The organism is Cytobacillus gottheilii, from assembly GCF_001636345.1.
Lineage (GTDB): Bacteria > Bacillota > Bacilli > Bacillales > Cytobacillaceae > Cytobacillus > Cytobacillus gottheilii.
In genome coordinates this window covers 2409700-2467370 of record NZ_KV440945.1, presented here as the reverse complement: position 1 = coordinate 2467370, position 57671 = coordinate 2409700, and the positions used below count along the sequence as shown (strand labels likewise).

Genomic DNA, 57671 nt, shown 5'->3' with positions numbered 1-57671 from the left:
CCAAAGGATTAAACATAAGTATTAAATGTCTAATCCTTCGGGCAGGTAGTTACTAATTTAAGATTAATTTGGTTTTCATTTTGAAAGAAAATAAACGAGGAATTTCGCTTATTTTGGAAAAAACATAACAATAGTTAAAAATAAAGGTACTAACTCCGGTTAAATGTCTCAAATGGCTTAATTTAGCTTTATTTTGAGGTGTTAATCGGAATTTCTCCCCTTATTTTTGCTTGTTTTGCTTCTAAAAACATACTAACCGGAATTTCTCCGTCTATCCTTGCACGCGCGTCACTATAAATTCTCCCTAACCAGTGGCATGCTCATGCAGCGCGGGCCTCCACGGCCTCTTGACAGTTCTGAGCTTTCAATTTCGATGACTTCAATTCCATGTTCACGGAGAACGTTATTAGTAACCGTATTGCGGTCGTAGGTAACAACAACGCCTGGTGCGATGGAAAGTGTATTAGAGCCATCATTCCATTGTTCCCGGGCAGCTGCAATCGGACATCCGCCACCACAGGGAATTAAAGTGATTTCTTTAAGATTTAACACTTCCTTTAATGCACTTGTTAAATCAGATTTCCTGGAAATCGCAAATTCGCCTTCTTCGCTTGTTTTTTCAAGAATATAGATATTAAGTCCGCCTTCTTCACTTTCAATCCCAGGATGATAAGTGAATTTGTCATAATCAACCATCGTAAACACAGTATCTAAATGCATATAAGCTCGTTTTTTCGGAATCTCAACTGCCATTACTTTCTTAAATGTATTGTTCTGTTTAAACACTTCTGATGCTAATTTTTCAATACCTTGGGCAGTTGTTCTTGCACTTACGCCAATTGCTAAAACTTCACTGCTTAAAACAAGCTGATCGCCGCCCTCCATTGAATAAACATCATTCCTGGAGAAGTACGTTTGTGTTTGAGCGTCTCGAAAGCGGGGGTGATACTTCATAATCGTATCAACAAAGATGGACTCACGCCTTCTGGCAGGCTCATACATACGATTAATGGAAAGCCCATTCCCAATGACCGCTGCTGGATCTCTCGTAAAATAAAGATTTGGCATCGGATCTAAATAAAACGGATAGTGCTCATTTGTTATTTCATGCAGGTGCACTTGCTTGCTTTTCGGAATTTTTGATTTAGGGACTCCTGACATGACGATGCTGACGAGCTCGTCTCCTCCTAATGATTGAAAATACTCTTTTACACTATCGTATGAGCCGTCTAAGTTTTCCAAGCCATCTTTTAAGATCTCATCCATAAAATATTGCCTTGCATCCTGATTCTGTACGGCTTCTTTCATTAAAACGTCAAGATATAGAACTTCGATGTCTCTATTCGTTAATTGTTGTGCAAAATAGTCATGTTCTTTTTGAATGATGGGAAGGTGTGGAGTATCATCGAATAATAGTCTTTCTAAGTATTGTGGCATTAAATGCTCGATTTCTAATCCTGGTCTATGTAGCATAACTGTTTTTAGTCTACCGATTTCTGAAGTTACATTTAATTGCTGCTGCATTCTATATTTCCTCCTAATTTCTTTCTATTTGAGCCGTTCCCTTCAAATTGGTAGAGTAAACAGATCAATTGCATGTATAAATATTCACCCCTTCCTTCGAAGGATAAAAGCGAATATTTTCACCAATAGTATGGGATGGGAGCGTAAATTCATGCATAAGTCTCAGAAATTTATGTCCGCTATATATGTACAAAACAAAAAAATATGATAAAGTTATAAGTGGAAATACTCAACAGTATAAGGTTTTCGCTGTCCTCACAGAGAGGACAAATGTATTATTTGATTAAAAAATCGAATGGAGGCTAAATTTATGACAAGCAAAAAATTAGATTCATTCCTTGATGAAAATTTAAATGATCTAAAAGGCAGAGGTTTATATAATGTAATTGATCCATTGGAGAGTCCAAATGGTCCAAAGATCAAAATTAATGGGAAAGAACTCATTAATTTATCTTCTAATAATTATTTAGGACTGGCAACAGATGAAAGATTAAAGAAAGCTGCAAGAGAAGCTGTAGAAAAATATGGTGTAGGAGCAGGGGCTGTTAGAACGATTAACGGTACACTCGATATCCATTTGGAGCTTGAAGAAAAACTTGCACAATTTAAGTATACCGAAGCAGCAATTGCTTATCAATCAGGATTTAATTGCAATATGGCTGCTATTTCAGCTGTAATGGATAAAAATGATGCCATTTTGTCTGATGAATTAAACCACGCTTCGATTATTGACGGCTGCCGTCTATCAAAAGCAAAAATCATTCGATTCAATCATTCAGATATGGATGATTTACGTGCGAAGGCGAAAGAAGCAACCGAGTCAGGTCTTTATAATAAAATCATGGTGATTACAGATGGTGTTTTCTCTATGGACGGAGACATTGCGAAGCTGCCAGAGATTGTGGAGATTGCAGAAGAGTTCGACTTAATTACATATGTAGATGATGCACATGGTTCAGGCGTTCTGGGCAAAGGAGCGGGTACTGTTAAGCATTTTGGTTTATCCGATAAAATTGATTTCCAAATTGGGACACTTTCAAAAGCAATTGGGGTTGTAGGCGGCTATGTTGCCGGAAAGCAATCGTTAATTGATTGGTTAAAGGTCCGCAGCAGACCATTCTTATTCTCCACATCTTTAACACCTGCAGATATTGCTGCATGTATTAAATCAATTGAAATCTTAATGGAAAGCACCGAGCTAAATGAAAAGCTATGGGAAAATGCTAATTACCTTAAGGATGGCCTGAAAAAGCTTGGCTTTGACATTGGAGAAAGTGAAACACCCATAACACCATGCATTATCGGAGACGAAGTAAAAACGCAGGAGTTCAGCAAGCGCCTAAATGAAGAGGGTGTTTATGCAAAATCGATCGTGTTTCCGACAGTACCAAGAGGAACTGGCCGAGTAAGAAATATGCCTTCTGCAGCACATACAACTGATATGCTTGATGAAGCAATTGGTATTTATGAAAAAGTTGGCAAGGAAATGGGATTGATATAAAGAAATAGGTGAAGGGAAGGGAACGTGTGATCCTTCCCTTCTAACTGGTAAAGGAAAAGACTTGAAATTCCCTCGTCACTTTACCTTCCAAATTCCTTGGAACTTTCATCAAATAGTAAAAGTTTATTAATATCAATAGAGCTATAGAGCTTTGTCTTCACATTAGAAAGGGCTGGGGATGAGAATGAAACGAATAATGATTACTGGGGCATTAGGGCAAATTGGTTCAGAGCTTACAGTGAAATTAAGAGAAATTTATGGTGCAGATCAAGTTATCGCAACGGATATACGAAAAAATGAGACAGAAGCCGCTTTGTCTGGACCTTTTGAAATGGTAGACGTGACGGATGCACGGACGATGTTAGAGGTTGCAAAAAAATACAATGTTGATAGTGTAATCCATATGGCTGCCCTGTTGTCGGCAACAGCTGAAGCAAACCCTGTTTTTGCTTGGAATCTAAACATGGGCGGACTGATGAACGCTCTTGAAACGGCACGAGAATTAAATGCCCAATTCTTCACACCAAGCTCAATTGGTGCATTTGGACCATCAACACCTAAAGATCGAACACCTCAGGATACTATACATCGACCAACAACGATGTATGGAGTAAATAAGGTAGCTGGAGAATTGTTGTCAGATTATTATTTTCATAAGTTCGGAGTGGACACAAGAGGATTGCGTTTTCCTGGTTTAATTTCATATGTCACTCCTCCAGGCGGCGGAACAACAGACTACGCTGTGGAAATCTACTATGAAGCAGTTAAGGATGGCAAATATACTTCCTATATTGATAAAGGAACATATATGGATATGATGTATATGCCAGATGCTTTGGATGCAATCGTTCAATTAATGGAAGCCGATCCAAGTAAGCTAAAGCACCGCAATTCGTTTAACGTTACTGCAATGAGCTTCGAACCTGATCAGATTGCTGCAGAAATCAGAAAACATATTCCTCATTTTGAAATTACGTATCAGGTTGACCCTATTCGCCAAGCAATCGCTGATAGCTGGCCAAATTCCATTGATGACTCTGCCGCAGTCGAAGAATGGGGCTTCAAAGCCAACTTTGACTTACGGAAGATGACAGTGGATATGCTGGATAAACTTAAACAAAAATAAGTGATCTCATTCAGAGGTAAAACCATTCACAAATGAGTGTAATGATACAAAATAGAATAGATAAAAAAACAGGCTGACAAAACGGATTGTCAGCCTGTTTTTTTATAGAATGCCGTATTAGCAGCAATTTGACAGGGCAGAAGACCTCATGGTGATTGTTATGACAAATTAGCTTCATACGATCTCTCAAGTGATGAAGTATGCAACCAGTAATAAATAAGTAATTCCCTGATAACTTCCATAATCCTGTAATGACGAATGAATAGTAGAGAATTGGAAATATTAAGGATCTACAGTTCAAAAAAACAGCAAAGATTTAATGAACTAGAGATAATTTAAAGTAAGAAGGATGATATGTATGACTTATCAGGAAGGTTTAAATCAAATTGATAAAGCCACGGAAAGAATTGTTGAAGCGAACAGGTTAACGATGGAAGCAGTGAATAATGCTTTCTTGTTTACATGGCAATGGTGGATCGCGTTGGCAATGATTATCATTCCATGGGTTATTTGGTTAGTCTTTCGAGACCGTAATAGTTCAGCCCGCATTTTTGCTGCTGGATTACTATTAATGGTTTTGTCAGAAGTTCTTGATATTGTTGGAGTTGGTTTAGGAAAATGGGCGTACCCTGTAAAAGTTATACCTATTGCAACTGTCAGCTTTTCTTTTAGATTATCTCTTCTTCCGGTTTTTGCTATGCTTTTAATGCAAATTAAACCAAAATTAAATCCCTTTATAAAAGCGATTATCTTTGGGGTTTTTGGTGCATATATCGGGTTGCCTTTGTTAAGTGTAATTGATTTATATAAAAAAATTGATTGGTCCCTGCATTATTCATTTATAATCCTGACAATTATGTACTTACTCTCTCATTGGTTCAGCAGACGGAAATCCTTCCAAGCAGTAGAGTAATTTATTGAAACCAAAAATCTCAGAGCAAAGCTCTGAGATTTTATAATGGAATCTGCCGATATAGATTATTCATGAATGAAAATCAGCTTTTCTTTCGGATTCGTTACTCTCCCAATAATGGAGGAATGGATCAAGCCTGCCTGATGCAATTTCTCCACATATGTCTGCGCTTGTTCTTCCGGCATTGCGACTAGCAAACCGCCTGATGTAATCGCATCACATAGAAGAAGCTGTATATCTTGACCTATTGATCCATAATCGACATCGTTCAACAGCCACTTATGATTCGCTTTAGAACCGCCAGGCACTACTCCAGCCTCTGCCAGTTCTTTTGCACCTTCTAGCACCGGTACATGATCGACAGTGATTTCTAAGCTAACATTGCTTCCTTTAGCCATCTCGCTTCCATGTCCAAGAAGCCCAAATCCTGTTACGTCTGTAACTGCATGCGGCGAAAAATCCATCAGAATTTCTGCGGCTGTTTTATTTAATTCGGCCATAACTTCAGTAACTCTTTTTTCTTGCTCACTTGTAACAGCATTTCTCTTAATGCCTGTAGTTATAATACCCACACCAATTGGCTTCGTTAACACTAAAACATCACCAGGCAATGCGCCTACATTTTTCCATACTTTATCCGGATGTACAATGCCTGTAACAGAAAGACCAAACTTAGGCTCCTGATCATCAATAGAATGACCGCCAACTGTTACTGCACCTGACTCTTTTACTTTATCAGCGGCTCCTCTTAAAATCTCAGAGAGCATATCAGCACCTAGTTTTTTAACTGGATAGCCGACAATGTTTAATACCGTTTTCGGGTGACCGCCCATCGCATAGACATCGCTTAAAGCATTGGCTGCGGCAATTTGGCCGAACATATATGGATCATCTACAATTGGAGTAAAGTAGTCAATCGTTTGAATGAGGGCAATTGTATCCGTTAATTGATAGACTCCTGCATCATCTGATGTTTCATGCCCAACGAGCAGTTCTGGCACTTTTTCTTGCTTAGGCAGCAGACGCAAAACTTGCGCCAAGTCCTCAGGACCAATTTTGCAGCCTCAGCCAGCTTTTGTAGACAATGATGTCAGACGAATTTTTTCATGTTCACTCATGTTAAGCACCTCCATACAACAGTATACCTTTATTTATTCAAAAAATTAAAGCTAAAAAAAGTCTTAATGAAAAGCAAAAGCACATTCTTAACATGTATTTTACATTTATTAACTAGTAAAAAAATCTTAGTTATGATAATTTAATTTAGTTATTAAACAAACATAATCGCTAATACATAAGAGAGTTTAATACATATAAAAATAACTTGGGGGACATTTGTATGAAGAGCATCAAGATTAAACTGCTAGGCAGTTTTGCTGTTATTGTATTGCTCATGACTTGTATTGCTGTATTTAGTTTTTTAACCATTAATTCTATTTCAACTAGTTTAAAAAAGATAAATAATAACGACATGAATATGGTTGAAGCTGTTAATGAAATGTCATTTAGTGTAGCATACAGGGCAAAGATTGCCAGAGATTATATTCTCTTTGGAGATAACCAGTTTAAAGACAAATTTCTTAATGAGTCAGAAAAAGCGATCGAATTAGCACTTGAGCTTCAAGCTATGCTGACAAACAGAGAATCATCTGAAGCGTTAGCCGCAGCATTTACAGAAGCATTTGAGAAAACACAAAAGTGGCAAGATCTTGTGACAGATGAGATAATTCCTCTTTTTGATAGTGGAGATCTAGAAGGGGCCATTAGCTTAATGGAAGAGCTTTGCTTGCCATATAGTGAAGATGCAATTAATTCCTGGGTGAATGTAGTAGATGTTCAGAACGCTGCAACACAAACAGAAACAGCGCAAGTTAATGACCTGGCTTTAAGAAACTCCATTATGATTATTATTATCTCGATCATCGCAATTATTGGTTCAGCCATTATTGCCATTACCAATTCTGTGAAAATAACAAGACCGATCATTTCAGTGGTGCATAGACTTGAAGAGATAGCAGACGGAGATTTATCAGGCAGGCCATTGCAAACTAGATCCAAGGATGAAATAGGACGTCTGTTTCTGGCGATTAATAAAATGTCAGCCAGTTTAAAAAGATTGCTGGAGAAAGTCTCGGAAACCACAAAACAAGTTGCTGCTTCATCGCAGAAATTCAATCGTTCTGCTGAAGAAACCGTCAAGAGTGCAGAACAAGCTGCTGTTTCACTTCAAAATATAGCAGCTGGCGCGGACAGTTCAGCAGTAAGTGCAGAAGGATCAGTAAAAGCGATGACACGATTATCTGCTGGTGTCCAGCTTGTAGCAGAACCATCTGCAGCAGTCTCAAATGAATCACAAAAGGCTGCCCAGCATGTACAGAATGGGCATACATTAGTTGAAAATGCCATATCTCAAATGAATTCAATTGAAACAGCTGTAGCTTCAGGAACTAACCAAGTGGAGTTGCTCGGACAGAGATCAAGTCAAATCGGACACATTATCAATGTCATGAGAGAAATATCAGAACAAACCAATCTTCTCGCCTTGAATGCAGCAATCGAGGCTGCCAGAGCAGGGGAAAATGGAAAAGGATTTGCAGTTGTAGCTGACGAGGTGCGTAAGTTAGCTGAACAATCAAGTAAATCAGCTTACCAAATCGCAGAACTAATTACTCAAATACAAGATGACACAAACGAAGCTGTTCAATCGATGTTTCAAGGAAAACAAGAAGTAGAATCCGGCACAAAAATTATAAATGAAACAGGATTATCTTTTGCTGAAATTCTAAAATCAATTGGAATGGTTTCAGATCGAATGGCAGAAGTTACATTCTCAGCAGAGGAGATGGCTGCTTCAGCAGAAGAAGTAAATGAGACTATGGAATCCCTGGCATCTCTAGCAAATCAAACATCAAATCATACCGGCCACATAGCTGCTTCGTCTGAACAGCAGCTTGCTGTGATGCAAGAAATCAGTGCATCTGCCGCGGCGTTAAACAAGCTGGCTGAAGAACTTGCGAATGAATTGAATCACTTTAAACTATAATATTACTGTCTTTTGAAGGAGCTCTTTTCTGAATTAAAATTTTATTCAAGAAGCGGGATAAGAAGATGCAGAGGTCTATAAGTCTCTTTGCATCTTTTTTGGTTTGCATTCATTTTGATTATGCACGAAGAATAATTGGAATATTTCCATTTAAATCGTTTGTTTCAGAGTTTTACCCATAATACGAGGGTGTTTTCTGCTTATATTTTGAAGGTAAGTGTTATTTCGTCCCAAAGTTCTAGACTTTATATTTAAAAATCAAATCACACATACATACACAAAATTCATATCTGTCTTACCTGATTTAACGTAATTTTGGATAAACCTTTCAGCATCGTCAATACTAATAAAAGGGAGGATGATGTATGAAACAACCATTAATGGCTTCAGAAGTTGGCATTCTGTGGACTTCCTATCAAAACGACAGTATGTCTTGCTGTATCCTGTCACATATGTTGAGATATGCAGAAGATCAGGAAATAAAGAAGACAATAGAATCTGCATTAGACATTGCATCCATACATATTGAAAAACTGACCCGTTTATTCGAAAAGGAAAATTACGCTAAACCAACAGGCTTTACTGAGAAAGACGTAAATTTAAACGCACCACGGCTTTTTTCTGATGCTTTTTGTGTTACATATATTAATCACATGGCCAAAGCAGGCATGTTAGGCTATAGCGGCATGCTTGCTATGAGTGCAAGAGAAGACATTGTTGAATATTATTCAAAAGCACTGCTAGAAACAAGAAACTTATATGAATCAACCTTAAAAGTAATGATAAAAAATGGATTATATGTCAGAGCTCCTTATATTCCACTACCATCTGAAACAGATTATGTAGATTCGAGCCAGTATTTAAGCGGTCTTAACCCTTTTTCTAAGAAACGGCCATTAAATGCCATTGAAATATCTCATTTATTTCTAAACATTCAAACCAATTCAATTGGCGTAAAATTATGCTTGGCATTCGGACAGACATCACCTCGTACTGAAGTGCAGGATTTTTTGCTGCGGGGGAAACAGATTTCAGAAAAACAAATGGCTGTCTTTACCCGTACTTTATTAGACAATAATATTTCAGCTCCTACATCTCCCGACGAATGTGTAACAAAGACAACAACACAGATCTTTTCAGATCAATTAGTGATGTTTCACATGTCATTGTTAAGTGCTGCGGGAACAGGCAATTATGCGACAGCAGCTGCAGCCAGTCAGCGCAGTGATTTGGCCATCAACTATGAGCGATTGTCATTTGAAATTGCCAGGTATGCAAAACAAGGAGCCGACATTATGATTAAAAATAATTGGCTTGAACAGCCTCCTGGAACCATTGACCGAGAAAAATTGGTCAGAGATAAAGGCGAGGTATAACATTGTATTCATTCAATCACATTGCCAAAAGCTTTAAGTTGTACTACAATCTTAATTGTGAACGTTTAGTGAATTTTCACAGTATTAAGGAGGATTTAAACATGAAGCATACAGTTAAAATTGAATTTTGCATGATGTGAAACTACGCACCAAAAGCCGCGGGTCTCGCGGAAGATCTTTTTACACATTTTCGTGGAAACATCACTAGCCTTGAGTTAATTCCTAGCTCAGGTGGTGTATTTGAAGTGACATTGAATAATGAGAATATTTACTCGAAAAAGGAAACAGGTGTTTTTCCAAAATCACAGCAGATTATTGATCTAATAGAAGCATAAATGCTAGGTTAACCTTTCTTTATGAAGCTCTTTTGCTAAAATAAAGAAAGGTTTTTTATTAATTTAGTTATTAAAGGAGAAGATCATTTATTAAATGTCTTACAGTGTTTAAAATACAATAAAATTATTATGTTAACTAGAGTTTGGAAAAAGACTTACTCACTTATAATAATATATCTCTTTTTCCCATTGCCGCTCAGATTCTTGTCAATCCACACCTCAAGAATACCGTTAGCAAACTGGGCATGGACTCTTTTGTCTGCCACTCGAAAAGGCAATTCGATCGTCCGGCTGCAAGAATCTTTATTTTTCTTTTTCGCAGCTATTGTAATAATATGATCCTCTAATACAATGTCTATATCTTCCGGCTCCACATCCGGCAATAGAGCCTCAACAATAATATGTGTATGGGTTTCATATAAATCGATGCGAAATGTAAGTTGATCCATATAAGATGTCAGCGGATCAAGGAAAAATTGTTCCATCCACTTTTCTACCTCCGACATATCATCCTTTTTATGTTCATTATGGCCATTCATCATGAAACCTCCTCAACGATAATATATTCAGCTCATGCCTATGTGTGAAAAATGATATACTAAAGTTGCCACAGATTGGAGGGGACCGCGGTGAAAGAAGTATTAAAGAATATTCCGCCCATTCATGAATTATTAAAACATCATTGTTTTTTAGAGATAACAGAAAAATATAGTGTCGATACAGTATATGCTTCAAACCGGCTGAAATCCGTTATAACTGAAATACGCCGTCTCTTGCTGCAAGGTGAATGGTATGGTGCTGCACCTGGTAATGCCTTGTTTTATGATGAGATTTTTCAGCGTGTAGAGGAAGCCATTCAAACGGAGTTTCAATATACATTAAAAAAAGCGATAAATGCCACAGGCACCATCCTCCATACAAATTTGGGAAGAGCAAGAATGAGTGAGAACGCAATGAAGCATGTCGTTGAAACAGCTCAGTCCTATTCAAACCTTGAGTATGATTTGTTTAATGGTGAAAGAGGCTCGCGGCACGTGCATGCTGAAACCTTAATTAGAACGATTACAGGTGCCGAAGCAGCTATGGTTGTGAATAACAATGCAGCTGCAGTTTATTTAATCCTTAAGGCACTTGCTCAAGATAGCGAAGTGATTGTGTCGAGAGGACAGCTAGTCGAAATTGGCGGCTCCTTTCGTGTCTCATCCATAATGGAAGAGAGTGGAGCAAAACTGATTGAGGTAGGGACCACAAATAAAACACATTTAGCTGATTACGAGAATGCCATCCATTCAGAAACAGCTATGATCATGAAAGTACATACAAGTAATTTTAAAGTGATTGGTTTCACAAATACTGTTGGAACAAAGGAGCTTGCTCACTTAGCTTCAGAGAATAATATCTTGTTTTATGAAGATCTTGGCAGCGGCGCTTTATTTGATTTCCGAAGTAAAGGCATTGGAGATGAGCCTACTGTAAAGGAAGTATTAGCACAAGGCGTCCATCTTGTATCTTTTAGCGGTGATAAACTGCTTGGCGGGCCGCAGGCGGGTATTATTGCAGGGAAAAAGGAGCTCATTCAAAAGCTGAAAAGGCATCAGCTAGCGCGTGTGCTAAGAGTAGATAAGATGACATTAGCTGCACTTGAAGGCACATTAATGCATTATGCAAAAGGGGGAGAGGAGCTAAATAAGATTCCTGTCCTGCGTGATTTGCTGGTTCCATTAAATCTTCAGCATGATCGCGCGCTTCGCTTCAAGGATAAGCTCGCTGCTTTAACTTCTGTATATAAAGCTGAGATCTTTGAGAGCATCGCGTATGTTGGGGGAGGAACGATGCCTGACGTTGATTTGCCATCCTGCTGTATAGCCATACAGCATCAAACCAAGTCAGCCATTCAGCTTGCAAAAGCACTCCGGAACGAAAAACCTGCCATTGTCACTCGCATTAAACACGAAGAGCTGCAAATCGATCTTCGAACAGTTACCGATGAAGAAGAGCAGATGATCCTGCAAGCCTTAAAAGTCATTCAATAACAGGGAATTAATCATACAATAGGAAAAGCGATGTCGAAAATGACATCGCTTTTGTATTTATGGTTTTTTACATATCATGATGTGAATTGTGCTTTTGTCTGGAATGATTGCGGTTTTTCACCTTTTTAGATCCTCTTAATGGCTCAGGCTGGCCGTGCTGATCTCCTTTAGGTGCATTTTTTCGCATATCCTTGCCGTCATTTTTATTCATTACCATCCCTCCTACTTATAGGATGGAAAACACAAAGAAAATTATGCGGAATATTTTCGAGGAGGACTGCGCAATTTAATGTTACAAATCAAATAAGGAGGAAATATCATGCCATATCATAAAGATAAACAACAGGCATTTCAGGCTGCACAGCAAGGTCTCGAGGATGCCCAAGAATTATATTATGAGATCGTACGCGATTCTTCAGCATATGGTCATCAGCTCAAACATCTTAAACAGGAAGTAAATGAAGCATACGAGCAAATTCAAAACGCACTTGAAGTTGCTTCTGATGGTCAGAGGGAACAGCTGGAAAGATTCCAGCAGGATCTGACATCGATGGTAACTGAAGTAAATGAGATTGAATAATAGAGAATGAGGCAGCCGATATAAAGCTGTCTCTTTCTTTTTTATTTTGCCTCAAAACAAAAAGGACAGCAATTTGTCCTTTTTGTTTTACGCTATTGGTTTTTCTTACGCTTCTTATTGTTTTGCTTCTGTTTCTCTGTCAATGGTTCATTAGCAAATTCTTCGTTATAGCCAACTCCCATGCCTTGGCCTTTTGCCGCGTTCATTCCAGGTATCAGATGATTCGATTTTCTTTTTGCCACAATCATCACCTCCATCTTCATTTTATGTAATTTTTGTCGTTTTATGTTGCAAGAAAATACCAGCTTAAATAATATGCCGAAATAATAAAGAATATTGAACAACGAATAGTATCTAATTGAAAAACACTATCAATTAAAGCTTTGAATCAAATTCTGAATTGATAATACGCTTTATCATAAGTAAAACTTATCAAAAACAATAACTTTCTTGTTATTTACTTATATATAGGGTTGTATTAATATAAGAATTGTGAGAAAAGTAGGGATGGTTCAAAATTCAAACTTTTCGACAATTACCTAATAATTGTTATATGATGAATACGAGTTCGAATCGAGGGGGAAATCGTATGGCTAAGAACGATGTTTTTAATGCCCGCAAATCTTTTGACATTGACGGGAAGCGTTACCATTATTATCATTTGGGCGCACTTGAAGAGGCTGGCATAGGAAAAGTATCTAAACTGCCTTATTCTGTAAAGGTGCTATTAGAGTCTGTCCTTCGTCAGTATGACGGACGTGTTATTACAAAAGAGCATGTTGAAAACTTAGCAAAATGGGGAACTGCAGAAGTACGTGAAGTAGATGTGCCATTTAAGCCGTCTCGTGTTATTCTTCAAGACTTTACAGGTGTTCCGGCTGTTGTTGATTTAGCTTCATTAAGAAAAGCAATGGCAGATATGGGTGGAGATCCTGACAAAATCAATCCTGAAAAACCGGTTGATCTTGTTATTGACCACTCTGTTCAAGTTGATAAGTACGGCACACCAGATTCACTTGAAGCAAACATGGTGCTTGAATTTGAACGAAATGCAGAGCGTTACCAGTTCTTAAGCTGGGCACAAAAAGCATTCGATAACTACCGTGCAGTACCGCCTGCAACTGGAATTGTTCACCAAGTAAACTTGGAATTCTTAGCGAATGTTGTTCATGCACTTAAAACAACAGAAGGCGATTTTGAAACATTCCCGGATACATTAGTTGGTACTGACTCACATACAACAATGATCAACGGAATCGGTGTTTTAGGCTGGGGTGTTGGCGGAATTGAAGCAGAAGCAGGTATGCTAGGGCAGCCATCTTACTTCCCTGTACCTGAAGTAGTTGGTGTAAAATTAACAGGAGAACTTCCAAATGGTGCTACAGCAACAGACCTTGCTTTAAAAGTAACACAAGTACTAAGAAGCTTTGGCGTTGTCGGCAAGTTTGTTGAGTTCTTTGGACCTGGAGTACCGGCACTGCCGCTTGCAGACCGTGCGACAATTGCCAATATGGCACCTGAATATGGCGCAACTTGCGGATTCTTCCCAATTGATGCAGAATCACTCGATTATATGCGTTTAACAGGCCGTTCAGAAGATCAAATTAAAATCGTTGAAAAATACTGTAGAGAAAACGGTTTATTCTTCGACCCGGCATTAGAGCCTGTTTATACAGACGTTGTTGAAATTGATTTAACTGCAATCGAAGCAAACCTGTCTGGTCCTAAGCGTCCGCAGGATTTAATTCCGCTTTCAGTTATGAAAGAAGAATTTAATAAAGCGATCACAGCTCCACAAGGGAACCAAGGCTTCGGCTTGGATAAAAAAGAAATTAATAAAGAAGTAAAAGTTGAATTCCATAACGGCGATTCAACCGTAATGAAAACTGGTGCTGTGGCAATCGCTGCGATTACAAGCTGTACAAATACATCTAACCCTTACGTATTAGTTGGTGCAGGTTTAGTTGCGAAAAAAGCAGTTGAACTTGGATTAGAGGTACCAAAATACGTAAAAACTTCTTTAGCACCTGGTTCAAAGGTTGTTACAGGTTATCTTCATGATTCAGGCTTGCTTCCATATTTAGAGCAGCTTGGTTTTAACCTTGTTGGATATGGCTGTACAACATGTATCGGTAACTCCGGGCCATTACGTGAAGAAATTGAGAAATCAATTGCGGATAATGATATGCTTGTGACTTCAGTATTATCTGGAAACCGTAACTTTGAAGGACGTATTCACCCGCTTGTTAAAGCAAACTACTTAGCTTCACCGCCATTAGTTGTTGCTTATGCACTTGCTGGTTCTGTGGATATTGATCTTCAAAACGATTCTTTAGGAAAAGGCAAAGACGGAAAAGATATCTTCTTCAAAGATATCTGGCCAACAACTGAAGAAATTAATGAAGTTGTTAAGCGTACCGTTACACCTGAATTGTTCCGCAAAGAATATGAGCATGTATTTGATGATAATGCTCGCTGGAACGAAATTAAAACGAGCAATGAGCCATTATACAGCTTTGATGAAACATCAACGTATATCCAAAATCCTCCGTTCTTTGAAGGATTAACACCTAACGCTGATGAAGTAAAACCACTAAGTGGTTTACGCGTTGTAGGTAAATTTGGTGACTCAGTAACAACTGACCACATTTCACCTGCAGGGGCAATCGGCAAAGATACACCAGCAGGAAAATACTTGCGCGAAAATGGCGTTGAGCCTCGCGACTTTAACTCTTATGGGTCTCGTCGAGGTAACCATGAAGTCATGATGCGCGGTACATTTGCAAATATCCGTATCCGCAACCAAATTGCACCAGGCACAGAAGGCGGATTCACTACTTACTGGCCAACTGGTGAAGTAACTTCAATATATGATGCATGTATGAAATACAAAGAAGATGGAACTGGCCTTGTTGTTTTAGCTGGAAAAGATTACGGAATGGGATCTTCCCGTGACTGGGCAGCAAAAGGTACAAACCTTCTTGGCATCAAGACGGTAATTGCTGAAAGTTATGAGCGTATCCACCGTTCTAACCTAGTGCTGATGGGTGTGCTTCCGCTTCAATTCAAAGCTGGAGATAGCGCTGAATCACTTGGATTAACAGGTAAAGAGGAAATTTCAGTACAAATCGACGAAAGTGTTCGTCCTCGTGATTTCGTTCAAGTCACTGCAACGGACGAAGATGGCAACAAATTAACGTTTGAAGCACTTGTTCGCTTTGATTCTGAAGTTGAGATCGATTACTACCGTCACGGCGGTATTCTGCAAATGGTTCTTCGTGAAAAGCTTGCTAACTAATAGAATTATGCTAAACACCATGTGAAAAATCACATGGTGTTTTTCTCTTTTTTTTGGAAAGAATAGGTGCAAAGCACAAATAAATTCTAGAAAGAAGGGAAACACCATGCTGAAAAAAACTCTATTTTTGCTTTTTGGTTTCTTCGTTTTCATATCTGGTCAAGCCTCTGCACAAAATGAATCTCCACCAGAAGATCGGCTGCCTGGCCTAAAAATTGGCACTGCAGCACCAGATTTTTCTCTTAAAGACTTAAATGGAAATATAGTAAAGCTTTCAGATTATAAAGGAAAAAAAATCATGCTCAATTTTTGGGCAACATGGTGCCCGCCATGTAAAGCAGAGATACCTGCAATGGAAAAGTTTCATGGTGAAGTGGGAGAAGATGTCGTCATCCTAGCCGTCAACATTGACGCTCGCTATAATGTAAAGGCCTATGTAGATAAAATGGGCGTTACCTTCCCAATTCTTCTCGACGAAAAGGACCAAGTCAATAATGATTATCAAATTTTGACCATCCCAACAACCTTTTTCATCGATAAAAAGGGGATCGTTCGCCATAAATACCTAAGTGCCATGCCAATTGAAATCATGCGGGAATATAGCAGAGATCTGTAATTTAACACAAGGGAAACACCTAAAAAGGAGTTTCCCTTTAATCATAAAAAGCAAGTTAATTTTTTTATAAGATGCCAATATTTTTGTAAATATTTCATTTCTCTTTTAAATTTTCGAAAAGTTGTAATAATTAAAGCGGTTTCAGGACATAATAACTGTTACAATATGTTTAAAGGAAGGTGAACCTTATGCGAAAACCACGTAAGCGCTCTTTTGCAGAATTGGTTTCTGAAAATAAGCGACAATTACTTAAAGATCAAGCCGCTATGGAGAAAATAGAAGCTAAGCTAGAACAAAAACGTTTAAATAAAGCTGAATAAGCAGGATTTGCCTTTCATACCTTCTCCTCTAATGTACATACTGTAAATGAGGGGGGATAAACAATGGGCAATCCAAAAAAGCATTCACAAGGTTTCAGACCAAGTCATACTGGAACACAAAGCCATTCTGCAGGTGGCAATAAAGGGAAGCAGATGCAGGATCAATCCGGTCAGCATCCTCAAGTCATCCAGACAAAAGGTGAATAATAATTGAAACTAGCCGGCCAATTTATCGAAATGGCCGGCTTTTATGTATCCAATTATTAATACCAAAGAAGTTTGTTGCTTCCATCCACTCATTTCCTTCATTATTTCTCACAGTTCCTTCACACACTACTTATTGAAAGCGATCTAACTTCAGGGAGGTAATTTGAATGGCATTTAACCGTAAATCTAACCCAGATGACCGCAGTGATAATGTTGAAAAGCTTCAGTCCATGATTGTTCATACCATTGAAAATATGGAAGAAGCTGAACATGCGATGGAATTTGCAAATGAGGACGAGCGTGCAAATATTGCAGCTAAAAACGAACGTCGCCGCAATAGCTTAGAAGCATTTCGTGCAGAAGTAAAAGATGAAGCAAAACATAACAAGTAATAGCTTTCATACAGCCTGATCCTAAAGATCAGGCTTCTTTATACATATGCAGTTTCCTTAACGAAATAAGTCTAATTATGGTATGATGAACGTTGGAATCTAAAAAAAGAAGTGATTATAAATGGATAATAAACAATTAAACATATGGGATGAGGAGCTTAAAGAGAAAGGTTTTATTGAAAACGAATTAGCCCTTTTACAAGAAATATCCCTTCTGGATGAACAGGAGGATGCCAAACAGATATCCATCCTGTTAACAATGGCTGCTATGTCAAGAGCACATCATAATAAACAAAGCACATTGGTTCATGCATGGATGCAGAAAGCATTAAGTCTTGATAGCAGCAACAGTAAGGCAGCTCAATACTTAGCACAGTATGAGTGGGAAAGTAAAAAAGATTTTTTGGAGCTGCTTAAGTATCCTCCGTTAAGAGAAACGGATAATCGAGCTGCCAAAAAGAAAACAGCAGAGCAATTTATTGAAATTTCCCGAAGCTTTTTACATGCGGCTGAAGAAGAAATGGAACAAATGCAGAAAAATAAATTAGCTGCAGAGCAATTTCAGGAAGAAAATCAGCCTGGAATTTATGGACAGCTCATCGCAATCTTAGAAGAGACGATTGTTGAGACAGCAGGCCTTTTAAAAGCCAGCGAAGAATATGAACAATCGATTTCTGGTGTGTTTCATACTTCCACATATTACGCAGATATGAAAAAACACTTAGAAAATCTTGAGAGGCTTAAGCAGGAATGGAACCAAATATTCGGCTCATATAAAGTGCCTGTACCTGAGAAAAAACCCCTTGATGAGCTGCACAATATGATTGGCATGAACTCTGTAAAGAAGAGAATTAATGATTATTACCGTTTTCTAAAGTATCAAAATGAACGTAAAAAACTTGGTCTTCAAACAAAGGACGAACTAAGTTTAAATATGGTCTTAACAGGTAACCCGGGAACAGGAAAAACAACGCTGGCACGTTTACTGGCCAAAATTTATTATGACCTAGGGGTATTGCCGCGCAAAGAAGTGGTTGAAGCGGATCGTACGTCACTCGTTGGTTCATATGTTGGTCAGACAGAGGAAAATGTACGGGCAATGGTAGAAAAGGCATTAGGCGGAGTGCTGTTTATCGACGAAGCTTATAGCTTGAAGCGAGAAGGTCAAACAGGCAATGATTATGGACAAACCGCCATCGATACTTTAGTTTCTTTAATGACAGGATCTGAATATGGGGGAAGATTTGCTGTTATTTTAGCCGGATATCCAGAGGAAATGAGGCAATTCATTGACTCTAATCCTGGATTGCGCAGCCGATTTCCTCAGTCCAATCAGATTCCTCTGCCAGATTATACAAATGAAGAGTTACTTAAAATCGCTGAAAAAATGGCTGCGGAGAATGATTATATTTTGACTGAACAAGCAAAAACGGAGCTGCTAAAGAGAATTGACAATGAACGAGTCGATGATACATTTGGAAACGCCAGAACCGTCTATAACATTGTATTGGATGCTATCTTCAAAAAAGGTTCACAGGACGAAAAACATAATCATGTCCTCTCCTTTTCTTTGCTCGAAAAAGAAGACTTCCAAATAAATAAAAGCAGTAAACGCGAAAAACCGCTTAAACAATTACAGCAGCTCATTGGCCTTGAACAAGTAAAAGATGAAGTCACAAAGCTGATTTCTTATGTAAAAATGCAGCAGAAGCGCAGGGAAAAGGGCATGCCATCATTGCCGATACAGCTGCATTCAGTCTTTACCGGAAATCCGGGTACTGGAAAGACAACAGTAGCTAAGCTATATTCTGAGCTGTTAAAAGAATGCGGCATTCTAAAAAGAGGGCATCTTATTGTTGCAAGCAGAGCTGATTTTGTTGCCGGCTACGTTGGACAAACTGCCATTAAAACAAAAAAACTGATTAGGGAAGCGCTTGGAGGCGTTTTATTCATTGATGAAGCATATTCGCTTTTATCAGTAACATCAGGTGACTTTGGCAAAGAGGTCATTGATACCCTTGTTGATGAAATGACTAAGCATAATGAAAACCTAGTTGTGATTTTAGCTGGATATCCAAAAGAAATGGAAAAGCTTTTAAATAGCAACCCTGGCCTGATGTCCCGTTTCAAGAAGTTTTATCATTTTCAGGACTATACTCCACAGCAATTAATCAATATTCTGCGTTTTTATATTGAAAAATATGAATATCAGCTGACAGAAGACGCCCAGGAGTTCTTGTCACAGTCATTGCCTGGTGCTGATATTAGCGGGAACGGCAGATTTGCATCTAATTTAGCTGATGAAGCTATTCAAGCTCAGGCATTACGGCTATTAAACGAAGACGAGAGTGTTATGGACATCTCTCCTTATTTAACAAAAGAAGATTTTGAATACGCGCTGCAAAGCTTTGAAAGAGGGGAATAAGATGTTGATTTCTACGAAAGAAATAGAGGTTCGGTATGCTGAAACCGACCAAATGGGAGTAGTTTATCATGCAAATTATCTTGTTTGGATGGAAGTGGCCAGGACCCAGATCGTTAAAGACTTAGGGTTTAACTATGCGCATATGGAGGAAGAAGGCGTGCTTTCTCCTGTAACTGACGTTCAAATCAGCTACAAAAAACCGCTTCGCTATGGACAGTCGGCAACAGTGAAAACCTGGATTGAAGATTACGATGGTCTTCGTACAACCTATGGTTATGAAATTTACACAGAAGAACAGGAACTGGCGATTACCGCCTATTCAAAGCATGTTTGTGTACAAAAGGATAGTTTTCGCCCTATTTCAATAAGAAGAAAATTTCCCGATTGGCATGATGCATATGAAAAGGCTAAAAAACCGGAATCCTTTGTAGACTAGAGGCGATTATCATGGCTTTTGGAATTAAACGCAGTGACCTGCAGCAATGGAAGGAAAAGATTAACCAAGGGGAAATCGCCTTTTTAACTCATTATTGGATTGATGACCGCTTTCCTGGCTGTACAACGGTCACGAAGGTAGGCTGTGGGGATCTTGATAAGCTTATAGCTTGGGGGAAAGAGCACGGCTTACAAGCTGAATGGATTCACAACCGGAAAGATGGTTATCCTCATTTTGATTTACTGGGGAACAAACAAAAAGAAATTCTTGAAAAAGAAGGATTGTTTGAACATATTTGGGACAAAAAAAAATCCGTCTGACCTCCATCAGACGGATTTTTTTTATGCAGAATATTGATAAATTGGCTCATCCGCACCTTCATCATAATCAACTTTCAGATCATGCTGATCAAAATACCAAAGATCTTTTTCTTCAATAAAATAAGTAATTCCATCTTTCTCAATAGAAGCCCCTGTATTATAAGGTTCTTCATTTGAAATGCCAAGCGAAAAACCCTGCTGTACAGTACTGCAGCCGCCATAGCGGGCAAAAAAGCGCACGTAATCTCCTTTTGAGAGATCCATCTCCTTGATGTACCATTGTGCTGCCGTATCACTAACTTGGATATTCATTAGATCTCCTCCTACTATTTCATGAACGAATGCCTAAATGAAAAAATTCTTCCTACTTCATCATACACCATGTTCAGCATAAAATTCATCTATGGCGCGCAGCCAGTTTTGTCTCGCGATATAGCCTGCTTTAGTAATATCTTTGCTTTCGATCGCGTCAATAATGTCTTCATGCTCCTGAACAGATTGAGCTGTCATAATAATGGACTGGTGAAAATATAGGCGAAAAACATGTCCTTGCAAATTCGATATGCTATTAGTCAGGTAGGGGTTTTCCGCACTATGGATAATGAGATGATGAAATTGTTCATCTGTTTTTAATGCGTTATAAAAATCTCCTTCTTTAATATAGCGGGAAAATTTTTCATTTAACTCTTTTAATTCTGATAAGGTGTCGCTGCTCATTTGCTGTGCAGCATATTCTGCTGCTAACCCTTGCAGGGATGCAAGCGGCGGCAATATTTTAGTTATGTCACTTTTCTTCACAGATGTCACTTGTGTTCCTACACCTGGATACATTTGAACAAAGCCTTGAACATTTAAAAGCTGCAGTGCTTCTCTTACCGGTGTTCTGCTTACACCAAGTGCTTGAGCTAACTCTGCATCATTTAATTTCTCCTTTGGCTGTAAGGTGCCATCTATGATCCATTCTTGCAGCTGCAAAAACGCACGATTCTTTGCTGTCATTCTGACAGGTGATGAATAATCTACGGGTACAGGCATTTATAAGAACCACCTTTATTATTCAAAATATAAGAGAAAGTTGTTTTATTATCACTATGAATATAGAAATATACTGAGATTATAAGGGAAATTTGAGTGAAATTCAATATATTGCATACAGAACTTACTTTTTTAAAATAGTATATTGCAAAAAGTGAAAGGAGTATGTTATCGTATGTTATGCAATATATTACATACTTCGACGCGGTAAAGTGGTTGATACCGCCAGTGTATGTACAAAAGACTGAAAATTATAAACTATAAAAACTAAAAAGAAACTTCCAGGAGGAGCAAACATGAATCAAAAGCTATCATTCTCTTTTATTATCGCAGTTGGATTTATGCTATTCGCACTATTTTTTGGTGCCGGAAATTTAATTTTCCCTGCTATGCTTGGACAATCAGCAGGAACTAATATTTGGTGGGCGAACGCCGGATTTGTTGTAACAGGCGTAGGATTGCCTTTACTTGGTGTTATCGCCTTAGGGATCTCCGGGAAAGACGACTTGCAATCATTAGCAAGCAGAGTACATCCTATTTTTGGTTTAATCTTTACAGTAGCCCTATATTTATCAATCGGTCCATTGTTCGCAATCCCGCGTACAGGCACTGTATCATATGAAATTGGTATTAAGCCTTTCATTGCTGGTGACTATCAAACTCTTTCTCTTGTAATCTTTACGATTATCTTTTTTGGAATAACAGCATTCTTTTCAATGAAGTCATCAAAAATTGTTGATATAGTTGGGAAATTTTTAACACCGATTTTATTGGTATTTATCGGTATTCTGATTGTTACAGCACTAATCAACCCTATGGGTGCATTTCAGGCACCAACTGAAAACTATTTAAGTGATTCATTCTTCAAAGGGTTCCAGGAAGGCTATTTAACGATGGATGCTCTTGCTTCATTTGTTTTCGGCATCATTGTTATTGAAGCGATTCGTTCAAAGGGAGTAACGGGCAAGAAGGATATCACAAAAGCTATTTTAAAAGCAGGTCTTATTGCAGCTGGACTTCTAGCCATTATTTACACTTCTTTAGGCCTAATAGGGGCATCAAGTGTTGAAAATTTTGGTCTGTTGGCTAATGGCGGAGAGGTATTAACGAATACTTCCAATCACTACTTCGGATCATTCGGAGGTATTCTGCTTAGTCTGATCGTATTGGGAGCATGTCTTACAACAAGTATTGGTTTAATTACATCATGTGCAGCTTATTTCAATAAATTGCTGCCATCTCTTTCTTACAATACTTTTGTTATTATCTTTTCAGCTTTCAGCACCATTTTAGCAAACTTCGGTTTAAATGAACTGATTGCATTCTCTGTACCAGTTCTAGTAGCGATTTATCCATTAGCGATTTGCTTAATGATTCTTACTTTTACACACAGCCTATTTCAAGGCAGAAAAGAAGTTTACCAATTCAGTATCTTATTAACATTTATTGTTAGCTTATTTGATGGGTTAGCTGCTGCTGAAATCAAAGTAAGTTTCATTGATAATCTGTTTACGGATTATTTGCCTCTATATTCTGTGGGACTTGGGTGGCTGATACCGGCCATTATTGGAGGGCTGCTTGGTTATATGATTTCAATCATAAAGACTGGCGGATCTGCAGATGTGAACATGAAGAAAAGCGCATAAATATGAATAAAAAAGGTCAAATCATAAAAGATTTGGCCTTTTTTTATCGTTATAGAACTGATTCAGTAAATTTACAAGGAATTTCTTTACTGCAGACAGCATGTTTTAGCCAGTTCTTGCCATAATAATAAAAAACGAAAAGGTGATCAGAATGGTTCTGGCTCTGTATTTTTTAGTATCATGGCTGGCAGTTGCTGTTTTTGTGCTCATGCATAAACGACTTTCCTTTATACAAAATTCTTTTATAGTGCTTGTAATTCTAATCATCAGTGTCAATTGGTCTTGGGTAATCTATCAAGAATTAAAACTCATTAAAGTTTCAACAGATCCTTTCAATAATGTGGCATTTATGATAAACCGGAGTATAGCGGTTCCTTTCATTGTTACGATTGCCATGAATATTTTACAAGGTGTTCAATCATTTAGCCATTATATCATCGTCTTTGCCAGTTCAATCTTTATTTTATCTATATTAGCATTTGGCGGCATCTATTTTAAGGTGACTGAGTATATAAATTGGTATTTTTCTTTTGATATGCTTTATTTTCTTATGCTCAATTTGATCGGATTTTTTGTATGTAAAATGGTACATAAAACGGAGTCGAGAGAGGTGAGCAGTCAATGATTCTATGGGATCACTTCGATAAAAATGAAATATTTTTGCTGATCTTTCTTATTGCAGCATATATCATTGTGTTTCTATTTCCGCGAATCTTTACTTCAGCTGTTCTTTTATTAAGTTTTGTATGGGGAATAACAGTAGGAATGATCTTTGATTTCACCATTGGCGGAGGACTGCTTGATTATTATAAAACCAATGATTCAAATCGATATGAATTATTTGATCTTTTATATTTTTGTCTTTACGGTCCTTTTGGCTATTTATATTTTTATTTCTATGAAAGGTTTAAGATTAATAATAAATCATTTATATTTTACGTAGTCGGCTGGTCTCTGGTTGGAGTTGTTTTTCAATGGCTTTTTATGAAGCTTGGAATCCTGACACTGCAAAACGGCTATAAACTTTCATATTCATTTATCATCTTTTTGGCAATCCAAACTGTTTCAGGCATCTATTATGAAAATCTGAGAAAAAAAGAAGCAATAATAAACCAGCCATCTTAAGTTGTGTGTCTGTACATAAGTAACCTTTATATGTTTAGCGTGTAAAAAGGAATATACCCATTCGTGATTAATAGCATATTGACAGATCTATGCAAAAAATTGGGAACTTTAAGAGTGCTCAATTTTTAAATAGGCAAGAAACTCAAAAGCTTTTCATTCCAAATGAATGAAAGCTGAAATGAACATTTGCATAATTTCCTTGTTATTGAAGAGCGGACATCATATGAGCCATCATTTCTTTGTGAACAGCTTTATATTGCTTTAAACCAAACTGTCCTGCTTCGAGAAGCGGTACAACATGGTACATATGCGAAGGCTCACTTGTTACATATGTTGGATAAAATTGCGGGTTCATTAATGATATTTTTCTGCTTCCATCTTGAATCGTCATTTTGACATCAACTGCAGTCATTCCGCCTATATCCTTGTAATCATCTATTTGACCGCTAAAAAAGTTTCCTAACGAGTATACAATTAACCCTTTACGGCCATCTTCAGTTGTATGCCATTCCATTGGCTGCAAAACATGAGGATGATGCCCAAATATAAGGTCGGCCCCGGAATCTATTAAATAAGATCCTAATTCTTTTTGTTCGACAGTTGGAAAACGTTCATACTCATTTCCCCAATGAACACTCATAATAATAACATCTGCTTCCTGCTTAGCCTTCTGAATATCTTTTTTCATTTGCTCCCGATTAATTAAATTGACCAAAAACTCTTTTCCCTCTGGGATCGGAATACCATTCGTACCATACGTGTAAGATAAAAAAGCAAATCGAATTCCATTCGATTCTAAAGTGGTTACCTTCTCACGTTCAGCCTGGCTGCGAGAAGTACCTGTGTGGGAAAGACCAATTTCGTCCATATATGAAAGGGAGGCCAATAGCCCTTTTTCATTTTTGTCTAAACTATGGTTATTTGCTGTTGAAACAAGGTCAATGCCAGCTTCTACTAAAGCGTCTCCTACTTGCTGGGGACTGTTGAAAGATGGGTAGCTGGAGATTCCAATTTCCTCGCCGCCAAGGATTGTCTCCTGATTAGCGATAAGAAGTTCAGGCGTTTGCAGCAATGGTTTAACCTCCTGAAACATAGGGGTAAAATCATAACCGCCGGCTGTTTGCGCTAGTTCATAAACCCGGTCATGAATGAGAATATCACCAATTCCGGCAATTGTTGTCCGCCTTTCAACCATCTTTAATTCAAGTTCTATTTCTTTATCGGTAGAATGAAAAGAGACCGATTGAAAATCTATATTCTTTGCTTCATCACTTTCATACATGTTATAAAAGATAATAACGGAAAGAACACCAAGTGTTATGGCTATAAATATAATTCCTTTATACATCGTATACTCCTAAATAAGTATGACTTTTTACTCTTACTATAATATATTTTCGCTAGTTCTGCTTTAAAAATTAGTTATAAATAACTATAAAAAGGAGGAAAAATCATGATCAAGCTAACAGAACCTGCTAGCACAATACTTCAAAGTATTATTGCAGATGAGATGGAAAAAGATCCTTCTGACAAACTTTATGTCCGTCTCTCAATGGGCATTGGCTGAGGGGGACCTGAGCTTAAGCTGTCTCTGGAGGAGCAGCCTTTATCGAAAGATATTAGTATTGCAGCAGAAGGGATTACCTTATTAATTCATGAAGATGATGCTGTGTATTTTCAGCAAACAAAGCTTGACTATGTAACAGACCCTTTAGGAAGAAAGTCTTTTAAAATTCTTCATGTATAATGTTCCAACTGCGAAAAGCCAAGGATGCTGTTCTCTCAGCATTCTTGGCTTTATTTACGAGTAAAAAATTATATAAAAGAGTATCTCAATCTGATTTTGATGTTCTAATCAATTACACTTAAGAAAGGTCTACGTTTTCAAAAAAGTATATAAGATCATCAAAGCTATTGACCCTATAGGCGTGGGTAGCTGAATTTAAGTCTTTAGAATATTGCGCAATATCCACCATAAATTCTTCCCGTGGCGATCGTTCATCAACTGCAGCTGAAAAGAGGTAATTATTTACGGTTTCCTTTTCGAATTTCATCATCAAATCACCAACTCGTTCTTTTTTACTTATTATTATAAGTAATATTAACACTTATGGACCTTGCAGATGTGTCAATTTGCTGAAATCTTATTCAGCAGTGGAAGTTCAATAGTGACCGCTGTCCCTTCTCCTTCTATAGAATTGAATGTTAGATGGCCATTATGACGTTCGATGATTTCTTTCGATATTGACAGTCCCAGTCCCGTACCAGTAGTTTTTGTTGAATAGTATAAAGAGAACAGCATTTTTACCGTTTCTGCAGACATTCCTGCCCCATTATCCTTTATAACCATTCTAGCGTTTCTTTCATCTGCTCCAATCGAAATTGAAATAAGTCCTTTCTTTTTATCCATGGCTTCCAGGGCATTATTGCATATATTAAGCAAAACCTGTTTGAGCTGCTGTTCATTGCCATACACAGCTACTTCTTCACCAATGGTAGCCAGCTGCGTGCTTACATTCTGAAGTTGAGCTTTGTTTTCAAACAGGAGATAAATTTCCTCTGCGATCTCATTTAAAACAACTGCTTTTTTCTCGCGGGCAACGGGCTTACCGGTATGCAGAAATTCAGAAATGAGATCATTTGCCCGATTGATTTCTCTAATCGCCACATCTGCATATGTTTCTTTCCCAGATTCAATTAATTGCGGACGGACGAGCTGCAGAAAGCCCTTTACTGCAGTCAGAGGATTTCTTATCTCATGAGCCATAGATGCTGCAATTTTATTTATCTGTACATCCTGGTGCTCGTTAGGAAAACAAAATAAATGGAGCTGTTTTTGTTCTGTCCGTACAATGTAAACAATGTAGGAACGAATCTGATTGTTGAGATCTAAATCCAATGTTATTTTTTCTCTCTCGCCGATCAGCTGACTAAAGGTGTATTTTAAATGGGGGACGAGTAAGTCGTAAAAAGAAATATTTTCATATGACAAGGAAGAAGAAATGATCATAAATCTCTCGTCAATTTTAAAATAGGGAAAAGGGAGCTGTTTATACATTTTATCCATCATAACAAACCATCCTAACACACTTATTTTGCAAACTTACTAGAATCTATGAAAAACTTGATCGGAATATGTTATGTATTGTTGAAAAAAAATGAATTGAAGGATGATATGCATCTTTTTGACTATAATATATCAATTTAAACATATGTTATCAATAAAGAATATTTCATTCTACTATAAAGAACAATTTTAGCATCAAAAAAACTCAGCAACCATTGCTGAGCTTTTCATAGATTTATTTTACATTGCTAAATCCATTTAACTTTTGGTTCTGTTTTATCCTTAATTCGCTTAATATTCGCACGGTGTCTATAGACTACAAAAAGTGCTAATATGGCAACTACGATGATTAACGGGAGATCCCCCGATACAATCGCGTAAATTAAGGCTGCAACAGCAGCAAGCATGGAAGACAATGAAACGTATTTTGTTATGTAAAGGCTAATAAAGAAAACAAGCAGAATGACTAGAAACATTGGCCACACATATGCCAATAAAACGCCTCCAGAGGTAGCAACCGCTTTTCCACCTTTAAAACCTGCAAAAATCGGAAACATATGGCCGACAACCGCAACTACACCAGCTATAAGGGGATGTAAATCAGATCCAATTATAAAAGGCAGTAATGCAGCAAGTGTCCCTTTTAAAATATCAGCAAGTGTTACAGTCAGCCCTGCTTTTACTCCTAATGTTCGAAAGGTATTCGTTCCGCCTAAATTGCCGCTTCCATGTTCACGAATATCAATTCCATAAAAGGTTTTGCCGACGATTAAACCAGATGGAATTGAACCGATTAAATACGCCAAAATAATAATAATTGCACTAACTGCCATGATAACTCTCCTTCTCACTTGATCTGCAGTTCTTTTATTGTACCATGTCTAGCAGCAAACATCCTAACGGTTATTTTCATGATATCCATTATTTTTTTACTAATCTTTAAAGTGATTCATTATTACACATTTTTATGCAGTATTAATAATAAAGACTGCTTCTTGCTTGTACGTTTGATTTATATTGCTATCTATGACTATTTATGAGTCATCCTGCTGTAAGTTTGAACAAAAGTAAAAGGGGTATACAACCATTGTCACGATAAACAACAAGGAGGGCTTTAAAATGAACCATGATTACAATACTACAAATGGACAAGCAGACAAAGTCAATGAAAAACTGCAAGATCTTTCATCCGAACAAACAGCTGAGATTCTTGAAAACTTTGAAGAATTTAAGAGCTATTTAGGCAAAAAAGTAGCAAAAGGCGAAAAACTTGGACTGAATGAAGAACAGCTTGCTAATGCTGCAAAAGTTGCAGCTGAGTATCTGGCTAAAAATGAGAGTCCTCGCAATCGAGAAGAAAAATTATTGCAGGAATTATGGAAAACTGGAACAGAAGAAGAAAAACACATGCTCTCTCATATGTTGGTTAAGCTAGTAAAGTAAGAAACAAGTAAGCACTTTTTACTTGTAACTCATGAAATAGATTAAAACATGCAGGGGAATCTTCTCCTGCATGTTTTGTGTATATGTTGGAGGAAATCAAATGAAGCTGCTGAAAAATGTAAAATTTTGGCTAACGCTTGCTCTCATTACAATTTTTTTGGCAGGGATTATATATGTACATAATACGAAACCGCTGCCGCCGGGAATTTCCTACGAAGGAGAGTTATCTCAGGTAGATGATGCTGATTTTATTTATGACTTGACATATCAAACCAAAGGAGGAGAAACACAGCACGAATTACATATAATGAACCGCCTGGAAGAAGCTATCTTGGAGGCGGAAGAACTCATAGTTCTTGATATGTTTTTATATAATAGCTTTCATGATCATGGCCAGTCATTCCCTGATATTAGCGGGAAACTGACTAATGCATTAATTACCGCAAAGAAAAGAAATCCTGAAATACAAATCGTTCTGATTACTGATGAAGTTAATACAACATACAATTCTCATAGTGTTCCTGAATTCACAGAATTAGATCAAAACGGCATTCAAGTCATTATGACGAATTTAACCGAACTAAGAGATCCAAACCCATTATATTCCTCGATTTGGCGAAGTACGCTGCGCTGGCTGGGAAATGATCCAGAAAGCGGTGTCCTTCCTAATCCGCTTGCTAATTCGGCTCCAGATGTTACCTTACGCTCTTATTTTAGTCTATTAAACATTAAGGCGAATCATCGTAAGGTCCTTGCTACAGAAAAAACGGCCATTATTACTTCTGCTAACGCCCATAATGCCAGTGCATTACACTCAAATATAGCCGTAGAAGTAAAAGGAGAAATCATTGAGGAGGTAATAGCATCTGAACAGGCAGTGATTGATTACAGCGGATACAAAGTTAAATTAAAAGACATTAACTACAGTTCTGCTGAATCAGCGCAATCAGCTTCAGAAGTTCAGCTGCTAACGGAAGGGAAAATCTACGAGCATCTTTTAAAGAGTATACGGGATTCAAAAGCAGGAGAGACCATATGGATCGGAATGTTTTATTTAGCTGACCGCAGCGTCATTGACGAATTAATTGCTGCTGCAGACCGCGGCGTCTTTATTAAAATGATATTGGATCCTAATGAAAACGCATTTGGATCAGAGAAAGCTGGCCTGCCTAATATACCTGTTGCTGCAGAACTGCAAAAACTTGGCAATGAACAGATTGAAATACGCTGGTATAACACAGGCGAAGAGCAATATCATTCTAAAATGCTGCTTGTTAAAGGACAGAAGGTAAGTACGCTTATTGCCGGTTCAGCCAACTTCACCTCAAGAAACTTAGATGATTACAACCTCGAAACCAATTTAAAAATAAAGGCTCCTTCAGAGGAAAAGATCATGAAAGATGTTGAACAGTATTTTACCAGGTTATGGAACAATGAATCTGGTCAGTATACACTGTCATATGAAGAAAAAGAAGATCTTCCTGTTTTCAGGTATATTCTTTATCGCATACAAAAGATTTTCCGCTTCACAACCTATTAAGCAGGCGAAACTTTTCGGCATGTTTGTTCGTTACTTATAAGGGGGAAGGATTTGGATAAGAAAATCCCTTCCCCTTCTGGTAATGATTATGTACGATAGGGAGTGGGGAGGAATATACATATGAGCCAAATAGAATTTTCAAAAACAAAACGAACTCCTGCAAGAAAGTGGATCATTACAGGACTTCTTTTAGCAATCCTATTAGTCACTTCGAGCATCATTCTATTATTATATCCTTTTGCCTCAAAGGAAAAGGCAAACTATTTCAGCGGCGAACATCCTGTCATTTTTCAAGGCAATCAGGCGGGTAATGCCGTTATAGATGGTGAGAGTGTCTATTTATCATTCAGCTTTCTGCAAGAGCATATTGACGATAGTCTGATTTATGATGAGGGATCCAATTCCATTATCATTACGACGGAGAGTAAAGTTGTGCAGATGCCTTCAGAATCATTAACGTATTATGTAAATGAAGATCCAGTGGAGCTCCAGTTTACGCCATTCACAACAGAGAACGGTGAAATGTATATTGCGGTTGACCCGCTGCTTTCCCTGTATTCTTTTCAATATGAGCTATTGCCGGAATCCGGCGCTATCTGGATTCAGCAAAACGGAGATTCTCTCACACATGGCACGATAACCGAGGGACATGAAGAAAAAATGCGTCTCCGAACGGATGCCTCCATGCAATCACCTTATGTTGCAGAAGTGGCAGCAGATGAACAAATATACATCGAAAATGACCAGGAAGAATACTATTTTGTGAGAAAAACGAATGGGCAAGCGGGTTATATAGAGAAATCACTTGTTACAAGAGAGGAAACCGAAGAGGTAGTTATTGCTGAAGAGCCTGTAGAGCATAATGTTCCAATGATTGAAGGTCCGATTCATTTAACATGGGAAGCTGTTTATACGAAAAACCCTGATACGGAAAACATGCCGGCAATGCCGGGTGTAAACGTCATTTCACCTACCTGGTTTGAACTGGCTTCCCCTGATGGAGATATAAAAAATCTGGCATCTGTATCTTTCTCTGAGTGGGCTCAAGAGCAAGACTACCAAGTATGGGGATTATTTTCTAATGCCTTTGATCCTGAATTAACGCATCAGGCATTTACTTCCTTTGAAACAAGGCAAAAAATAATACGCCAGCTTCTGCATTATAGTCAAATTTATAAGCTGGATGGCATCAATATTGATATTGAAAATGTGAACCCAGAAGATGGCCCTCTTGTAACTCAATTTATGCGAGAAGCCACCCCCTATTTCCATGAAGCGGGATTAACAGTTTCAATGGATATTACCTTCATCGCAAGCGGAAATTGGTCTGCTTTTTACGAACGGGAAAAGCTCGCTGAAATTGTCGATTATCTAGTCGTGATGGCTTATGATGAGCACTGGGGAACGTCACCGGTAGCTGGCAGTGTTGCCTCTTTCCCATGGGTTGAAAGCAACTTAGAAAAGTTATTGGAAATCGTTCCAAACGAGCGGCTAATCCTTGGTGTCCCTTTATATGCCAGACTCTGGAAGGAAACAGAAGCCGGAGAAGTATCTTCTGAGGCGCTTTCTATGGCACAGGTGCAGGAGTGGTTGGCAGAGCATGATGTCACCCCGGAATATGATCCAAACAGCGGTCAAAACTATGCCGAATACTATGATAAATCACAGAAAGCTACCTTTATGATTTGGCTGGAGGACTCGCTATCCTTACAAAAACGGGCAGATTTAGCAGTTAAACACGACCTTGCAGGCGTTGCCAGCTGGTCCCGCTACTTTGCAGATGAAACGGCTTGGAGTGCATTAGCTATTGAAAATGAGAACGCAGAAGAAAAACAGTAAGAACTTGCATTCAATTGATAAATAAGGGTAAGGTTAAAGAAAAAGATTCATTTGGGAGGTCCTTACAATGACAATAGAAATTCCAAGCCGTGAAGAAATAGGTAAAATTTTAAAGAACGCAAAACGAATTGCTGTGGTAGGTCTAAGTGCTGATCCAGACCGTACATCCTACATGGTTTCAAAAGCGATGCAGGATGCTGGCTATGAAATTATCCCAGTTAATCCAAATGCAGATGAAGTGCTTGGAGTTAAAGCAGTAGCGTCTTTAAAAGATATTGAAGGGCATGTCGATATTGTCGATATTTTCAGAAGGTCTGAATACCTGCCTGAAATTGCAAAGGAATTTGATCAAATAGATGCTGATGTATTTTGGGCACAGCTTGGCGTTGCCAATGAGGAAGCGTATGATTTTCTAAAAGAAAAAGGCTATACAGTGATTATGGACAGATGCATCAAAGTAGAACACGCAATGACAAAATAATGTGATATGTTAGGACACATGAGACTATTTCGGTCTCATGTTTTCTTTTTTCTATACAGCTGAAAATCCTATTATATTGCCAATGCAACCTATATGATCTTTTTGTTTTTTCTATGAATTATGCATAAGTCATTTGCCAAAACGAAATAAATAGATAAAATAAAGCATAGACGTTTCACGACATTATGGTAAAATACCGATAGCGAACGTTTGTTCTCGACCGTGAAAATTTAATCATTTTAAAGGAAAATGCTTTTCTAAAAACGAATACGATACGAATGCTCTACTAAAAAAATAGAACAGAGCAGGTACAGAAAGAATCCACATTTTCAGAATGTATTCAACTGACTTGGGAGGATCTTTCTTTTGGAAGTATGAAAGGGGTATGATTGTGGCAACGAATCAAGGAAACTTTGATTATAATGATGATGCCATACAAGTGCTGGAGGGACTGGAGGCTGTCAGAAAACGGCCTGGTATGTATATCGGCAGTACAGATAACAGAGGGCTTCATCATTTAGTATATGAAATTGTCGATAACTCAGTAGACGAAGCACTTGCTGGCTTTGGAGATCATATAATTGTCAAGATACATAAAGATAACTCCATAAGCGTTCAGGATAAAGGACGCGGGATGCCTACTGGAATGCATAAAATGGGAAAGCCTACACCAGAGATTATCTTAACCGTGCTTCATGCGGGCGGGAAGTTTGGTCAGGGCGGATACAAAACGAGCGGCGGACTGCACGGAGTTGGTGCTTCCGTTGTGAATGCTTTGTCAGAATGGCTTGTCGTTAAAATTCGACGCGATGGTTTTGTCTATGAGCAGCGGTTTGAAAATGGCGGAAAACCCGTTACAACGCTTGAAAAGGTTGGTAAGACAAATCAAACCGGCACAATCATTCATTTTAAACCAGATCCTACGATCTTCTCTGCAACCACTTACAACTATGAAACATTATGTGAACGGTTAAGAGAATCAGCGTTTTTGTTAAGAGGAATGAAAATTGAGATCATCGATGAACGCAATGCTGTTCAGGAGCTTTTTCATTATGAAAACGGCATAGAAGCATTTGTTCAATATTTAAATGAAGAAAAAGATGTGCTCCATCCGGTTGTCAGCTTTGCAGGTCAAAATGGCGGCATTGAAGTCGACTTTGCTTTTCAATTTAATGATGGATACTCAGAAAATGTATTATCTTTTGTCAACAATGTCCGCACAAAAGACGGCGGTACACATGAAGCCGGTGCTAAGACAGCTATGACAAGAGTCATTAATGAATATTCACGCAAAGTGAACCTGCTTAAAGAAAAAGATAAAAACCTGGACGGTGCTGATATACGTGAAGGCTTTACTGCCATTATCTCTGTAAGAGTACCAGAAGAGCTTTTGCAATTTGAAGGCCAGACAAAAGGCAAGCTAGGCACAAGTGAAGCCCGCTCTGCCGTTGACTCTGTTGTTTCAGAGCATTTATCTTATTTCCTGGAAGAAAACCCGGAAACAAGCTCACTGCTGATTAAAAAGGCTATTAAAGCGTACCAGGCCAGAGAAGCTGCACGTAAAGCTCGCGAAGATGCAAGAAGCGGCAAAAAACGCAAAAAAGGCGAAGCGGTGCTCTCCGGAAAATTGACACCGGCACAGTCGCGCAATCCGCAAAGAAATGAATTATATCTGGTTGAGGGTGATTCTGCCGGAGGATCTGCTAAACAAGGACGGGACCGCCGTTTCCAGGCAGTACTACCGCTGCGGGGTAAAGTTATTAATACCGAGAAAGCCAAACTCGCAGATATTTTTAAAAATGAAGAAATCAATACGATTATTCATGCAGTTGGGGCCGGAGTTGGCGCAGACTTTACGCTTGAAGATGTCAATTACGATAAAATTGTCATCATGACAGATGCCGATACAGATGGAGCACATATTCAAGTGCTGCTCTTAACCTTCTTTTATCGCTATATGAAGCCACTAATTGAAGCTGGCAAGGTATTTATTGCACTTCCACCTCTCTATAAGGTGAGCAAAGGATCAGGAAAAAAAGAGCAGATTGAATATTCATGGAGTGACGATGACCTTCAGGATGCAATCAAAAAGATCGGTAAAGGCTATATGATTCAGCGTTATAAAGGGCTAGGTGAAATGAATGCGGATCAGCTTTGGGAGACAACGATGGATCCTGAAACAAGAACATTGATACGGGTAAAAATTGATGATGCCGCACGTGCTGAACGCCGTGTTACTACCCTTATGGGCGATAAAGTAGAGCCGCGCAGAAAATGGATTGAATCCAATGTAGCGTTTGGTCTTGAAGAAGATGGAAGCATACTTGAAAATGAAAATATTTCTGTTGCAGAGGAGGGTGTTGAAGGTTGAGTTCTGCAGAAAAGTTTCGTGACCTTCCGCTTGAGGATGTCCTCGGTGACAGATTTGGGCGTTATAGTAAATATATTATTCAGGAGCGTGCTCTTCCGGATGCACGCGATGGCCTAAAGCCGGTTCAGCGAAGAATCCTTTATGCTATGCATGTTGATGGCAATACACAAGATAAAGGTTTCCGCAAATCAGCCAAAACAGTCGGAAATGTAATCGGCAATTATCATCCGCATGGTGACTCTTCGGTTTATGATGCAATGGTGCGCATGAGCCAGGACTGGAAGCTGCGCAATTTACTGATCGAAATGCACGGGAATAACGGGAGCATTGACGGCGACCCGCCTGCTGCCATGCGTTACACAGAAGCAAGATTGTCAGCCATTTCAGCTGAGTTAATTAGGGATATAGAAAAAAGAACCGTAGATTTCATTCCGAACTTTGATGATACATCTGAAGAACCAACTGTCTTACCGGCGATGTATCCCAATTTGCTGGTGAATGGTTCAACTGGTATTTCGGCAGGATATGCAACTGAAATACCACCTCATCATTTGCATGAGGTAATCGATGCTGCTATTCACCGCATGGATCACCCAGATTGTTCAGTCGATGACTTAATGGAATTTATCAAAGGACCAGATTTCCCGACTGGCGGAATCATTCAAGGTGTTGAAGGCATTCGCAAAGCGTATGAAACGGGTAAAGGGAAAATAATCATCCGCGGAAAAGCAGATATTGAAGATTTGCGCGGAGGCAAAAAACAAATCGTCATTACAGAAATTCCTTATGAAGTAAATAAGGCAAATCTAGTGAAGAAAATGGATGAATTGCGCCTTGACCGCAAAGTTGAAGGCATTGCCGAAGTCCGGGATGAGACCGATCGCACAGGCCTCCGTATCGTTATTGAGTTGAAGAAGGATGCAGATCCTGAAGGCGTCCTTCACTATTTATATAAAAATACAGACCTGCAGATTCCGTACAATTTTAATATGGTTGCCATCCATAATCGCCATCCAAAGCTAATGGGCCTGCGCCAGCTGCTTGATGCTTATATTGGCCACCGTAAAGAGGTTGTAACACGCAGAACCGAATTTGAACTGCATAAAGCAAAAGCTAGACAGCATATTGTAGAAGGCTTAATGAAAGCACTGTCTATACTAGATGAAGTCATTGCTGCCATTCGTGCTTCTAAAGATAAACGGGATGCGAAGGATAATTTAATCAGTCAATTCGCTTTCACAGAGCCTCAGGCTGAAGCCATTGTTTCTTTACAGCTATATCGTTTAACAAATACCGATATCACTGCTCTTCAAGCAGAAGCAGAGGAACTTGCCAAACAAATTGAGGAACTGACATCTATCCTAGAAAGCAATAAGAAATTGCTTCAAGTGATCAAAAAAGAATTAAAAGATGTAAAGAAACGTTTTACTGATGCACGCAGAACAAGAATTGAAGCTGAAATTGAAGAAATTAAAATCAATCTTGAAGTCCTTGTTGCCAGTGAGGATGTCATTGTGACAGTAACGAAAGAAGGGTATGTTAAACGGACAAGCCAGCGTTCTTTTGCTGCCTCAAATGGACAGGACTTTGGCATGAAGGACACCGATCGCATCATTTCCCAGCTTGAAATGAATACGACCGATGTAGTTTTACTGTTTACAAACAAAGGAAATTATTTATACTGCCATGTTCATCAGCTTCCGGATATCCGCTGGAAGGAGCTTGGACAGCATATTGCCAACATCATTCCGATTGATCGTGATGAATGCATCATCAAAGCGATTCCGATGAAAGACTTTACTGCCAATGAGTTCTTTGTATTTGTGACGAAAAATGGTATGGTCAAGAAAACGGAAATCAGCTCTTACAAGGCACAGCGTAATTCAAAACCGCTTGTTGCCATCAATTTAAAAGGATCTGATGAAGTTGTTGATGTTCATAAAACAAATGGAAATACAGAGCTCTTCCTTGTAACCCATCATGGCTATGCCCTATGGTTCCATGAAGAGGAAATTAACATTGTCGGAGCAAGAGCGGCAGGTGTTAAAGGCATTAACTTAAAAGACGGTGATTATGTTACAGGCGGAAAGCTTATTGAGAATGAAAAAGAACAATCAGTTGTGATTGTCACTCAGCGTGGATCGATCAAACGGATGAAGCTGTCCGAATTTGAAAAAACATCACGAGCTAAACGCGGCGTCGTTGTATTGAGAGAACTGAAGTCTAATCCGCACCGGATAAGCGGATTTGTTATCGCAAGAGCAAATGAAGAAATCACTCTTGAATCTGAAAAAGGCCATACGGAAGCTGTTCATGCAGGAAATATCCGTTTTAATGACCGTTATTCAAACGGATCGTTTATTATGGATGTAAATGACAGCGGCAAAGTAAGCAAAATATGGATCAGCAAGCAAGAAGAGAATTAAGCGAACTTCATGTCAGTTTTAACTGGCATGAAGTTTTTTTTGCTTATTATTGGGAAAAGGAGATCAACATAACACCATTATTAATTATGCATCCTTAAAGATCACCTGCTAAACCTCTAGTTCTATTACTTTCAGTTTTACAACATTCTTTAAAATGTCTCACTGTTATATAATTGCTTGTGCATTATAGGTTCATCTGATAAATTTAAATAGTATTACTATATCAGTATAAGAAACATTCAAACAAGAAACTTTTTTATGGAGGAATTCAATGGAATGGATTGAGTTAGTGGTTGGAGAGTTAAATGATGTAATGTGGACGTATATTTTAATAGCTGCTTTGATTGCAAGCGGACTGTTTTTCAGCCTGCGCAGTAAATTTGTTCAATTTAGAATGTTTCCTGAAATGTTCCGCATTTTAGGTGATAAAGCAATGATATCTGCTGATGGAAAAAGAGGGATTTCATCTTTTCAGGCATTTTGTATTAGTGCAGCTTCACGGGTAGGTACAGGCAATATTGCAGGTGTTGCTACAGCCATTGCTGCTGGGGGGCCAGGTGCTATTTTCTGGATGTGGATTATAGCCTTTCTTGGCGGCGCTTCCAGTTTTATAGAAAGTACATTAGCACAGATCTACAAGGTAAAAGATCGAGATGGCTTCCGCGGAGGTCCCGCTTATTATATGGAGAAGGGACTAAACAAGCGCTGGATGGGCATTCTGTTTGCCGTTATTATTACATTTTGCTTTGGTTTTGTCTTTAACTCGGTGCAATCAAATACGATCGCTTTAGCATTTGAAGATGCGTTTGGCACAAACCAGACAATTGTAGGGATTATTTTAGCAGTCCTAACAGCGGCAGTCATTTTTGGCGGCGTTCATAGAATTGCGAAGGTGTCACAAGTTGTTGTTCCTATTATGGCCGTTATTTATATACTATTGGCGCTTGTAATTATGATTATGAACGTTACTGAAATTCCAGCAGTATTTTCATTAATTCTTAAAAGTGCTTTCGGTTTAGAAGAAGCGCTAGGGGGAACGATGGGAGCTGCTGTTATGATGGGCATCAAGCGCGGCCTCTTCTCAAATGAAGCAGGAATGGGAAGTGCACCAAACGCAGCAGCTGCTGCAGCTGTCAGCCATCCTGTTAAACAAGGATTAATTCAAACACTTGGAGTTTTTGTTGATACGATTATCATTTGTTCGGCAACAGCCTTTATGATTATTCTATCAGGTGATTATATGAATTCTGACCTTTCAGGAGTTCAATTAACGCAATCAGCATTGTCCGTTCAGGTTGGTTCATGGGCATCAATCTTTGTTGCAGTAGCCATTTTCTTATTTGCCTTTACATCAGTAATAGGAAACTATTATTATGGTGAAACCAATATTGAATTTATCAAGAAAAGCCGTATGGCGGTATTCATTTATCGACTTGGTGTCATTGCAATGGTCCTTTTTGGATCTGTTGCATCTCTCGACTTAGTATGGAGCCTCGCTGATCTCTTTATGGGTGTCATGGCGCTCATTAACTTAACAGCGATTGTACTGCTCAGCAGAACGGCTCTTGCCGCTTTAAAAGATTATCTGCAGCAGCGTAAAGAAGGCAAAGATCCTGCGTTCTACGCGGATTCAATACCTGGTTTAACAGGAATTGAAAGCTGGGAAGTGAAGAATCAAAAGGATAAGCAATAATTATAGAAGTAAAAAGCATCCTGGACGGTTATCAGGGTGCTTTTTTTTATGTTCTTTGGTAAAACCGCAGTACTTGTACATGTTTTTTCCAGAAATGGTTATGATATTGATGAATAAGGATATAGGAGGAACATAAATGCGCAAAGAAATAATGGTCCCGCTTGCTGCGGTATTTTTCTTTTCCTTGTCAGCGATTACAGCTGCTTTTGCCAATGAGAATGAAAAACTGAACACTGTTTTTGAAGCAGAACAAGATGTTACAGGGGATGGGCAGCCCGATCAAATTTATATAAAAGGTCTTCCATATGATGAAGGTGCGGGTTTTTTAAAAGAAGTTAAACTTGAAATAATCGCCACCAACGGCAAGACATATACAAAAGATTTAGAACCTGGATATGAACCCAGCATCGTTTTTCAAGATTTAAATCATGATCAGGTTAAAGATATGCTGATCATGATTCCAACAGGAGGGAGCGGCGGTCTTTCACATTACTATCTATACACCTTAAAGGATTTCAATTTAAAAGACCTAGGTATTCCTGAAGGCTTAACAACGAATAGTCAGTTTTTAGACGGCTATAAAGCAAAATTAGAAATTCAAAATACCGGCCAAACTTTTGAGTTTGATCTAAAGGATCGGAAAGAGGAATATGACCGGCTTGGTTTATATCAAAACGGCAAGTTAAATGAACCTTTAGAATTGATGATTGATCCTTATGGTTCAATGAAACCTGTTCAATCTGAAAATGGACAGTATGGATTGAGAGCAGTTCAAGGAATTAGCGGTGCATATCATGCAGATGGCATTGGCTATATTGAATCAGCGTGGCTCTATAAAAACGGCAAATGGGAACTTCAAGATGTAAAGGTAATGAAGAATCTGAAATAGTGTAATTTGTCACACCTTTTAGGCGAATATCATAAAATAGGGCAACGGTATTAAATACGTATATAAAGGAGCCGTTGCCCATGGAAATGTTTTCACCCTCCAAACTGCATGTTTGCTATTTACCGCCAGCAACTGCATTTCGCCCAGTAGAACGAAGAAAATATACTTTAACACATAGTGACGAAACCGGGGAATTATTTTTATCGATTGGCCATGACCATGACCTAAGTACAGTGAACTTGAATGTACGGGATGAGTTAGCTGCAGAATGGCTTCCGCAGCTGGGCCAGTATGTATTGGCAGGCAAATTTCATATTAGTAACGGAGACTTTGATCAGCAGTATGCTCACGCTCGATATTTAATTTTCCAGCGGGAGGCAGATCGGGCTTTATCCGCACTAATATACGGAGACCGCGAATTTTTCTCGCATTATCCCTGGCTGCTGGATTCGCCGATTTATATTCATTTTGAGTCAGTATATCCTGAATTTCATAAAATGTTTTATTATGGAACACCAAGACAATATTTACAAAAGGCTGTAGGTCCATTAACAGTAAACACATGAATAAGAGAACTGTATACGGTGACAATAATGAAAAAGGGGACCGTTGCAGTGAATAAAGAAAAAAATACAGAAATACCTAAAAAGCTCAGTTACGAATCAGACGGACAAATGGGGCAAGATAAGCAGCAGGAAATGGTTAAAAAAGATGAGAATAAAATGTTTTTTAATAGTACTCAGGATAGTGAATAACATTTAGGCAGACACATATGATGTCTGTCTTTTTTTTACACATATATAGTTGTCAATAATTTTATTATGTTAACTTAAGAGGAAAAATCATTATTATTAAAATTTTATCCTTTAAAGTGATAAATAAATATCGCCGAAATTGTTGAAATTGTTAAAAAAAAGATTTATATTGTAAAGAACTATTTAAAGATAATACCAAATACCAATTTAGCATAATAGGAGGTTTTTATACATGAGTGACTCTCAAATGAGAAGTGATATGATTAAAAAAGGAGTAGACCGTGCCCCGCATCGCAGCTTATTGCGAGCAGCCGGAGTGAAAGAAGAGGATTTTGGTAAACCATTTATTGCAGTATGCAACTCATACATAGATATTGTTCCAGGACATGTTCATCTGCAGGAGTTCGGAAAAATAGTAAAAGAAGCCATCCGTGAAGCAGGCGGAGTTCCTTTCGAATTCAATACGATTGGAGTAGACGATGGCATTGCAATGGGCCATATTGGGATGCGGTATTCCTTGCCAAGCCGGGAGATTATTGCTGACTCACTTGAAACGGTTGTTTCTGCACACTGGTTTGATGGAATGGTCTGCATTCCAAACTGTGACAAAATTACTCCTGGTATGATGATGGGTGCGCTGCGGGTAAACATACCTACGATGTTTGTCAGCGGAGGACCGATGAAAGCAGGGGTAGATTCAAACGGAAAGCCGTTATCTTTAAGCTCAGTTTTTGAAGGTGTCGGCGCCTATGAATCTGGCAAAATCAATGAAGCGCAGCTGCAGGAAATTGAACAGGTTGCCTGTCCGACATGCGGATCGTGTTCAGGCATGTTTACAGCTAACTCCATGAACTGTCTTGCAGAAGGCCTTGGATTAGCTTTACCTGGAAATGGAACAATTCTTGCGGTTTCTGAAGAACGCAAAGAATTTGTGAAAAGATCAGCTATTCAGTTAATGGATCTGATTAAAAAGAACATCAAACCTCGTGATATCGTAACAATTGATGCGATTGATAATGCATTTGCGTTAGACATGGCGATGGGTGGATCCACCAACACAGTTCTTCACACATTAGCACTTGCACACGAGGCAGAAATTGAATATCCAATTGAAAGAATCAATGAAATTGCGAATCGAGTTCCACATCTCGCAAAAATAGCTCCTGCATCAGATTACCATATTGAAGACGTCCACAATGCCGGTGGCGTAAGCGCGGTAATCCACGAATTGCTGAAAAAGCCAGATGCTCTTAATGGTGATTGCCTCACCGTTTCTGGGAAAACACTTAGAGAGAATGTAGAAGGCTGCGAGATTCTGGATCATAATGTGATCCGCCCGCTGGAGAATCCTCATAGCGAACGCGGAGGACTTGCCGTCTTATTCGGAAATCTAGCTCCAGAGGGTTCCATTATTAAAGTAGGGGCTGTTGATGAATCTGTAGGCGGATATCATAAAGGACCAGCTATTTGCTTTGATTCTCAAGAAGATGCTTTATCAGGTATTATTACAGGCAAAGTTCAAGAAGGAAACGTCGTTGTTATTCGCTACGAAGGGCCGAAGGGAGGACCAGGCATGCCTGAGATGCTTGCACCTACCTCACAGATTGTCGGCAGGGGGCTTGGAGCAAAAGTTGGCCTTATAACAGACGGACGCTTTTCTGGAGCTTCACGCGGCATCAGCATCGGTCATATCTCACCGGAAGCAGCAGAGGGCGGTCCAATTGCTTTCGTCGAAAACGGTGATATTATTGAACTTGATCTGAACAAGCGTACCATTAACCTGGAAATATCTGATGAAGAATTCGAGAAAAGAAAAACAAACTGGAGAGGCTTTGAATCAAAAGTAAAAAAAGGCTATCTTGCTCGATATTCTAAACTTGTAACAAATGCCAGCACAGGCGGCGTTATGAAAATCTAATAGCAGCAAAAACTCGATTTCAAAATGGGAATTCAAAACCATTAAGAAATCGAGTTTTTTAAGTATTTATTTAAAAGAAATCTTTCAGCAACAAATAAATTTTATAAATAAAACTGCAACTCCTTAAAGAAATATTAGTATTTATAAATGATTGTTTAAATTTTGCTGAATAACAATTTTATGTTAATTTTTTATTTCGTCTCACTAACTTAAGTATACTTATATAATGAGACAGTAAATATGATCATATTAATTGGTTCCGATAATATATATTATGTAAACTAGAAATCATTTCCTTTAACTTTGTATCACTTTTATAATCAATTCTTGGAAGTTTAGGCAAGTCTTCCATTTTAATTTCTTTTTTTGATACTAACAATAGCGATTCATGCAGCAAAAGGCGCTTCCCACCACTCCACTTGTAATCCCCTCTTATTAACCCAATATGTACATCTTGTTTTACCAGCACTTGATAAATTTGCTCACTCCAGCCGGTTACTACATGAAATTCAACATCTGGATACTTATCCTTAAATAGTTTTAATAAAATAGGAAGCTTAATTCTAGAAAATAAAAATGATGAACCAATTCTCAGCGTACCTGTAACTTTATCATCCATGTTCGAAATATGATCGTTTATATCCTGAAGCTTATTTAACATCTCGTCAGCACATTTCACAAGATATTCTCCTTGTGGAGTAAAATGAACACCTCTTCTGCCGCGATGTACAATTTGAACGCCAAAATTTTGCTCAATTTGCTGTAATCGTTTAGTAAGTGCTGGTTGTGATATATGCATTAAGGTAGCCGTTTTTGTAATATTTTTTTGTTCATATAAAACTTTTAAGATGGTCCAGTCTCGAAAATCCATTATAAGCACCTCCATAGATACCAACATATTATTAAGCAAGACAGTTTTTTCAAATAACATAAATAATTGGGACGTTTAGTTAGTTTAATTAGTCTATAAATATCAAACATGGCTGTTTTGAAACAAAAAAAGGATGGTTTCACCAGTTTTATTAACTAGTAAAACCATACTATTATTATGAAAAATACAAGATAGCTTCCTCAATCTATTTTGTCTTCAGTAATATTAAAATTAAAAGTATTAAAGCTTCAGTTTTAATCCTTCATGAGTTGGAACAAATCCTAATCGTTCATAAAACCTTAATGCATCAGGTCTTGTTTTATCTGTTGTCAATTGTATTAGATGGCAGCCTCGTTCTTTTGCTCGGTGAATTGCCCATTTTATTAAATCAGAACCCACTCCTCTGCCCCTTACAGAACCAGCAGTTCTAACTCCTTCAATTGTAGCTCTCCAGCTGCCTTGATGTGTTATGTAAGGTGTGAAGGTAATTTGCTGAACTCCAATAACTTTTCCACCCTCACATGCGACTATTAATTCGTTATTAGGGGTCTGAAGTGATAGCTTCAAATGCTTTTATATAACTAGTAGGCAATGGATTTTCATACCGTTCACGCTGACTTCCCAGAAAATCATCTGCTAGCATAGCAACAATACTATCTAAATCTTTTTGGACTGCAATTCGAAAGGTAATTTCTGTCTCCAATTAGATCTCTCCCCGTAATTTACATTTGTAATTAACCTATCAATTAGTGCTTCTTATGTGCGGCTAGTTTTTTGAGATTAAAGATGAATTCCGCCCTCGTCAATTGGGTCTTTTCTTAATTACCCAAAATACCATTTCAAAGCATTTCTATATAATATCTTATCCGCACTTTTTTCATCAAAAAGGTTTTGGATCAATTCTATATCATCATATTCAAAAGGTCTTTTCGCCCGTGTTGAAGGCAAATCTGTGCCAAACATTAGTGCATCTGGATTGATTTCAAATATAGTTTTTAATGCATTTTTAACATCCAATTCAACACGGCCGAATCCTGTTGCTTTAACATGTACCCCTTTGTCTACTAATTTTAATAGATGAGGAAGGCCTTCTTCAGACAAACCTAAATGGTCAATTGAAATTGCTGGTAATTTCTCAATCGTTGATGCAATATCAGGCAGTTCTTTGGCATCAATATAAAGTTCACTATGCCACCCTGCCAAATCATATACTCTTCTAGCGAAATGATCGAGCTTTGAAAGATCTTCAGAGCCACCTCGTTTAATATTAAACCGAAGTGCTCTTACACCACTTTTATGTAGATTTAAAATTTCATCATCGGTCACCGTAAAGGAAAGCTGTGTAACACCACAGAAAGCTGGACCCATTTGTTTAAGAGCCTTCATTAAATATTGCTGATCAAATCCCTGAAATGATCCTGATACAATCGCCCCTCCGCCTATATTCAAGTTAGCAGTCTCATTTAGGTAATCGTCTGCAACATAGCTTGGTGGTGTGTACCCTTGGTTCTCAATAATCGGAAACTCAAAATCAATTATATGAAAATGCGCATCAAAAATTTTCATTACAGATCCCCCTTTCTTTTTTATAACATATCAAAAACTAGACATCAGTGGAATACTAATTATTAGTCTTGATAAATATGTAAATAGTAGTTTTTATGTGTAGTATTCTCATTTGCCTACTTTAATGATTAAAATTTCGTCCTTATTAAAAGTAGAAATTAATTACAAGTAGTATTTAAATATTAATAACTATAAGGTAGCATTCAGGAAAATTCATAAGCTTTATTTATGGATTGCCATAATTTTTTTTGAATTATCCAATAGATTTTAACCTGTTATAATGAAAAATAATTACTTAGGGGGTACAAAAGTTGAAAGCTATTTTACAGAATGAATACGGTGAAGTAAATGTTTTAACTTACGCAGATGTTGAGATCCCTTCTATTGAAAAGAACGAGCTTTTGATTAAAGCCGCTTACACAAGTGTTAACTATGCAGATATTAAAAAACGAATTGGAAAAAAAGGCAAAGGAAATTTTCCTTTAATGCTAGGATTAGATGTATCAGGTACTGTTGAGAAGGCACCTGAAAATTCCACATTTTCACCAGGAGACCGAGTAGTTGCTTTTCCTAAAAATGGTTCGTATGCTGAGTACGTTGTGGCTAATGAGAATTTAGTTTTTAAAATACCAGATGCCCTTTCGATGGAACAGGCAGCAGCAATGCCAACGGTTTCTTTCTTATCATATATTCTTATCTTTGAAATTGGCCAAGTAAAACCAACAGATACGATTATTGTACACAGTGCAGCTGGTGGTGTTGGGTCCATATTAATTCAATTAGCTAAAATAGCAAATGTTTCAAAGATTATTGGTACAGTTGGCTCTCTGGAGAAGGAGTCCTATGTTTTGGGTTTAGGTGCTGATTTTGTATACACATATGACACATTCTCTAAAGAAGTTTTAAAACTGACCAACAATATAGGTGCTAATGTCATTTTTGATTCCTGTGCAGGAAATATAACGAGCAAGAGCTTAGAATGTTTAGCCTATTATGGAAATCTTGTTCAGTTTGGTAACAGTACTGGTAAAACAGGAAACATGTCAACAAGTGATGTTCATAGCAGTTGCAGAACAATTAGCGGTTTTAGTTTGGGTACAACACGAAAATTTCATCCTGAACGATTAAGGGCTATTGCAGATAACGTAATTGAATTATTTAGTTCAGGAAAAGTATCCCTCCCAGTTGCACAAGTTTTTGATTTAAAAGATGCTAGGCTTGCTCATGCACTAATTGAAAGTCGAAATTATAAAGGGAAAATTCTAATTAAAATGTAAGCATACTTTTCTGCTATGCTCATTTGTGTATAATGAAGTATCAAAATGAAGCCAGTGAGATTTTACATGAAGTAAAATCTCACTGGCTATCATTTTAGAGGGACGATATTGTTACAACTCAACATATATTATTTTGAAATTAATGAGTTTTGCAACTTTCGTATAGTCCTTTTTCATGTAGAACTTTAATTAATGTTTCTCCCATTACAGATGGAGTTTCTGCTACTGAAATACCGCAGCTTTCCATTACGCTAACTTTTTCAGCTGCAGTTCCTTTTCCACCCGAAATAATAGCTCCGGCATGACCCATACGCTTTCCTGGTGGTGCTGTTCTACCACCAATAAAGCCTACGATAGGTTTATTCATATTCTCTTTTGCCCAAAGTGCTGCTTCTTCCTCAGCAGTACCGCCAATTTCACCAATCATAATTACAGCATAAGTATCTGGATCCTCATTAAATGCTTTTAATACATCAATAAAATCAGTACCGTTTACTGGATCTCCACCAATTCCAACTGCTGTAGACTGTCCAATGCCAGCCTCACTTAATTGATGTACAGCCTCATATGTTAATGTTCCTGAACGTGAAACAACGCCAACGTGACCTTTTTTGTGGATATAACCTGGCATAATACCGATCTTACATTCTTCTGGGCTGATCACGCCAGGACAGTTTGGTCCGATTAAACGTGTTTTCTTGCCCTCCATGTAGCGCTTCACTTTAACCATATCCAACACAGGAATATGTTCAGTTATACAAATAACAAGATCAAGCTCAGAATCAACAGCTTCCATAATTGCATCTGCTGCAAATGGTGCAGGTACATAAATAACTGAAACTGTAGCGCCAGTTTCTTTTACAGCATCCTCAACAGTATTAAAAACCTTAACACCTTCTACTTCTGTTCCGCCCTTACCTGGTGTCACCCCACCAACGATAGCTGTTCCATACTCCAACATTTGTTTTGTATGGAATAAAGCAGTAGAACCTGTAATTCCTTGTACAATGACTTTTGTTTGCCTATCAATAAAGATACTCACTTGCAGATCTCCTTCCTAATTATGCTACTTAGCCTTCCATTTTTCAGCGTACTTGTTCTACGATTTTCTGCGCTCCATCTGCCATGGAATCCGCAGAAATAATATCGATGTCTGCTTCTGCAAGAATTTGCTTACCTTCCTTAACGTTCGTACCTTCAAGTCTTACTACAAGCGGTACATTCAGCCCAACTTGCTTAGCGGCCTCTACCACACCATTCGCAATAATGTCACATTTCATTATTCCGCCAAAAATATTTACAAAAATACCTTTTACATTTTGGTCGGATAAAATAATTTTGAATGCCTCAGTAACTTTTTCCGCTGTAGCACCGCCCCCAACATCAAGGAAGTTAGCCGGGTCTCCGCCATAGTGCTTGATAATATCCATTGTCGCCATTGCCAAGCCTGCACCATTAACCATACAGCCGATATTTCCAGTTAAAGAAATATAACTTAAGTCATATTTAGATGCTTCAATTTCTTTTTGATCTTCTTCATCAAAATCTCTTAGTTCTAAAATATCTTTTTGACGGAACAATCCGTTGCCATCAAAATTCAGTTTAGCATCTAAAGCCATAACCTTATCATCACCTGTTACAACTAGAGGGTTGATTTCAGCGATTGAACAGTCTTTATCGATGTAAACCTTATAAAGTCCCATCATAAATTTTACAGCTTGTCTCACTAGCTTTGCCGGAATATTGATGTTAAAAGCAAGTCTGTTTGCCTGAAACGCTGTTAAACCAACAACAGGGTCAATAACTTCTTTAAAGATTTTTTCTGGCGTCTCTTCTGCTACTTCCTCAATATCCATTCCGCCTTCTTCAGATGCCATTAATACCACTCTTGAAGTTGCGCGATCTTGAACAAGACCAATATAATATTCCTTCCGGATGTCGCAGCCCTCTTCAACTAGAAGACGGTTTACTACTTTTCCTTCAGGACCAGTTTGATGCGTAACGAGTGTTTTTCCGAGTAATTCTTCAGCATATTGGCGAACTTCTTCAATGCTCTTAGCAATTTTTACTCCGCCTGCTTTACCTCTTCCACCTGCATGGATTTGCGCTTTAACAACATAAACACCTTGTTGAAGTGATTCAGCTGCTTTCACAGCCTCGTCAGCAGTAAAAGCTGCGTGTCCATTTGGAACAGCTACTCCATATTGCCTAAGAATTTCTTTTCCTTGATACTCATGAATATTCATGACTTTCCTCCCTCAATCTTTCTAAGAAAATTAGAAAATTTGTATGTTGCAGCTAGAAATAAAATTCCCCAAATTAAAGCACCATTTATCATGTAACGGCGTTTTAATTCCTTTTTTTACTGCATATATATTCATCATCCTAGTGTAAGGACATTTCAAACTATAGTCTGGTGATACCTTACACTAGGCTTAATGATTCAAAGAACCTTATGCTTCTAATAAAAATTTCTCAGGGTCTTCAAGCAATTCTTTAATACGCACCAAGAATCCTACTGCTTCTTTTCCATCAACAATTCGGTGGTCATATGATAATGCAATATACATCATTGGACGGATCTCAACTGTTTCCCGATCCACTGCAACAGGACGATATTGAATCGTGTGCATCCCAAGAATACCTACTTGTGGAGCATTTAGAATCGGCGTGGATAATAAGGATCCAAATGTGCCGCCGTTAGTAATAGTAAATGAACCGCCTTGAAGGTCTGAAAGTGCAAGCTTAGAATCTCTAGCTTTCAATGCTAGTCTACCAATCTCTTTTTCAATATCGGCAAATCCTAGGCGATCCGCATCTCTTACAACCGGAACAACTAATCCGTCATTGGTAGATACAGCAACACCGATGTCGTAGAACTTCTTGATAACCAATTCGTTGCCTTGGATTTCGGCATTTAATAATGGATATTTCTTTAAGGCACTAACAACAGCTTTTGTAAAGAAGGACATAAATCCTAGCTTCACATCATGCTCAGCCAAGAAGTCATCCTTTCTCTTCTTGCGCAATTCCATTACTGCTGTTAAATCTACTTCATTAAAAGTAGTTAAGATTGCAGCAGTTTGCTGAACTTCAACAAGGTTTTTCGCAATGGTTGCTCTGCGGCGAGTCATTTTTTGTCTTTCAACCGGTTTTGCAGGGTTTTCTGCTGGTTTCTTTTCTTCCGAAGAACGACTTGATGCAGGAGCTGGACTTGGAGCTTTTCCAGCATTGGCAACATCTTGTTTACTTACTCTTCCCAGTGGATCTGCCACAGGTACCTGGCTCAAGTCAATCCCTCGCTCTCTAGCAAGCTTTCGTGCCGCTGGAGAAGCAGGATAGTCATGAGTAGCTGCCGGTGTTTGAGTTTGTTTTGGAGCTTCTGTTTTTGCTTCAGTCTTAGCTTCTTCTTTTGGTGCCTCAGCACTCTCAGCAGATCCTTCTTCTATCTGAGCGACTACTTCTCCAACTTGGACTGTGTCACCAGATGCTTTTATAGTATTTTGCAGAACTCCACTATGCTCAGCGATAATTTCTACATTTACCTTATCTGTTTCTAATTCTAATAAATAATCTCCCTTTTCAACTCGTTCACCTGGATTCTTGAGCCACTGTGCAATGGTACCTTCTGTGATTGATTCAGCTAATTCTGGAATAATTACGTCTGCCATTTCTTACACATCCTTTAATTGTTTATTTTCATATAACTTTGTTCTAATGTAGAACTATTGCTTAACTTTATCTTTAGAAGCTGCTGTCAAAGTTAAAACATTGTTAATAATTCTTTGTTGTTCTTTCTTATGAACAGCCGGGTCTCCTTCAGAAGGACTAGACATTTCTGGTCTTCCGTTATATTCAACCCTTAATTTATCAGGGAAAAGACCTTGTAATTTAGGTGCAATATAGCTCCATGCTCCCATGTTCTTTGGTTCTTCCTGTGTCCAGCTAACCTCTTTTACGTTTTTATATTTTGATAGGCATTCTAAAATTTGTTTTTCTGGGAATGGATATAATTCCTCTATACGGATAATTTGCAGCCATTCATATTGATCTTTCTTAGATACTTGATCTGACAGTTCAACTGCCAATCTGCCTGAACAAAATACTATTTTTTCTACCTTTTCTAGGTTTGCTCCCAAATTAGGCTCTTCAATAATCGGATGAAATTCACCCGAAGTAAACTCGTTTAACTCAGCAGCTGCAGACTGATGACGTAATAAGCTTTTCGGCGTCATCAACACTAGTGGTTTAACTAAATCTGTGTTTAGAGTAGCAGCCTGTCTTCTTAAGAGATGAAAATATTGTGCTGAGGAAGACAGATTTGCTACACTCCAGTTGTTTTCAGCTGATAGCTGAAGATAACGCTCTAGTCTTGCACTTGAGTGCTCTGGTCCTTGCCCTTCATATCCATGTGGCAGAAGAAGGACTAGCCCAGAATTCTGCCCCCACTTCGCTTTAGCAGAGGATATAAATTGGTCTGCGATTACTTGAGCACAGTTAGCAAAATCGCCAAATTGCGCTTCCCACATTACCAGAGTTTCTGGTGCACCAAGATTATAACCATATTCAAAACCTAGTGTTGCTGTTTCAGTAAGTGTACTATTATGCACTGCAAAAGAAGCATTCGCTGAATCTATTTGGTGTAAAGTGCAATACTTATTTCCAGCTAATTCATCTGACAGGACAATATTACGATGTGAGAATGTCCCACGTTCAGAGTCCTGCCCTGTTAATCTGATTGGAATTCCATCTTTTATAATAGACCCGTATGCTAAGGCTTCTGCATGAGACCAGTCGATTTTCGCTTTTTTCTCGAACACATCTAGACGACGCATTAAGATTTTCTCTAGTTTGCCGAACGTATTAAAATTCTCCGGCCATTTCAGCAAACTTTTGTTTATAGAAACTAAAGTCTCTGCCTCTACAGTTGTATCTATTTCTAAAAGTGCTTTTTCATTATAAACAACTTTTTCCTGCAATTCTGAAATATAAAGCGGTTCATCATGATCAGGACTCATTCTTTCAGCTGCGCCTTTAATTTCGGCCATCACTTCAGATTGAACTGCATTAATTTCATCCTCAGTAAAAGATTTTTCAGCTAACAATTGCTTTTTATATAATTCAGTTATGGTTGGATGACTGCGCACCAGCTGATAAATAAGCGGATTTGTTGCCATCGGTTCATCCATCTCATTATGGCCAAGTCTTCTGTAACCGATCAAATCTATCACTACATCTTTTCTAAACGCTTGACGGTAAGCAAATGCAAGCTTCATGACTCGTATGCATGCCTCTGGATCGTCTGCGTTAACATGAAATACAGGAACTCCATATCCCTTCGCTAAATCACTGGAATATAATGTAGATCGTGAATCTCTTCCTTCCGTTGTAAATCCAATTCGGTTGTTGGCAATGATATGCATAGTACCACCAGTTTGATATGCGTTTGTACCTGCAAAATTGAACATTTCAGCTACAACACCTTGACCAGCAAATGCTGCATCACCATGGATTAGAAGAGGGATTGCTTTAGACGTATCCTGCACAGGATACCCTTTTTGATCTCTATTTTCTTGTAAAGCTCTAACTACTCCCTCAACTACGGCTCCAGCATACTCCAAATGACTTGGATTGTAGGCAAGAGTAACATTAATTTGTCGGTCATCCACTATTCTCTTATTCTTGCCACCCATATGATATTTTACATCTCCGGTGCTGCCGCTCGTTTCAAGATAATCTTCGCTTTCATTTAACCATTTAACATGTTGAAACTGTGAAAAAATGGCTTCATATGGTTTCTTAATAACATGTGCTAGAACATTTAATCTGCCTCGATGAGCCATAGAAATTGCGATATCTTCCACTTGTTCCTGAGCACTTAAGCTAACCAATTCCTCAATTGAAGGAATAAGCATTTCAAGACCTTCAACTGAAAAACGCTTCGCTCCAACATAAGTTCTATGAAGGTACTGTTCAAACCCTTCAGTTTCATATAGTTTTCTTAACAACTGTTTCTTTCTATCTACTGTAAGTACTTCTGCCTTTTCAATTTCGATTTGCTCAAGGAGCCATTCTCTTTCGCCTGGCTCAACATGAAGAACTTCATAACCAATTTTTCCAGTATAGATGGTTAACAGCTTCTGAATGGCTTCAAAACCGTCAGCGACTTCATCTTTCCATTCAGAGCAAATCAATTCTGACGGAACTTCTCTAACCGTTTCTTCTGTTAAACCATAGCGTTCTAATAAGAAAAGATCTTTATTTTCTCTATCTTCCAAAGGATAGATATCAGCTAATAAGTGTCCTCGCTCTCTAATATCTGCTGCAAGTTTTAACACAAGGCTGAGGTTCTTAAGGTTTTGAATAATTGATGCCTCAGATCCCTTTACCTCCTGCTGGCTACTAGCTTTTGGCTGTCCCCATTTAGCAAACAGTTCTGCCAGGCTTTCATCTACTATTTCTGGGGATTGTAAATATAGATCATATTGTTCTAACAAATAGCCAAGGTTAGGTCCTGAAAACTCACTCCACGGACTTTGAAAGTTATTCATATATTTCACACATCCTTAACAATTTTTTCAGCTAAAAATAAAGTGTTCAAACCATTTTTACAATAATCCAACCCATTGCCAGTATGTCATACTAAAGACAACAATGAGAATGAAACCAATGATAGTTATCGGCAATCCAGGTTTTAACATATCTTTGGTTGTAAAGGCGCCTGTACCGTAGGCAAGCATATTTTGCGGTGCACTTACAGGCAGCAGGAATCCAAAACTGATAACAAATTGCTGAATTAACACAAGTCCTGGTCCGTTGAAAGTAGTCTCCATCGAAGCTACTAAAGCAATAACAATCGGTATGAAAGCCGAAGCAAGACTCGTCGCACTTGCAAATCCTAGATGGATAATGATATTAAACAAGGAAAGAATCATGATAATAACAATTAGTGGCTGATTCGTTAATCCTAGTGCACTAAACGTATTATCAGATAGCCATGCAGCACCTTGTGTTTCCAATAACACTGACCCTAGAGAAATACCTAGAGCGAAAACAACAAGCGTTCCCCATGGAATCTTACTTTCGACTTCCTTCCAAGAGTAAATCCCTATTTTCGGCATTAGCATAGCAGTAACTGCAATGATAGTGATCGTTGTCGAATCAAGTGGATGTAAAACTCCTTCTGTTGACCAAAAAGCAAGAAGTAAGAGAGAAATGACGATTAACTTCCATTCTTTTAAAGTAATTTTTCCAAGATCTTTTAATTGTTTTCCAATAATCTCTTTACCATTTTCTAACTCGCTTACTTCAGGCTTGATCAACTTAACCATTAGAAAGTACAGCACGATGGACATTAATATTGACCAAGGACCAGCATATAAGAGCCATTGTCCCCATGTAACAGTTGTGTCAAACGCTTGTTCAATAAATCCTAGACCTACCATGTTTTGAGCAGCAGAAGTCTTAATACTTATATTCCAAATCGAAATAGCTTGAACAGCTGTAACAAGCAATAAGGCTGCCAGTCGGCTTGTTTTAGCTAATTTAAATGCTGCTACAATACCGAGCAAGATTGGAATAATGGTACCTGCTCTTGCCGTTGCACTTGGTACGAATAATGCGAGTACAATACTGACAAGAATTGTACCAAACACTAAGCTATTGGTCTTGGTTCCCACTCTAGACATAATAAATAAGGCTAAACGCTTATGCAGACCAGTGATTTCCATTGCAGCAGCAATAAAGGTTGCTCCTGCAACAAGGCCAACAGCAGATGAACTAAAGCCAGATAGAGCTAATTTCAATCCGCCTCCTGTTGAATAGATTTGAGACGGATCCTCTACTGTCGGAGCAAGTCCGATAAATACGGCTATCAATGTCAAAATAATGGCTGCACTCACCGTATAAGATACTGCTTCAGTCATCCAAAGGATAACTGCTAAAGCAAGAATACCTAGTGCTATTTGACCAGCTACCGGTAAACCTTCCGGATTTGGAAGGAGTATAATAATCAGGAAAACGACGAAAGCAAGAATGACAAAATAATTTTTATTTATTTTCATAGGTTATTTCCCCTTATAAGACATAATATTCTACTGGCTTAACAGGATGTGAAAGAGTACATTATTTTACTAGGTGGATAGGGTTACCTGTAGCAAGCTCAGCAGCCTCCATCACAATTTCACCTAAAGTTGGGTGCGGATGGACTGTTAATGCCAAATCTTCAGCTGTTAAACTGGACTCAATTGCCAATGCTAGTTCGGAGATCATGTCCGATGCATTTGCCCCGATAATCTGGCCGCCGATCACCACTCCATTATCTTTTCTTGTGACAAGCTGCACAAAACCTTCCGTCTCATTAAGTGCAATCGCTCTGCCATTCACGGCGAATGGGAACCTTGCACCTTCCGCTTCAATTCCTTTTTCTTTTGCACTATTTGGATCATGTCCAACTACAGCAATTTCTGGTTCTGAAAAAACAACAGCTGGCATACATTTATAATCGATAACAGCAGGATGCCCTGAGATAGCTTCGGCAGCTACTTTTCCTTCATATGAAGCTTTATGAGCCAATTGAGGTCCCGGCACGATATCGCCAATTGCATATATATGAGAAAGTGAGGTTTGACACTGCTCATTTATTTCAATTAAACCTCTTTCTGAAAGTGCAATACCAATATTCTCTAAACCAAGAGCATTTGTGTTAGGTTTCCTGCCAACACTCACGAGCAGGTAATCAGCTTTTAATGTTTGCTTTTCTCCGTCAATCACAGCCTCAACTTCTACATGATCTTCTTGATCTTTAGCAGCTTCTACATTAACATTCGTTAAAATGTCTACACCTTTTTTCTTTAACCCTTTAGAAACAATAGAAGTAAGACGCTTATCCATACCGCCAAGGATGTCTTTTTGACCTTCTAAAATTGTCACCTTCACACCAAAATTAGCTAGGGCACCAACTAGTTCAACCCCTATAACACCTCCACCAACAGCAATCATACTCTTAGGGAGTTCATTCAAATTTAATACTCCAGTAGAATCTAAAATTCTGCTGGAAAATTTCATAGTTGGCAGCTCTACCGGACGTGAGCCTGTCGCTATGATTGCGTTTTCAAACGAATATATCTTTTCGCCTTCTGAGCTTTTAATCGTAACTTTGTGTGTGTCTGTAAACTCTGCTTGACCTTTAACAATTTCAACTTTATTGCCTTTTAGTAAAGTACCAATACCGCTTGTTAGTTTCTTAACTACACCATCTTTGAATGCTTGAACTTTGGTATAATCTACTTCTACATCTGATACCTTAACACCAAATACATCCAAGTGCTTCGTATTATGATAATGATGACTTGCTGTAATAAGAGCTTTTGAAGGAATACATCCTACATTTAAGCAAACTCCGCCTAAATTTTCCTTTTCTACTATAGTTACCTTTTGTCCAAGCTGTGCAGCTCGTATCGCTGCCACATAGCCTCCAGGTCCTGCTCCAATAATAAGTATTCCAGTCTGATACTGATCAATTTCTTTCATGATTCTTCCTCCTACCCATGCACTAGATACATGCTGTTTTAAAGATTACATTAATATGAAATCGCTATCTTTTTACCGAAAGATTTCTGCCTTTATGGCTTTTTTGAAAGGTGCAGACTAAGGATTACTATTTAAGTTGTTCATTTAACATGTTTACACTTTTGCGTACCCTTATTCGTGCAGATCATTTAGAATCTTTGAAAGTATACCTTCACCAATAACTCTAAAGTGTTAAAAATGATTACGCTAGATTATGTAACTTATGTAAGTGCTTACGCAAGTATCGAAACCAAGATTGTGAATAATCGCACTTTTTAAGTTGCATAAATTACGAAAATTACTTTTGTTACGTAATTTACTTTAATTCCAAATTATATTTTCTTTTTTGCAGACGATATATATTTAATTTGTAATCAAGCCGGCGATAAAATTATAACCAACTATGTGAAATGATTCACATTAAAATTCTGGAGGAATTCTCAATGAATCTATTAGAAGTAATCCGTACCACTGTAACCGATATGAATATTGTTAGTGCGATCACTTCCACATTATTCATTATTATGCTTGGGTACTTTTGCAGAAAGAAAGGGATTTTCAATGATCAAGTAGGAAAAATTCTTTCAAAAGTAGTATTAACTGTTGCTTTACCTGCTTTGGCTTTTAATGCTTTTATGCAGGACATTGATGAGAGAACCTTAAGTGAAGGAATAAATATTTTAATCTGGGGATTAGCCATTTATATCATACTCATTGTCCTTACTAAACCAATGTATATGAAGTTTAAAGGTGATCAGCAAGACACCCTTCGGATTTTAACCATCTTTGGATCCACTACATTCTTTGGTATACCAATTGTTGGAGCAATCTATGGAGCTGAGGGCGTTTTATATGCATCCATCTTTAATATTGGCTATCGTATTTTCCTATATTCATATGGTTATATCAAAATGAGTGGGCTGAAAATGGAAACACGAAACATTAAAGAAATGTTTTTAAATCCAATTGTTCTTGCAACATTTGCCGGTTTATTCATTTGGATGTTCCAAAGTTATATCCCGCAAGTTACTGTTTCAACAGAAGCTGGTGTCGCCTCACAAGTTGCGTTTTTACGGATTGATCAAACCGCAGTCTGGCTGCATAAACCATTGACATATTTGGCTGGTCTTGCATCACCGCTTGCTTGGCTAGCAATTGGTGCAACATTAGGATCTGTTGATTTTAAATCGGCCATGACAAATAAAGTATCCTGGTTCTATAGTTTCAATAAAATCATCATGGTTCCTTCTATTAATATTGTATTATTACTTTTATTAAACTTTGTTGGCATCATGCCTTTAAGTGGAGTTCTATTAGGAACAGTTGTCATTATGATGGCGACGCCAACTGCAACAGTTTGTGCAGCATATGCAATTAGTTTCGACAAGGATGCGGTACTCGCTTCCAACGCATCACTATTGTCAACCCTTTCTGCCGTCATTCTAATTCCTATATGGATTATTATTATCAATACAATCGGCCAAATCTTCGCATTTTAGACAGCTTGTATCATTTATCTACTCATTATGATGAATGATTTGCACCATTAACATGGAAAAACCTCTAAAATACCAGGTTAGGACACAATTACTTTACATTAGCTTGCTCACCAATGAGCAATTGTTTCAAAAATGTGTCCTACACACTGTTTATATAATTATTTTTATTAAAAAACTAACAAAACGCAAAAGGAGATTAATACTATGACTTTAAA

Annotated in this window: 51 protein-coding genes and 2 pseudogenes (1 of these 53 running past the window's edge); 33 read left to right on the top strand and 20 right to left on the bottom strand. The window is 38.2% G+C overall.

What is annotated here, in order from left to right; all coding sequences use genetic code 11:
• Nucleotides 1-291 precede the first annotated feature (291 nt).
• Entirely contained in the window at nucleotides 292-1524 is a 1233-nt protein-coding gene (arcA, locus tag A6754_RS11910) for an arginine deiminase (RefSeq protein ID WP_066445634.1), read from the bottom strand.
• Between the two features lie 310 nt (nucleotides 1525-1834).
• On the opposite strand from arcA, the gene A6754_RS11905 reads away from it, so the two are divergent.
• The 3 genes from A6754_RS11905 to A6754_RS11895 all read left to right on the top strand — a co-directional run bounded on the left by A6754_RS11905 (nucleotide 1835) and on the right by A6754_RS11895 (nucleotide 5064).
• Nucleotides 1835-3025: a glycine C-acetyltransferase gene (locus tag A6754_RS11905; protein WP_066445629.1), complete on the top strand. Its 1191-nt coding sequence runs from the start codon at nucleotides 1835-1837 to the stop codon at nucleotides 3023-3025.
• Nucleotides 3026-3209: 184 nt separating this feature from the next.
• Nucleotides 3210-4151 carry an L-threonine 3-dehydrogenase gene (locus A6754_RS11900; RefSeq protein ID WP_066445628.1) on the top strand — a complete coding sequence of 314 codons (942 nt, stop codon included), beginning with the start codon at nucleotides 3210-3212 and terminating at the stop codon, nucleotides 4149-4151.
• A gap of 358 nt (nucleotides 4152-4509) precedes the next feature.
• Entirely contained in the window at nucleotides 4510-5064 is a 555-nt protein-coding gene (locus A6754_RS11895; protein ID WP_257297484.1) for a CBO0543 family protein, read from the top strand.
• Between the two features lie 65 nt (nucleotides 5065-5129).
• Here the strand turns inward: A6754_RS11895 and selD are convergent, their stop codons facing one another.
• Nucleotides 5130-6182: a selenide, water dikinase SelD gene (gene selD / locus A6754_RS11890; protein ID WP_082851674.1), complete on the bottom strand. Its 1053-nt coding sequence runs from the start codon at nucleotides 6180-6182 to the stop codon at nucleotides 5130-5132.
• Between the two features lie 221 nt (nucleotides 6183-6403).
• Here selD and A6754_RS11885 point away from each other — a divergent pair, with 221 nt between their 5' ends.
• From A6754_RS11885 to A6754_RS22980, 3 genes and pseudogenes are all read left to right on the top strand, one after another.
• Nucleotides 6404-8107, top strand: coding sequence for a methyl-accepting chemotaxis protein (locus A6754_RS11885; RefSeq protein WP_066445625.1), 1704 nt, complete (start codon nucleotides 6404-6406; stop codon nucleotides 8105-8107).
• A gap of 365 nt (nucleotides 8108-8472) precedes the next feature.
• Nucleotides 8473-9483: a DUF3231 family protein gene (locus A6754_RS11880; protein WP_066445617.1), complete on the top strand. Its 1011-nt coding sequence runs from the start codon at nucleotides 8473-8475 to the stop codon at nucleotides 9481-9483.
• A gap of 152 nt (nucleotides 9484-9635) precedes the next feature.
• A pseudogene (locus A6754_RS22980) lies at nucleotides 9636-9818 on the top strand (Rdx family protein); the annotation flags it as partial.
• A gap of 155 nt (nucleotides 9819-9973) precedes the next feature.
• On the opposite strand, the gene A6754_RS11875 reads toward A6754_RS22980, so the two are convergent.
• Complete coding sequence (locus A6754_RS11875; RefSeq protein WP_066445614.1) at nucleotides 9974-10357, bottom strand: Hsp20/alpha crystallin family protein; 384 nt, start codon at nucleotides 10355-10357, stop codon at nucleotides 9974-9976.
• A 90-nt stretch (nucleotides 10358-10447) separates the two neighbouring features.
• Between A6754_RS11875 and selA the strand changes: the two genes are divergently transcribed.
• Nucleotides 10448-11851 (top strand): L-seryl-tRNA(Sec) selenium transferase, encoded by a 1404-nt coding sequence (gene selA, locus A6754_RS11870; protein WP_066445612.1) that lies wholly within the window; start codon nucleotides 10448-10450, stop codon nucleotides 11849-11851.
• Nucleotides 11852-11918: 67 nt separating this feature from the next.
• Here selA and A6754_RS11865 read toward each other — a convergent pair whose 3' ends face one another.
• Nucleotides 11919-12062, bottom strand: a complete 144-nt coding sequence (locus A6754_RS11865; protein WP_066445609.1) for a small acid-soluble spore protein P — start codon at nucleotides 12060-12062, stop codon at nucleotides 11919-11921.
• Between the two features lie 108 nt (nucleotides 12063-12170).
• On the opposite strand from A6754_RS11865, the gene A6754_RS11860 reads away from it, so the two are divergent.
• Nucleotides 12171-12431: a hypothetical protein gene (locus A6754_RS11860; RefSeq protein ID WP_066445601.1), complete on the top strand. Its 261-nt coding sequence runs from the start codon at nucleotides 12171-12173 to the stop codon at nucleotides 12429-12431.
• Between the two features lie 92 nt (nucleotides 12432-12523).
• On the opposite strand, the gene sspO is transcribed toward A6754_RS11860, so the two are convergent.
• Nucleotides 12524-12673, bottom strand: coding sequence for a small acid-soluble spore protein SspO (gene sspO / locus A6754_RS11855; protein WP_066445599.1), 150 nt, complete (start codon nucleotides 12671-12673; stop codon nucleotides 12524-12526).
• Nucleotides 12674-13020: 347 nt separating this feature from the next.
• On the opposite strand from sspO, the gene acnA reads away from it, so the two are divergent.
• The 8 genes from acnA (at nucleotide 13021) to A6754_RS11815 (ending at nucleotide 20445) form a co-directional block, all read left to right on the top strand.
• Nucleotides 13021-15729: an aconitate hydratase AcnA gene (gene acnA / locus A6754_RS11850; RefSeq protein ID WP_066445597.1), complete on the top strand. Its 2709-nt coding sequence runs from the start codon at nucleotides 13021-13023 to the stop codon at nucleotides 15727-15729.
• A gap of 106 nt (nucleotides 15730-15835) precedes the next feature.
• A complete protein-coding gene (locus tag A6754_RS11845; RefSeq protein ID WP_066445593.1) occupies nucleotides 15836-16345 on the top strand; it encodes a peroxiredoxin family protein in 510 nt (169 codons plus the stop codon).
• Between the two features lie 188 nt (nucleotides 16346-16533).
• Nucleotides 16534-16665, top strand: coding sequence for an FbpB family small basic protein (locus A6754_RS11840; RefSeq protein WP_066445591.1), 132 nt, complete (start codon nucleotides 16534-16536; stop codon nucleotides 16663-16665).
• A gap of 63 nt (nucleotides 16666-16728) precedes the next feature.
• Entirely contained in the window at nucleotides 16729-16872 is a 144-nt protein-coding gene (locus A6754_RS11835; RefSeq protein WP_066445588.1) for an acid-soluble spore protein N, read from the top strand.
• Between the two features lie 167 nt (nucleotides 16873-17039).
• Nucleotides 17040-17264, top strand: coding sequence for a small acid-soluble spore protein Tlp (tlp, locus tag A6754_RS11830; RefSeq protein ID WP_066445585.1), 225 nt, complete (start codon nucleotides 17040-17042; stop codon nucleotides 17262-17264).
• Between the two features lie 121 nt (nucleotides 17265-17385).
• Complete coding sequence (locus A6754_RS11825; RefSeq protein WP_066445583.1) at nucleotides 17386-19689, top strand: AAA family ATPase; 2304 nt, start codon at nucleotides 17386-17388, stop codon at nucleotides 19687-19689.
• 1 nt (nucleotide 19690) lies between these two features.
• On the top strand, nucleotides 19691-20125 hold the full coding sequence (locus tag A6754_RS11820; RefSeq protein ID WP_066445581.1) for an acyl-CoA thioesterase: 435 nt from the start codon (nucleotides 19691-19693) through the stop codon (nucleotides 20123-20125).
• Between the two features lie 11 nt (nucleotides 20126-20136).
• Nucleotides 20137-20445 (top strand): hypothetical protein, encoded by a 309-nt coding sequence (locus tag A6754_RS11815; protein WP_066445579.1) that lies wholly within the window; start codon nucleotides 20137-20139, stop codon nucleotides 20443-20445.
• Between the two features lie 21 nt (nucleotides 20446-20466).
• On the opposite strand, the gene A6754_RS11810 is transcribed toward A6754_RS11815, so the two are convergent.
• Nucleotides 20467-20757: a HesB/YadR/YfhF family protein gene (locus tag A6754_RS11810; RefSeq protein WP_066445576.1), complete on the bottom strand. Its 291-nt coding sequence runs from the start codon at nucleotides 20755-20757 to the stop codon at nucleotides 20467-20469.
• A gap of 60 nt (nucleotides 20758-20817) precedes the next feature.
• Nucleotides 20818-21480 carry a GntR family transcriptional regulator gene (locus tag A6754_RS11805; RefSeq protein WP_066445573.1) on the bottom strand — a complete coding sequence of 221 codons (663 nt, stop codon included), beginning with the start codon at nucleotides 21478-21480 and terminating at the stop codon, nucleotides 20818-20820.
• A 296-nt stretch (nucleotides 21481-21776) separates the two neighbouring features.
• Between A6754_RS11805 and brnQ the strand changes: the two genes are divergently transcribed.
• The 3 genes from brnQ to A6754_RS11790 all read left to right on the top strand — a co-directional run bounded on the left by brnQ (nucleotide 21777) and on the right by A6754_RS11790 (nucleotide 24251).
• Entirely contained in the window at nucleotides 21777-23126 is a 1350-nt protein-coding gene (gene brnQ / locus A6754_RS11800; RefSeq protein ID WP_066445569.1) for a branched-chain amino acid transport system II carrier protein, read from the top strand.
• Nucleotides 23127-23277: 151 nt separating this feature from the next.
• Complete coding sequence (locus tag A6754_RS11795) at nucleotides 23278-23751, top strand: hypothetical protein (RefSeq protein ID WP_066445561.1); 474 nt, start codon at nucleotides 23278-23280, stop codon at nucleotides 23749-23751.
• Nucleotides 23748-24251, top strand: a complete 504-nt coding sequence (locus A6754_RS11790) for a hypothetical protein (protein WP_066445560.1) — start codon at nucleotides 23748-23750, stop codon at nucleotides 24249-24251. The genes A6754_RS11795 and A6754_RS11790 overlap by 4 nt, the downstream gene beginning before the upstream one ends.
• A 202-nt stretch (nucleotides 24252-24453) precedes the next feature.
• Here A6754_RS11790 and A6754_RS11785 read toward each other — a convergent pair whose 3' ends face one another.
• The 4 genes from A6754_RS11785 to plsY form a co-directional block, all read right to left on the bottom strand.
• A complete protein-coding gene (locus A6754_RS11785) occupies nucleotides 24454-25599 on the bottom strand; it encodes a CapA family protein (RefSeq protein WP_066445559.1) in 1146 nt (381 codons plus the stop codon).
• A gap of 517 nt (nucleotides 25600-26116) precedes the next feature.
• Nucleotides 26117-26359, bottom strand: a complete 243-nt coding sequence (locus A6754_RS11780; protein WP_180320216.1) for a hypothetical protein — start codon at nucleotides 26357-26359, stop codon at nucleotides 26117-26119.
• Nucleotides 26360-26379: 20 nt separating this feature from the next.
• Nucleotides 26380-27321 (bottom strand): ATP-binding protein, encoded by a 942-nt coding sequence (locus tag A6754_RS11775; RefSeq protein WP_066445553.1) that lies wholly within the window; start codon nucleotides 27319-27321, stop codon nucleotides 26380-26382.
• Nucleotides 27322-27566: 245 nt separating this feature from the next.
• Nucleotides 27567-28151 carry a glycerol-3-phosphate 1-O-acyltransferase PlsY gene (plsY, locus tag A6754_RS11770; RefSeq protein ID WP_066445549.1) on the bottom strand — a complete coding sequence of 195 codons (585 nt, stop codon included), beginning with the start codon at nucleotides 28149-28151 and terminating at the stop codon, nucleotides 27567-27569.
• A 286-nt stretch (nucleotides 28152-28437) separates the two neighbouring features.
• Between plsY and A6754_RS11765 the strand changes: the two genes are divergently transcribed.
• From A6754_RS11765 to ilvD, 11 genes are all read left to right on the top strand, one after another.
• Nucleotides 28438-28761, top strand: coding sequence for a DUF3243 domain-containing protein (locus tag A6754_RS11765; protein ID WP_066445547.1), 324 nt, complete (start codon nucleotides 28438-28440; stop codon nucleotides 28759-28761).
• 100 nt (nucleotides 28762-28861) lie between these two features.
• A complete protein-coding gene (locus A6754_RS11760; protein ID WP_066445543.1) occupies nucleotides 28862-30301 on the top strand; it encodes a phospholipase D-like domain-containing protein in 1440 nt (479 codons plus the stop codon).
• Between the two features lie 120 nt (nucleotides 30302-30421).
• On the top strand, nucleotides 30422-32140 hold the full coding sequence (locus A6754_RS11755; RefSeq protein WP_066445541.1) for a glycosyl hydrolase family 18 protein: 1719 nt from the start codon (nucleotides 30422-30424) through the stop codon (nucleotides 32138-32140).
• Between the two features lie 67 nt (nucleotides 32141-32207).
• Entirely contained in the window at nucleotides 32208-32621 is a 414-nt protein-coding gene (locus A6754_RS11750; protein ID WP_066445538.1) for a CoA-binding protein, read from the top strand.
• Between the two features lie 391 nt (nucleotides 32622-33012).
• Complete coding sequence (parE, locus tag A6754_RS11745; RefSeq protein WP_066451606.1) at nucleotides 33013-34992, top strand: DNA topoisomerase IV subunit B; 1980 nt, start codon at nucleotides 33013-33015, stop codon at nucleotides 34990-34992.
• Nucleotides 34989-37418 carry a DNA topoisomerase IV subunit A gene (gene parC / locus A6754_RS11740; protein WP_066445536.1) on the top strand — a complete coding sequence of 810 codons (2430 nt, stop codon included), beginning with the start codon at nucleotides 34989-34991 and terminating at the stop codon, nucleotides 37416-37418. Before parE ends, parC begins: the two co-directional genes overlap by 4 nt.
• A 271-nt stretch (nucleotides 37419-37689) precedes the next feature.
• Nucleotides 37690-39111: an alanine/glycine:cation symporter family protein gene (locus A6754_RS11735; protein WP_066445534.1), complete on the top strand. Its 1422-nt coding sequence runs from the start codon at nucleotides 37690-37692 to the stop codon at nucleotides 39109-39111.
• 136 nt (nucleotides 39112-39247) lie between these two features.
• Nucleotides 39248-40000, top strand: coding sequence for a YybI family spore inner coat protein (locus A6754_RS11730; RefSeq protein ID WP_066445533.1), 753 nt, complete (start codon nucleotides 39248-39250; stop codon nucleotides 39998-40000).
• Between the two features lie 80 nt (nucleotides 40001-40080).
• Nucleotides 40081-40566: a staygreen family protein gene (locus tag A6754_RS11725; protein WP_066445532.1), complete on the top strand. Its 486-nt coding sequence runs from the start codon at nucleotides 40081-40083 to the stop codon at nucleotides 40564-40566.
• A gap of 48 nt (nucleotides 40567-40614) precedes the next feature.
• Nucleotides 40615-40755, top strand: coding sequence for a hypothetical protein (locus A6754_RS22780; protein ID WP_156495773.1), 141 nt, complete (start codon nucleotides 40615-40617; stop codon nucleotides 40753-40755).
• Between the two features lie 247 nt (nucleotides 40756-41002).
• Nucleotides 41003-42673 (top strand): dihydroxy-acid dehydratase, encoded by a 1671-nt coding sequence (ilvD, locus tag A6754_RS11720; RefSeq protein ID WP_066451604.1) that lies wholly within the window; start codon nucleotides 41003-41005, stop codon nucleotides 42671-42673.
• A 244-nt stretch (nucleotides 42674-42917) separates the two neighbouring features.
• Here ilvD and A6754_RS11715 read toward each other — a convergent pair whose 3' ends face one another.
• From A6754_RS11715 to A6754_RS11705, 3 genes and pseudogenes are all read right to left on the bottom strand, one after another.
• Nucleotides 42918-43544: a LysR family transcriptional regulator gene (locus A6754_RS11715; protein ID WP_066445530.1), complete on the bottom strand. Its 627-nt coding sequence runs from the start codon at nucleotides 43542-43544 to the stop codon at nucleotides 42918-42920.
• A gap of 240 nt (nucleotides 43545-43784) precedes the next feature.
• Nucleotides 43785-44247, bottom strand: a pseudogene (locus A6754_RS22385) (GNAT family N-acetyltransferase).
• Between the two features lie 119 nt (nucleotides 44248-44366).
• Nucleotides 44367-45110: an amidohydrolase family protein gene (locus A6754_RS11705; protein WP_066445528.1), complete on the bottom strand. Its 744-nt coding sequence runs from the start codon at nucleotides 45108-45110 to the stop codon at nucleotides 44367-44369.
• Between the two features lie 311 nt (nucleotides 45111-45421).
• Here A6754_RS11705 and A6754_RS11700 point away from each other — a divergent pair, with 311 nt between their 5' ends.
• Nucleotides 45422-46387 carry a quinone oxidoreductase family protein gene (locus A6754_RS11700; RefSeq protein WP_066445525.1) on the top strand — a complete coding sequence of 322 codons (966 nt, stop codon included), beginning with the start codon at nucleotides 45422-45424 and terminating at the stop codon, nucleotides 46385-46387.
• Nucleotides 46388-46526: 139 nt separating this feature from the next.
• Here A6754_RS11700 and sucD read toward each other — a convergent pair whose 3' ends face one another.
• The 6 genes from sucD to lpdA form a co-directional block, all read right to left on the bottom strand.
• Nucleotides 46527-47429 carry a succinate--CoA ligase subunit alpha gene (sucD, locus tag A6754_RS11695; protein WP_066445523.1) on the bottom strand — a complete coding sequence of 301 codons (903 nt, stop codon included), beginning with the start codon at nucleotides 47427-47429 and terminating at the stop codon, nucleotides 46527-46529.
• A 43-nt stretch (nucleotides 47430-47472) separates the two neighbouring features.
• On the bottom strand, nucleotides 47473-48633 hold the full coding sequence (gene sucC, locus A6754_RS11690; RefSeq protein WP_066445519.1) for an ADP-forming succinate--CoA ligase subunit beta: 1161 nt from the start codon (nucleotides 48631-48633) through the stop codon (nucleotides 47473-47475).
• 207 nt (nucleotides 48634-48840) lie between these two features.
• The gene (odhB, locus tag A6754_RS11685) at nucleotides 48841-50058 is read right to left on the bottom strand and encodes a 2-oxoglutarate dehydrogenase complex dihydrolipoyllysine-residue succinyltransferase (RefSeq protein ID WP_066445517.1); all 1218 of its coding nucleotides are present in this window, start codon (nucleotides 50056-50058) and stop codon (nucleotides 48841-48843) included.
• 54 nt (nucleotides 50059-50112) lie between these two features.
• Complete coding sequence (locus A6754_RS11680) at nucleotides 50113-52938, bottom strand: 2-oxoglutarate dehydrogenase E1 component (RefSeq protein WP_066445514.1); 2826 nt, start codon at nucleotides 52936-52938, stop codon at nucleotides 50113-50115.
• Nucleotides 52939-52995: 57 nt separating this feature from the next.
• Entirely contained in the window at nucleotides 52996-54450 is a 1455-nt protein-coding gene (locus A6754_RS11675) for a DASS family sodium-coupled anion symporter (protein ID WP_066445510.1), read from the bottom strand.
• Between the two features lie 61 nt (nucleotides 54451-54511).
• Nucleotides 54512-55918 carry a dihydrolipoyl dehydrogenase gene (lpdA, locus tag A6754_RS11670; protein WP_066445508.1) on the bottom strand — a complete coding sequence of 469 codons (1407 nt, stop codon included), beginning with the start codon at nucleotides 55916-55918 and terminating at the stop codon, nucleotides 54512-54514.
• A gap of 482 nt (nucleotides 55919-56400) precedes the next feature.
• Here lpdA and A6754_RS11665 point away from each other — a divergent pair, with 482 nt between their 5' ends.
• On the top strand, nucleotides 56401-57456 hold the full coding sequence (locus A6754_RS11665) for an AEC family transporter (protein WP_066445504.1): 1056 nt from the start codon (nucleotides 56401-56403) through the stop codon (nucleotides 57454-57456).
• 204 nt (nucleotides 57457-57660) lie between these two features.
• Nucleotides 57661-57671, top strand: partial view of an NAD(P)-dependent oxidoreductase gene (locus tag A6754_RS11660; protein ID WP_066445501.1) — the 5' portion only. 1006 nt of this gene lie beyond the right edge of the window; only the first 11 of its 1017 coding nucleotides appear in the window; it begins with the start codon at nucleotides 57661-57663; its stop codon lies beyond the right edge, outside the window.

What these genes read in the sequence shown, in the direction of transcription:
- arcA (WP_066445634.1), bottom strand. Translation starts at nt 1,524, where the DNA reads ATGCAGCAGCAATTAAATGTAACTTCAGAAATCGGTAGACTAAAAACA.
- A6754_RS11905 (WP_066445629.1), top strand. Translation starts at nt 1,835, where the DNA reads ATGACAAGCAAAAAATTAGATTCATTCCTTGATGAAAATTTAAATGAT.
- A6754_RS11900 (WP_066445628.1), top strand. Translation starts at nt 3,210, where the DNA reads ATGAAACGAATAATGATTACTGGGGCATTAGGGCAAATTGGTTCAGAG.
- A6754_RS11895 (WP_257297484.1), top strand. Translation starts at nt 4,510, where the DNA reads ATGACTTATCAGGAAGGTTTAAATCAAATTGATAAAGCCACGGAAAGA.
- A6754_RS11885 (WP_066445625.1), top strand. Translation starts at nt 6,404, where the DNA reads ATGAAGAGCATCAAGATTAAACTGCTAGGCAGTTTTGCTGTTATTGTA.
- A6754_RS11880 (WP_066445617.1), top strand. Translation starts at nt 8,473, where the DNA reads ATGAAACAACCATTAATGGCTTCAGAAGTTGGCATTCTGTGGACTTCC.
- A6754_RS11875 (WP_066445614.1), bottom strand. Translation starts at nt 10,357, where the DNA reads ATGAATGGCCATAATGAACATAAAAAGGATGATATGTCGGAGGTAGAA.
- A6754_RS11865 (WP_066445609.1), bottom strand. Translation starts at nt 12,062, where the DNA reads ATGAATAAAAATGACGGCAAGGATATGCGAAAAAATGCACCTAAAGGA.
- A6754_RS11860 (WP_066445601.1), top strand. Translation starts at nt 12,171, where the DNA reads ATGCCATATCATAAAGATAAACAACAGGCATTTCAGGCTGCACAGCAA.
- acnA (WP_066445597.1), top strand. Translation starts at nt 13,021, where the DNA reads ATGGCTAAGAACGATGTTTTTAATGCCCGCAAATCTTTTGACATTGAC.
- A6754_RS11845 (WP_066445593.1), top strand. Translation starts at nt 15,836, where the DNA reads ATGCTGAAAAAAACTCTATTTTTGCTTTTTGGTTTCTTCGTTTTCATA.
- A6754_RS11840 (WP_066445591.1), top strand. Translation starts at nt 16,534, where the DNA reads ATGCGAAAACCACGTAAGCGCTCTTTTGCAGAATTGGTTTCTGAAAAT.
- A6754_RS11835 (WP_066445588.1), top strand. Translation starts at nt 16,729, where the DNA reads ATGGGCAATCCAAAAAAGCATTCACAAGGTTTCAGACCAAGTCATACT.
- tlp (WP_066445585.1), top strand. Translation starts at nt 17,040, where the DNA reads ATGGCATTTAACCGTAAATCTAACCCAGATGACCGCAGTGATAATGTT.
- A6754_RS11825 (WP_066445583.1), top strand. Translation starts at nt 17,386, where the DNA reads ATGGATAATAAACAATTAAACATATGGGATGAGGAGCTTAAAGAGAAA.
- A6754_RS11820 (WP_066445581.1), top strand. Translation starts at nt 19,691, where the DNA reads ATGTTGATTTCTACGAAAGAAATAGAGGTTCGGTATGCTGAAACCGAC.
- A6754_RS11815 (WP_066445579.1), top strand. Translation starts at nt 20,137, where the DNA reads ATGGCTTTTGGAATTAAACGCAGTGACCTGCAGCAATGGAAGGAAAAG.
- A6754_RS11810 (WP_066445576.1), bottom strand. Translation starts at nt 20,757, where the DNA reads ATGAATATCCAAGTTAGTGATACGGCAGCACAATGGTACATCAAGGAG.
- A6754_RS11805 (WP_066445573.1), bottom strand. Translation starts at nt 21,480, where the DNA reads ATGCCTGTACCCGTAGATTATTCATCACCTGTCAGAATGACAGCAAAG.
- brnQ (WP_066445569.1), top strand. Translation starts at nt 21,777, where the DNA reads ATGAATCAAAAGCTATCATTCTCTTTTATTATCGCAGTTGGATTTATG.
- A6754_RS11795 (WP_066445561.1), top strand. Translation starts at nt 23,278, where the DNA reads ATGGTTCTGGCTCTGTATTTTTTAGTATCATGGCTGGCAGTTGCTGTT.
- A6754_RS11790 (WP_066445560.1), top strand. Translation starts at nt 23,748, where the DNA reads ATGATTCTATGGGATCACTTCGATAAAAATGAAATATTTTTGCTGATC.
- A6754_RS11785 (WP_066445559.1), bottom strand. Translation starts at nt 25,599, where the DNA reads ATGTATAAAGGAATTATATTTATAGCCATAACACTTGGTGTTCTTTCC.
- A6754_RS11775 (WP_066445553.1), bottom strand. Translation starts at nt 27,321, where the DNA reads ATGATGGATAAAATGTATAAACAGCTCCCTTTTCCCTATTTTAAAATT.
- plsY (WP_066445549.1), bottom strand. Translation starts at nt 28,151, where the DNA reads ATGGCAGTTAGTGCAATTATTATTATTTTGGCGTATTTAATCGGTTCA.
- A6754_RS11765 (WP_066445547.1), top strand. Translation starts at nt 28,438, where the DNA reads ATGAACCATGATTACAATACTACAAATGGACAAGCAGACAAAGTCAAT.
- A6754_RS11760 (WP_066445543.1), top strand. Translation starts at nt 28,862, where the DNA reads ATGAAGCTGCTGAAAAATGTAAAATTTTGGCTAACGCTTGCTCTCATT.
- A6754_RS11755 (WP_066445541.1), top strand. Translation starts at nt 30,422, where the DNA reads ATGAGCCAAATAGAATTTTCAAAAACAAAACGAACTCCTGCAAGAAAG.
- A6754_RS11750 (WP_066445538.1), top strand. Translation starts at nt 32,208, where the DNA reads ATGACAATAGAAATTCCAAGCCGTGAAGAAATAGGTAAAATTTTAAAG.
- A6754_RS11735 (WP_066445534.1), top strand. Translation starts at nt 37,690, where the DNA reads ATGGAATGGATTGAGTTAGTGGTTGGAGAGTTAAATGATGTAATGTGG.
- A6754_RS11730 (WP_066445533.1), top strand. Translation starts at nt 39,248, where the DNA reads ATGCGCAAAGAAATAATGGTCCCGCTTGCTGCGGTATTTTTCTTTTCC.
- A6754_RS11725 (WP_066445532.1), top strand. Translation starts at nt 40,081, where the DNA reads ATGGAAATGTTTTCACCCTCCAAACTGCATGTTTGCTATTTACCGCCA.
- ilvD (WP_066451604.1), top strand. Translation starts at nt 41,003, where the DNA reads ATGAGAAGTGATATGATTAAAAAAGGAGTAGACCGTGCCCCGCATCGC.
- A6754_RS11715 (WP_066445530.1), bottom strand. Translation starts at nt 43,544, where the DNA reads ATGGATTTTCGAGACTGGACCATCTTAAAAGTTTTATATGAACAAAAA.
- A6754_RS11705 (WP_066445528.1), bottom strand. Translation starts at nt 45,110, where the DNA reads ATGAAAATTTTTGATGCGCATTTTCATATAATTGATTTTGAGTTTCCG.
- sucC (WP_066445519.1), bottom strand. Translation starts at nt 48,633, where the DNA reads ATGAATATTCATGAGTATCAAGGAAAAGAAATTCTTAGGCAATATGGA.
- odhB (WP_066445517.1), bottom strand. Translation starts at nt 50,058, where the DNA reads ATGGCAGACGTAATTATTCCAGAATTAGCTGAATCAATCACAGAAGGT.
- A6754_RS11680 (WP_066445514.1), bottom strand. Translation starts at nt 52,938, where the DNA reads ATGAATAACTTTCAAAGTCCGTGGAGTGAGTTTTCAGGACCTAACCTT.
- A6754_RS11675 (WP_066445510.1), bottom strand. Translation starts at nt 54,450, where the DNA reads ATGAAAATAAATAAAAATTATTTTGTCATTCTTGCTTTCGTCGTTTTC.
- lpdA (WP_066445508.1), bottom strand. Translation starts at nt 55,918, where the DNA reads ATGAAAGAAATTGATCAGTATCAGACTGGAATACTTATTATTGGAGCA.
- A6754_RS11665 (WP_066445504.1), top strand. Translation starts at nt 56,401, where the DNA reads ATGAATCTATTAGAAGTAATCCGTACCACTGTAACCGATATGAATATT.